Annotated in this window: 38 protein-coding genes and 2 pseudogenes (1 of these 40 running past the window's edge); 18 read left to right on the forward strand and 22 right to left on the reverse strand. The window is 43.8% G+C overall.

What is annotated here, in order from left to right; all coding sequences use genetic code 11:
* Positions 1-198 precede the first annotated feature (198 nt).
* The 6 genes and pseudogenes from BTA30_RS09095 to BTA30_RS09120 form a co-directional block, all read left to right on the forward strand.
* A complete protein-coding gene (locus BTA30_RS09095) occupies positions 199-1809 on the forward strand; it encodes a xylulokinase (RefSeq protein ID WP_076760945.1) in 1611 nt (536 codons plus the stop codon).
* Positions 1810-1831: 22 nt separating this feature from the next.
* Positions 1832-2527, forward strand: coding sequence for an L-ribulose-5-phosphate 4-epimerase (locus tag BTA30_RS09100; protein WP_076760946.1), 696 nt, complete (start codon positions 1832-1834; stop codon positions 2525-2527).
* Between the two features lie 55 nt (positions 2528-2582).
* A complete protein-coding gene (araA, locus tag BTA30_RS09105; protein WP_076760947.1) occupies positions 2583-4007 on the forward strand; it encodes an L-arabinose isomerase in 1425 nt (474 codons plus the stop codon).
* Between the two features lie 267 nt (positions 4008-4274).
* On the forward strand, positions 4275-5669 hold the full coding sequence (locus BTA30_RS09110; protein ID WP_076760948.1) for a sugar porter family MFS transporter: 1395 nt from the start codon (positions 4275-4277) through the stop codon (positions 5667-5669).
* Between the two features lie 279 nt (positions 5670-5948).
* Positions 5949-6288 (forward strand): annotated as a pseudogene (locus BTA30_RS22515) (transaldolase family protein); the annotation flags it as partial.
* 39 nt (positions 6289-6327) lie between these two features.
* Positions 6328-6486: pseudogene (locus BTA30_RS09120) on the forward strand (thiamine pyrophosphate-binding protein); the annotation flags it as partial.
* Positions 6487-6569: 83 nt separating this feature from the next.
* Here BTA30_RS09120 and BTA30_RS09125 read toward each other — a convergent pair.
* From BTA30_RS09125 to BTA30_RS09130, 3 genes are all read right to left on the reverse strand, one after another.
* Positions 6570-7352 (reverse strand): (S)-acetoin forming diacetyl reductase, encoded by a 783-nt coding sequence (locus tag BTA30_RS09125; protein WP_076760949.1) that lies wholly within the window; start codon positions 7350-7352, stop codon positions 6570-6572.
* A 271-nt stretch (positions 7353-7623) separates the two neighbouring features.
* Positions 7624-7749: a hypothetical protein gene (locus BTA30_RS24110; RefSeq protein WP_275667356.1), complete on the reverse strand. Its 126-nt coding sequence runs from the start codon at positions 7747-7749 to the stop codon at positions 7624-7626.
* Between the two features lie 26 nt (positions 7750-7775).
* On the reverse strand, positions 7776-8120 hold the full coding sequence (locus BTA30_RS09130; protein WP_076760950.1) for a hypothetical protein: 345 nt from the start codon (positions 8118-8120) through the stop codon (positions 7776-7778).
* A gap of 323 nt (positions 8121-8443) precedes the next feature.
* On the opposite strand from BTA30_RS09130, the gene BTA30_RS09135 reads away from it, so the two are divergent.
* On the forward strand, positions 8444-9856 hold the full coding sequence (locus BTA30_RS09135) for an alanine/glycine:cation symporter family protein (protein WP_076760951.1): 1413 nt from the start codon (positions 8444-8446) through the stop codon (positions 9854-9856).
* Between the two features lie 38 nt (positions 9857-9894).
* On the opposite strand, the gene BTA30_RS09140 is transcribed toward BTA30_RS09135, so the two are convergent.
* From BTA30_RS09140 to BTA30_RS09180, 9 genes are all read right to left on the reverse strand, one after another.
* Positions 9895-10236: a transporter gene (locus BTA30_RS09140; RefSeq protein WP_076760952.1), complete on the reverse strand. Its 342-nt coding sequence runs from the start codon at positions 10234-10236 to the stop codon at positions 9895-9897.
* A 110-nt stretch (positions 10237-10346) separates the two neighbouring features.
* Entirely contained in the window at positions 10347-11033 is a 687-nt protein-coding gene (gene narI, locus BTA30_RS09145; protein ID WP_076760953.1) for a respiratory nitrate reductase subunit gamma, read from the reverse strand.
* Positions 11030-11572: a nitrate reductase molybdenum cofactor assembly chaperone gene (narJ, locus tag BTA30_RS09150; protein WP_076760954.1), complete on the reverse strand. Its 543-nt coding sequence runs from the start codon at positions 11570-11572 to the stop codon at positions 11030-11032. Before narJ ends, narI begins: the two co-directional genes overlap by 4 nt.
* Before the next feature lie 16 nt (positions 11573-11588).
* Entirely contained in the window at positions 11589-13058 is a 1470-nt protein-coding gene (gene narH, locus BTA30_RS09155) for a nitrate reductase subunit beta (RefSeq protein ID WP_076760955.1), read from the reverse strand.
* The gene (locus tag BTA30_RS09160) at positions 13048-16734 is read right to left on the reverse strand and encodes a nitrate reductase subunit alpha (protein ID WP_076760956.1); all 3687 of its coding nucleotides are present in this window, start codon (positions 16732-16734) and stop codon (positions 13048-13050) included. Before BTA30_RS09160 ends, narH begins: the two co-directional genes overlap by 11 nt.
* A 171-nt stretch (positions 16735-16905) precedes the next feature.
* Positions 16906-18147 (reverse strand): DUF438 domain-containing protein, encoded by a 1242-nt coding sequence (locus BTA30_RS09165; protein WP_076760957.1) that lies wholly within the window; start codon positions 18145-18147, stop codon positions 16906-16908.
* Entirely contained in the window at positions 18144-18386 is a 243-nt protein-coding gene (locus tag BTA30_RS09170; RefSeq protein WP_076760958.1) for a DUF1858 domain-containing protein, read from the reverse strand. Before BTA30_RS09170 ends, BTA30_RS09165 begins: the two co-directional genes overlap by 4 nt.
* Before the next feature lie 91 nt (positions 18387-18477).
* Positions 18478-19581 (reverse strand): TIGR04053 family radical SAM/SPASM domain-containing protein, encoded by a 1104-nt coding sequence (locus BTA30_RS09175; protein ID WP_076760959.1) that lies wholly within the window; start codon positions 19579-19581, stop codon positions 18478-18480.
* A 108-nt stretch (positions 19582-19689) separates the two neighbouring features.
* Positions 19690-20157, reverse strand: coding sequence for a cyclic nucleotide-binding domain-containing protein (locus tag BTA30_RS09180; protein WP_076760960.1), 468 nt, complete (start codon positions 20155-20157; stop codon positions 19690-19692).
* 149 nt (positions 20158-20306) lie between these two features.
* On the opposite strand from BTA30_RS09180, the gene BTA30_RS09185 reads away from it, so the two are divergent.
* Complete coding sequence (locus BTA30_RS09185; RefSeq protein ID WP_076760961.1) at positions 20307-21029, forward strand: YwiC-like family protein; 723 nt, start codon at positions 20307-20309, stop codon at positions 21027-21029.
* Positions 21030-21062: 33 nt separating this feature from the next.
* Here the strand turns inward: BTA30_RS09185 and fnr are convergent, their stop codons facing one another.
* Together fnr and BTA30_RS09195 are read right to left on the reverse strand one after the other, a co-directional pair.
* Positions 21063-21776, reverse strand: a complete 714-nt coding sequence (gene fnr / locus BTA30_RS09190; protein ID WP_076760962.1) for a fumarate/nitrate reduction transcriptional regulator Fnr — start codon at positions 21774-21776, stop codon at positions 21063-21065.
* Positions 21777-21920: 144 nt separating this feature from the next.
* Positions 21921-23105 (reverse strand): nitrate/nitrite transporter, encoded by a 1185-nt coding sequence (locus BTA30_RS09195; protein WP_076760963.1) that lies wholly within the window; start codon positions 23103-23105, stop codon positions 21921-21923.
* Positions 23106-23324: 219 nt separating this feature from the next.
* On the opposite strand from BTA30_RS09195, the gene BTA30_RS09200 reads away from it, so the two are divergent.
* The 5 genes from BTA30_RS09200 (at position 23325) to BTA30_RS09215 (ending at position 28358) form a co-directional block, all read left to right on the forward strand.
* Positions 23325-23564, forward strand: coding sequence for a DUF2164 domain-containing protein (locus BTA30_RS09200; protein WP_076760964.1), 240 nt, complete (start codon positions 23325-23327; stop codon positions 23562-23564).
* 52 nt (positions 23565-23616) lie between these two features.
* On the forward strand, positions 23617-24285 hold the full coding sequence (locus BTA30_RS09205) for a Crp/Fnr family transcriptional regulator (protein WP_076760965.1): 669 nt from the start codon (positions 23617-23619) through the stop codon (positions 24283-24285).
* A gap of 159 nt (positions 24286-24444) precedes the next feature.
* Positions 24445-26799: a nitric-oxide reductase large subunit gene (locus BTA30_RS09210; RefSeq protein ID WP_076760966.1), complete on the forward strand. Its 2355-nt coding sequence runs from the start codon at positions 24445-24447 to the stop codon at positions 26797-26799.
* Positions 26800-26889: 90 nt separating this feature from the next.
* Entirely contained in the window at positions 26890-27030 is a 141-nt protein-coding gene (locus tag BTA30_RS22740) for a hypothetical protein (RefSeq protein ID WP_239693688.1), read from the forward strand.
* A 242-nt stretch (positions 27031-27272) separates the two neighbouring features.
* Complete coding sequence (locus BTA30_RS09215; protein WP_076760967.1) at positions 27273-28358, forward strand: GerAB/ArcD/ProY family transporter; 1086 nt, start codon at positions 27273-27275, stop codon at positions 28356-28358.
* Between the two features lie 259 nt (positions 28359-28617).
* On the opposite strand, the gene ric is transcribed toward BTA30_RS09215, so the two are convergent.
* Complete coding sequence (ric, locus tag BTA30_RS09220; RefSeq protein ID WP_076760968.1) at positions 28618-29331, reverse strand: iron-sulfur cluster repair di-iron protein; 714 nt, start codon at positions 29329-29331, stop codon at positions 28618-28620.
* Between the two features lie 165 nt (positions 29332-29496).
* On the opposite strand from ric, the gene BTA30_RS09225 reads away from it, so the two are divergent.
* From BTA30_RS09225 to BTA30_RS09245, 5 genes are all read left to right on the forward strand, one after another.
* Entirely contained in the window at positions 29497-29868 is a 372-nt protein-coding gene (locus BTA30_RS09225) for a DUF1360 domain-containing protein (protein WP_076760969.1), read from the forward strand.
* A gap of 441 nt (positions 29869-30309) precedes the next feature.
* Entirely contained in the window at positions 30310-31851 is a 1542-nt protein-coding gene (locus tag BTA30_RS09230; protein WP_076760986.1) for a cellulase family glycosylhydrolase, read from the forward strand.
* Between the two features lie 107 nt (positions 31852-31958).
* Positions 31959-32216, forward strand: coding sequence for a YnfE family protein (locus BTA30_RS09235; RefSeq protein WP_076760970.1), 258 nt, complete (start codon positions 31959-31961; stop codon positions 32214-32216).
* Positions 32217-32238: 22 nt separating this feature from the next.
* On the forward strand, positions 32239-32745 hold the full coding sequence (locus BTA30_RS09240) for a GNAT family N-acetyltransferase (RefSeq protein WP_076760971.1): 507 nt from the start codon (positions 32239-32241) through the stop codon (positions 32743-32745).
* A gap of 19 nt (positions 32746-32764) precedes the next feature.
* Complete coding sequence (locus BTA30_RS09245; RefSeq protein WP_076760972.1) at positions 32765-33022, forward strand: hypothetical protein; 258 nt, start codon at positions 32765-32767, stop codon at positions 33020-33022.
* A gap of 971 nt (positions 33023-33993) precedes the next feature.
* Here BTA30_RS09245 and BTA30_RS09250 read toward each other — a convergent pair.
* From BTA30_RS09250 to BTA30_RS09275, 7 genes are all read right to left on the reverse strand, one after another.
* Positions 33994-37179, reverse strand: a complete 3186-nt coding sequence (locus BTA30_RS09250; RefSeq protein WP_076760973.1) for a bifunctional cytochrome P450/NADPH--P450 reductase — start codon at positions 37177-37179, stop codon at positions 33994-33996.
* A 337-nt stretch (positions 37180-37516) separates the two neighbouring features.
* Positions 37517-37714 (reverse strand): Rok-like winged helix domain-containing protein, encoded by a 198-nt coding sequence (locus BTA30_RS24420; RefSeq protein ID WP_434061759.1) that lies wholly within the window; start codon positions 37712-37714, stop codon positions 37517-37519.
* A gap of 481 nt (positions 37715-38195) precedes the next feature.
* Positions 38196-38771: a TetR/AcrR family transcriptional regulator gene (locus BTA30_RS09255; RefSeq protein ID WP_076760974.1), complete on the reverse strand. Its 576-nt coding sequence runs from the start codon at positions 38769-38771 to the stop codon at positions 38196-38198.
* Between the two features lie 20 nt (positions 38772-38791).
* Positions 38792-39970 carry an MFS transporter gene (locus BTA30_RS09260; RefSeq protein WP_076760975.1) on the reverse strand — a complete coding sequence of 393 codons (1179 nt, stop codon included), beginning with the start codon at positions 39968-39970 and terminating at the stop codon, positions 38792-38794.
* A 480-nt stretch (positions 39971-40450) separates the two neighbouring features.
* Positions 40451-43057 (reverse strand): phosphoenolpyruvate synthase, encoded by a 2607-nt coding sequence (gene ppsA / locus BTA30_RS09265; protein WP_076760976.1) that lies wholly within the window; start codon positions 43055-43057, stop codon positions 40451-40453.
* Between the two features lie 260 nt (positions 43058-43317).
* Complete coding sequence (locus BTA30_RS09270; RefSeq protein ID WP_076760977.1) at positions 43318-51129, reverse strand: non-ribosomal peptide synthetase; 7812 nt, start codon at positions 51127-51129, stop codon at positions 43318-43320.
* A 97-nt stretch (positions 51130-51226) separates the two neighbouring features.
* Positions 51227-57671, reverse strand: the final stretch of a protein-coding gene (locus BTA30_RS09275; RefSeq protein WP_076760978.1) for a non-ribosomal peptide synthetase. It continues 9656 nt past the right edge of the window; only the last 6445 of its 16101 coding nucleotides appear in the window; the start codon falls outside the window, past its right edge; it ends in the stop codon at positions 51227-51229.

The raw sequence follows: 57671 nt of genomic DNA on the forward strand, positions 1-57671 counted from the left end.
GTTATACAAATACCTTTTATTATAAACATTAAGAGAAAAATAACAGAAATATCGTTGTGATATTTATATGAACATATTATATTTCGGATTGACAAATGTACGTACAAAAAAATATACTAAGGTTGTAATAAAGTTAAGCGAAAAGGAAAAGGCCTTCTTTCGAATAATATTGAAATCGCTATCAGAGGGGGGATTAACGTGAAAGCGAATCGAGTAAACATCAAGCAAGCGATAACTGAGGGAGAAACATCACTTGGAATTGAATTCGGATCCACACGTATTAAAGCAGTGTTGATTGATAGTAGTTTTGAAACAATCGCATCTGGAAGTTATGAGTGGGAAAACCTCTTGGAAGATGGATTTTGGACGTACAACTTAGTCGGTATCATCACTGGATTGCAAACAGCTTATAGTGAAATGAAGAATGAAGTTGAACGAAATTATGGCATCACCATTCGCAAAATCGGTTCTATTGGATTTTCTGCAATGATGCATGGGTATATGGCTTTTGACAACACAGGGGAGCTGCTTGTTCCGTTTCGAACTTGGCGTAACTCAACAACCAGTGCTGCAGCAAAAGAATTAACTGATCAATTTCAATTCAATATCCCCGAACGGTGGAGTATTGCTCACTTATATCAAGCAATATTAAATGAAGAGAAGCATTTGCCTCGCATTGATTATATCACCACTTTAGCTGGGTACATTCACTGGTTACTGACTGGTAATAAAGCAATTGGCATTGGAGATGCTTCGGGCATGTTCCCAATTGATGAATCAACGCAAAATTACAATGAATCGATGGTCAAGCAGTTTGATGAACTGATTTCGGACAAAGGCTATCCTTGGAAGCTAAAGGGTATTCTTCCTAAAATTTATATTTCAGGCGAGCAAGCTGGTGAATTAACCGAAATTGGTGCAAAAATTCTGGATCAATCAAAAAATTTACAACCAGGCATTCCAATTTGTCCACCGGAAGGCGATGCTGGAACAGGAATGGTTGCTACGAATAGTGTGAGGAAACGCACTGGAAACATCTCAGTAGGAACTTCAGTTTTTGCCATGATTGTATTAGAGAAAGAACTTTCAAAAGTATATCCAGAAATTGATTTGGTAACAACGCCAAACGGCAGTCCAGTTGGAATGGTTCATGCGAATAACTGCTCAAGTGATATGAATGCTTGGCTAGGATTGTTCCGTGAATTTTTTGAGGCAATGGGACAAAAGGTTGAAACGAATAAATTATTCGAAGTGATGTTAAATAAAGCATTGGAAGCTGACTCGGATGGCGGTGGTTTACTAAGCTACGGTTATTTCTCTGGTGAAAATATTACAGGATTAGAAAAAGGCCGGCCATTATTTGTCCGCTCACCAGAGAGTCGTTTCAATTTAGCAAACTTCATGCGAACACACCTTTTTACAGCTTTTGGTGCTTTGAAAGTCGGGATGGATATTTTAACAAAAGAAGAGAATATTGAAATTGATAGCGTTTTAGCTCACGGTGGTTTATTCAAAACCCCTCTTGTTGGACAAAAAATTGTTGCAGCTGCAATGAATACGCCAGTATCTGTTATGGCAACAGCCGGAGAAGGCGGTGCGTGGGGAATAGCTATTCTTGCTTCTTACATGATGAACAAAGATCAAGAAGAAAGCTTAGAAGACTTCCTCGACAAAAAAGTCTTTGAAGAGGATGATAGGCAAGAAATTTTCCCGGATCAATTAGATGTTGAAGGATTTGAAGCATTTATCGTACGGTACAAAAAAGGTTTAATGATTGAACGGGCCGCTGTGGATCATTTGATTGAATGAGTGGAAAGATGGAGGGATTGACGTGCTAGAACAACTGAAAGAAGAAGTATTACAAGCCAATTTGGATTTACCTAAATATGGACTCGTGAAATACACGTGGGGAAATGCAAGTGCTATTGACCGTGAAACGGGTTTATTCGTTATCAAACCTAGCGGTGTTGATTATGAAACGATGAAAGCTAGTGATATGGCGGTTGTTGATTTAGATGGCAATGTTGTTGAAGGAGAGCTGAGGCCTTCATCAGATACAGCGACTCACGCAGTCATTTATAAGCATTACCCTGAAATTGGTGGTATTGTACACACTCATTCAACTTGGGCGACAATCTGGGCTCAAGCAGGCCTTGATGTTCCAGCGATGGGGACCACTCATGCAGACACATTCTATGGTTCCGTACCATGTGCCCGTTACTTGACACAAGAGGAGATTGATCGTGGTTACGAAGTAGAAACAGGTAATGTCATTATCGAAACATTTGAAGAGCGTGGGTTAGATATTTTAGCTGTTCCTGGTGTCTTACTTCATGGTCATGGTCCATTTACTTGGGGCAAAGATGTAAAATCAGCAGTATTGAATAGTGTAGTGTTGGACGAAGTTGCGAAAATGAATTTATTTACACGAGAATTAAATCTTTTTGCAAAAGAATTACCACAACGTATTTTAGATAAACATTATTTACGAAAACACGGTAAAGATGCTTATTATGGTCAAAAGTAATAACAATTCTATCAAACTATCCATTATCACATTAATTTAAGAAAAGAGGGTTATGATGTTAACAACAGGGAAAAAAGAATTTTGGTTTGTCGTAGGTTCACAACATCTTTACGGGGAAGAAGCGTTAGCAGAAGTCAGAGCGCACGCGCAAGCCATAACTGATGCATTAAATGAAAGCGCTGTTTTACCATACCCGCTTGTATTGCAAGATTTAGCTGTTAATGCAGATAAAATCACAAGCATCATGAAAGAAGTAAACTATCGTGACGAAGTTGCCGGTGTTATCACTTGGATGCATACTTTCTCACCTGCAAAAATGTGGATTCGCGGAACAAAATTATTACAAAAACCATTACTTCATTTAGCGACACAATATAATGAAAGTATTCCATGGACAACGATTGACATGGACTTTATGAACCTGAATCAATCTGCTCATGGTGACCGTGAATATGGTTTTATCAATGCCCGTTTGAAAAAACAAAATAAAGTTGTCGTAGGTCATTGGGAGCGCCCTGAAGTGCAACAGCAAATTGCAGAATGGATGGACGCAGCGGTTGCTTATAACGAAAGCTTCAACATCAAGGTCGCTCGATTTGGTGACAACATGCGTAACGTTGCTGTTACCGAAGGGGATAAAGTTGAAGCACAAATTCAATTTGGCTGGACAGTTGATTACTTTGGTATTGGTGATCTTGTTCAATACGTGAATGCGGTTACAGATGAAGAAATTAATCATTTGTTTGCAGAATACGCAGACCTATATGAATTTGATTATGGTACTTACAGTCAGGAAGATTGGGAGAAGAGCGTAAAAGTACAAGCAAGCTATGAAATCGCCATTAAACGTTTCCTGGATGATGGTGGTTATAATGCCTTCACAACTAACTTTGAAGATTTATATGGGATGAAACAACTTCCGGGTCTTGCCGTCCAACGTTTGATGGCCCAAGGATATGGCTTTGCTGGTGAAGGAGATTGGAAAACTGCAGCGCTCGATCGCTTGCTCAAAGTGATGAGCCGTAACCAATCAACTGGTTTTATGGAAGATTACACATATGAATTAGCTGCCGGTCAAGAATCAATCCTTCAATCACATATGCTTGAAGTTGACCCATCTTTAGCAAGCAGCAAACCAAAAATTATCGTATCTCCATTAGGTATTGGTGATCGTGAAGACCCAGCACGCCTAGTGTTCGACGGAAAAGCAGGAGATGGTGTGGTTGTTTCAATGGCAGACTTTGGTACGCACTATAAACTGTTGATTAACGAAGTTTCTGCATTTGAACCAACAGTTCCAGCACCAAACCTTCCAGTGGCACGGGTACTTTGGGAAGTGAAGCCTAACTTCCAAGATGGAGTGAAAGCATGGCTTGAGAATGGCGGCGGTCACCATACAGTTGTTTCATTGAATTTAACAACAGACCAAATGATCACTTATGCAAAGCTAGTTGACCTGGAATATGTAGTTATTAAGTAATGCCTCTAACCTCCGAGGAGGTGAAAAATAGGTATATCAGATATCAAAATATTCATGGTTTTGTAAGCGCTATCGTTATGTTCCGGAAAAATTGAAAGCGTTTAATAATAGGTGAATAAAACCATGAGATTTAGTGAGAAATCCCAACAATATCCTAGCATGTATTTGCAGTTTGAAAACGCTTTTATTATTTCTTAAAAAGCCACCAATATTTTTAGTGGTGGGATTTTTACACAATATAATTTCAACCTTGAGGAGGGAACTTTAATGGTTAATGAAAAGAAAATCTCAAGTGGCTTCATTTATTTTTTCGGGGCTTTTGCCGGCATTCTTTTCGGTTATGATATCGGCGTTATGACGGGTGCTTTGCCTTTTCTGCAACATGATTGGAACCTTCAAGACAACGCTGGGGTTGTTGGCTGGATTACCTCTTCGGTGATGTTAGGAGCTATTTTTGGAGGTGCCCTGGCCGGACAACTTTCTGATCGTTTGGGACGGCGCAAAATGATTTTAATTTCCGCTATCATTTTTGTTGTTGGATCCATTTTGTCAGGAATAGCACCTCATAATGGGGTACTGTTTTTGATTGTTTCTCGGGTTTTATTGGGATTGGCCGTTGGTGCTGCTTCTGCATTGGTCCCAGCCTATATGTCGGAAATGGCGCCTGCACGTTTACGTGGACGGCTGTCAGGAATTAATCAAACAATGATTTGTTCTGGAATGTTGCTTTCTTACATTGTTGATTTTCTATTGAAAGATTTACCAGAAACAATGGCATGGCGGTTGATGCTTGGTTTGGCTGCCGTACCTGCTTTGATCTTATATGTTGGAATGTTAAAGTTACCCGAATCACCACGTTTTTTAATAAAGAACAATAAACTTGATGAAGCTCGCAAGGTGTTGAGCTATCTTCGCTCTAACAAAGGAGAGATTGATTCTGAAATAACACAAATTCAAGAAACTGCCAGAGAGGAAGCAAAGGCAAATCAAAAAGCATCATGGGCTACACTCTTAAGCAATAAATATCGTTTTTTATTAATTGCCGGTGTGGGTGTTGCTGCTTTTCAACAATTCCAAGGTGCAAACGCAATTTTTTATTACATTCCTTTGATTGTAGAAAAAGCAACAGGGAATGCAGCAAGTTCAGCGTTGATGTGGCCGATTATTCAAGGAGTTATTCTCGTGCTAGGTTCATTACTGTTCATCGTGATTGCTGATAAATTTAATCGCCGTACTTTATTAACAGTAGGCGGAACAATTATGGGGCTGTCCTTTATTTTGCCGGCAATATTGAATATATTAATTCCTAATGCAAATCCGATGATGATGGTTGTCTTTTTAAGTATCTATGTAGCACTTTATTCATTCACTTGGGCGCCTTTAACTTGGGTCATAGTTGGAGAAATTTTCCCGCTGGCAATTCGCGGGCGTGCGTCGGGATTAGCTTCGTCATTTAACTGGATTGGTTCTTTCTTGGTTGGATTGCTATTTCCTATTATGACCGCTTCGATGTCTCAAGAAGCTGTGTTTGCAATCTTCGGTGTGATTTGTTTACTTGGAGTTGTATTTATCCGGACACGCGTTCCTGAAACTCGAGGTCGTAGTTTAGAGGAAATTGAAAAAAATGGAGAAAATAAACGAGTTGACGGAAGAAGCGCCTAAATAAACCTATGAGGTTTGGAGTGGAAATCTAAGAAGGTTCAAAGAAGATATCTTGGGTACCACTTATCGCAGGGGAAATCTTCGCACTAGTGCATTTTGAAACAGGGGTTTCAAAAGTGAAGACACTTTTGTATTCATCATATTCAAATCGTGAACATGTGGATTTCCTCACGGTGCCTTACTTGAGGGCGAAGTTGCTTACTTCGTCCTTTTTTCAATTATTAAAAAAGTAAAACTGATTAGCCTCTTGTTTATATCATTTTCGCTCAATTGTACTACATGACACTGATTTTTTCTGTTGCGCAAGGGTTAATGGCAGCAAAAGCTGGCGCAATTTTTATTTCGCCATTCTTAGGGCGTTTAGATGATATCGGTGCGCCTGGGATCAAACTAATTGAGGGCTTACGGACAGTTTTGGATAACTACGGATCAAAAAGCTGAAATCATTGCCGTAAGTATTCGTAGTCTTTAGCATGTCGAAGGAACTGCTAAAGTTGGTGAGAATACTGCGACAATTCCCAGTTCGTTATATCCTAAATGATGGAGCCGTCCTTTAACAGATAAAGGGGTTGCACAATTCATTAAATGTTGGGAAAACTTCAAGAAGGAGGAAGTTTAGAATTGACAATTTGGCAGTAAACGCGTTCGTCCTTTAAGTATTGATGCAATTCAAAAAGCAAATTCGGGACATCCAGGTTTGCCGATGGGTGAGGCACCAACGGCTTACGTTCTTTGGTCAAAATTTTTAAACGAGAACCCTAAGACAGGGTGTGGTTGGACAAACCGTGACCGTTTCGTATTATCAGCTGGACACGGTTAAGCCATGCTATATAGCTTGTTATTAAATACTCAATATGGAGGTGGAAAACTCCGCCCTCCATATTGAATATTATTTTAAAATTAATTAAATACCATTCCGCCATCGATGATAAGAGCTTGGCCAGTCATATAATCTGAATCTGGTCCTGCAAGGTAGGAAACGCATGCTGCTACATCTTCCGGCTCTGATAATCGTTTTAATGCAATATTTTTAGAAAATTGCTCTAATCCCCATTCAAATGGCTTGCCTGCTTCATCAGCGGTTTGCTGTGCAATGTCCATCATCATCGGCGTTTTTACGATCCCCGGACAAAAGGCGTTTACAGTAATACCTAATTCAGCTAGATCTTTTGCTGCCGTTTGGGTAATACCGCGAACAGCGAACTTGGTTCCGCCGTAAACGGCTAAGCCTGGATTACCGACTTGACCGGCTTGTGAAGAAGCATTAATGATTTTTCCGCCGTGTCCGAGTTCTTTGAAGGCTTTTACAGCTGCTTGTATTCCCCAATAAGTACCGCCGACGTTAACATCATAAACTTTTCGATAATCTTCATAAGTAATGCTTTCGATAGGGGTGGTGGGTCCAAGACCCGCATTATTGATCACCACATCAAGTCCGCCAAGACTTTGTACGGTTTCATCGACAGCTTTAAAAACATCATCACGATCAGCAACATCTACTTTCACCGCAATGGCTTTCCCATTCAATTGGTTAATTTCCTCAGCAACTTTTTTTGCAGTTTCTTCATTATAATCAGCAACTGCAACAGCGAATCCATCTTCTGCTAAACGTTTACAGATTGCTTCACCAATTCCTTGTCCACCACCAGTAACAAAGGCAATTTTTCCAGATACTTTACTCATATGAACGCCTTCTTTCTATATGTAATTGGTATTTATTTGGTGAAAAACTATTATACCTTATATTTGTCAATTTGAAATAAAGTCGCGAGGATTGTAAAAAAGATGTGATATTTAAATAAAAGTTGAGATTTTCGAAAAAATTTATCTGTTTTTAAAAGGGGGACAGACGGCAAAAATAAAAAGGCATGAGTCCGGTACAGTATCGGACTCATGCCTATCAAACTGATTCGTGTTTCACTATTGGGGCGCTTCAAAAAACGGGTGTTTTTATTCAGCTGTCTTTGCGATTAAACAAATCGGTCATCGCGTGCATGAATTCGATTCCTTGAAAAACAAACAAATTCAAAGCTGCCAATGAAAAGAGTCCAATAATCACCGTTCTTATCATAAATAACATGTCTAAAACCTCCTATTTTAATATGGTTATGGTTTTAAAACATGCGCTTTATCAAAATAAGAAGAGTGATAGAAAACAGCGAGCATAAATGCCTTCAGATGCTCTTTCCGCCGGTTCAGGATGTAAACTTGAGCAGAAGCGGCAGCTAAGATTAAGAGCAGAATGAATTCAGCTCTTAAACCGAGTGAATTCGATAAAGATTTAGCCTTTTCATCACCATGTTTGCCGGCTGTCAGCTCATGAAGTTCATCACCTGAAACAGCGGCTTTTTGTATATGATGATTCGCCGGCATCTGGGGCATTGAGAACGAATGAAGGCTCGCAATGACTAAAAAGAACATAGACAATTGCAGCAACAATGTCTTTTTCATTAGATCTCACCCCCCTTAATGTCTCATCATCTTAGCATATTTTATTATATAATAAAAGATGATTTTTTTGTGACAGTTTTATAATATTTATTGACAAATCTCTTATTTTTTCTCCAACTTTCTCGTGAAAACGCTTTTTTATGTATGATGACAGCGAAATCTTTGTTATAATGTGAAATGGGACTAAAGTAGCGAGGGTGTCATAAGGCGATAAGGAGAAAAAACAGAAAATTCTATCTTGTTTTGCTTGTGTCATTATTATGATATAATCCTATCATGTTAGGAAACTTAACATTAAAATCAGTTTGTTTCAGGAGGGTGCTATGGAAGAAATTTTAAGCGAAATCATCAACGTCCCGAGCGGTTTTATTTGGACTTATTTAGTCTATATATTAATAGGTATAGGCCTGTACTTTACTTTTAAATTGAGATTTGTCCAATTTCGTTATTTTATTGAGATGTTTAGAATCGTCGGTCAAAAGGAAGAGAAAGGTAAAGGCGTATCGTCTTTGCAGGCTTTCTTTATTTCCGCTGCTTCACGGGTAGGAACGGGAAACCTGACCGGTGTGGCGCTGGCCGTTGCAACCGGAGGACCCGGAGCGGTCTTTTGGATGTGGGTCGTTGCTCTTGTCGGGATGGCCTCAAGCTTTGTCGAGAGTACATTGGCACAAGTCTACAAAGTAAAGGACGGCGACCATTTTCGCGGCGGCCCGGCTTATTACATGGAAAAAGCGCTTGGCGCCAGATGGATGGGCATCATCTTTGCCGTTTTAATTACGATTACATTCGGTTTGATCTTTAATGCGGTACAAGCCAATACGATTGTCGGTTCTATGCAGGGGGCTTTCAATCTTGATCAAACAACAGTAGGAATCGTTTTAGCGGTATTAACCGGATTTATCATTTTCGGCGGCTTAAGACGGGTTGTGACGGTAACGCAATTGATCGTTCCTGTCATGGCAATCATTTATCTTGCTCTTGCTCTATATGTCGTATTGACGAATATTTCGCAGGTGCCGGCTGTTTTTTCAATGATTGTTAAAGATGCGTTTGGCTTTGAGCAGATCGCAGGGGGGACATTGGGATCGATCATTATTATCGGTGCGAAGCGCGGTTTGTTTTCAAATGAAGCCGGAATGGGAAGCGCGCCGAACGCAGCGGCGACGGCGAATGTGTCTCACCCGGCCAAACAGGGCTTTATACAGACGCTCGGCGTATTCTTTGATACAATGGTGATCTGCAGTGCGACAGCCTTTATGATTCTTTTGTTCAATTTAACGCCAGGAAAAGAGCTTGACGGCATTCAGATTACACAAGCGGCTATGCAGCATCATGTCGGAAACTGGGCGCCTGGATTTGTCGCTGTGGCGATTTTTCTGTTCGCTTTCAGCTCAATCGTCGGAAACTACTATTATGGTGAAACCAATATTGAATTTATTAAAAAAAGCAAAACGGCGCTTGCTGTTTATCGGACAGCCGTTGTCGCCATGGTGATTTTCGGATCTGTATCCGGTTTTCAGCTCGTATGGGACATGGCCGATTTGTTCATGGGATTAATGGCGATTATTAACCTGATTGCGATTCTGCTCCTTTCAGGAATCGCCGCGAAAGTGCTGAAAGATTATGCGGTTCAGCGCAAAGAAGGGAAGAACCCGGTCTTTAAGGCCAGCTCCATTCAAGGTCTGAAAAATACAGAGGCTTGGGGAGATGAAAAGGAAACATTGCAGTCGAAATAAAGCATAGAAAAAGGCGTCCTTTTGATGACGCCTTTTTTTTATTGACAGCTGAAAGAAGTGATTTCGTTCAAGTCAATGCCGAAGTAGACCCAGCGGTACTGGCGCGGCCTCCAGCGATAGCCTGCGATTGAACGACGCCCGACAAAAACCGGATAGAACCAGAAACGCCTGCCGTTTCTTAACCTGATGTACGTATATTTAAACAAACATCTTCTGATTCCTCCCGGGTCAACCGCATAAATCGAAACGCCGTCATCTTGAGGAAACTGGCTTGGGGGAGGGGGCAAGATCTGCTGCTGTCCTCCCGCTCCAGGAGGCGGTCCGGGCGGGAACTGCTGGCGATCCGGATCATATATACCAAAATAATCGTATGGATACAATAAAAACGCTCCTTTCTGATCGTTTGCTTTATCGTATGATTTACGGAGAAGATGGTAGCTTGCCTATAGAGAAAAAAATCCCTAAAGCCAAGACAGCTTTAGGGAGAAGATTAAATGCTTTTGCGGGGCGCCCGCTTCCGATAAATGACATAGCTTCTTGTCAAATATTTGAGCGGCATGCTGAAGACATGGACAAGCCGTGTAAACGGCCAGACGATGAATATCACATAGCCCATGACGATGTGAACTTTAAACCAGAGGGGCACGCTCGCCATAAGGGAAGCATCCGGTTTGAACAGGAAGATGTTGCGGAACCACGGTCCGATCGTTGTCCGGTAGTCGAATCCCTTTGAATCGATGTTTAAAAAAGTGGCTGCAAGACCCGTTATCATCATGAACAATAAGGCCGCTAACGTGACAAGGTCGCTGACAGAGCTCGTTTTTCGGATTCGTTTGTCTGCTACTCTCCGGTAAGCGAGAATGATGAGTCCTGTCAGTGAGGCAATCCCCGCAGGAAGACCGAAGCCTATGGCGACTTTATGATAGACATGCTCTGAGACGCCGATTGCCTGATAAAAGCTTTCCGGTATTAAAATCCCCATCACGTGTCCGCCGATGACAAAAAAGATTCCCCAATGAAAGAGGCTGCTGCCAAGCGCCAGTTTCTTCTTTTCGAGCATTTCGCTTGATTTGGCTGTCCAGCCAAACTGATCATGGTGATAGCGGTAAATATGCCCCCCGATAAAAATCGTGATGACGATGTAGGGGAGAATCACCCATAGGATTTGTTCGCTCATGGCTGTACAGTCCTTTCAACACCGATTTCTTCCAATCCAATGAATAATCCGTCCAATACCCTTGTATAAATGCTATTATTTTCAAGAAGCTGTAATTTCAGCTCCTCCAGATTCGCTCTATATTTCTGAAAGACAGCCGCTGCCTGTTCATGGTCAGCCACTGCCGCGAATTCGAGCATGAGCGGCAGGTAATCGGGAAGCTCCTTGTCTGTCGGCTCAAAACCCGATTGCTGATAAAGGTCTTTCAGCTGCAATAATTCGATTCCGCGCTCCCGCTGTTCACCGGAGTTGAAGTAGGTGACATATAGATTCGTTTTTTTGCCGAAATCAAACGTGTATACATATGTTTCTATCAATTCTTCCGGAGAATAGGCAGCCGAGTCTTTCATAAATGCGAGCAAATGCTCCTTCAATGGCTGATGCTGAATGTGACTGATGATGTCTTGCCATTCAGAAAATTCTCCTCTCCAATCTTCATCAGGATAGGAGAGGAGGTAGGAAAGAGCGGCGAAAACGGCTTGTTTATCTGTTGCATCCATTGTGCTTCACTCCAGTTTATAGGTTTTGACAAGAGCCGGGTCCTCCGGCAAATGATAACCCGCAGCTTCCTTGTTCCATATATAAATCTGCTACTTCTTCGCGATGGGCGTTTGGAATAACGAAGCGGTCATCATATTTTGCGATTGCCAGCAGACGGTACATGTCTTCAATCTGCTTCTCGGTTAAGCCTGTATTTGCAATGAGATCAGGATCCACCGATTTATTCGTCTGGTTTGCCCTCATATACATGCGCATCACAGACATTTTCTTTAATGTGGTTTTAATATGGTGTGTATCTCCTGCTGTCAGCAGATTCGCCAAATATTCAATCGGAATCCGCATTTGATCAATGGCAGGGAAGATATCTTCCGCCGATTGAGCCGTTCCTTTTCCTTCAAACATGTTCATAATCGGGCTGAGCGGCGGAATATACCATACCATCGGCAAAGTCCGGTATTCCGGGTGAAGGGGCAGGGCGATCTTCCAATCGATGATCATTTTGTAGATCGGTGATTTTTGCGCTGCTTCAATCCACTCTGCCGGAATGCCTTGCGCTTTGGCTTCTTCTGCGACAAGGGGATCATTTGGATCAAGGAAAATCTCCAGCTGTGAGTGATACAAATCTTTTTCATTTTCCACTGATGCCGCTTCCTCCACTTTATCGGCATCATAAAGCATGACACCGAGATAGCGGATTCGGCCGACACATGTCTCAGAACAGATTGTCGGCAGCCCGGCCTCTAAACGAGGGAAGCATAATGTGCATTTTTCCGCTTTATTTGTCTGCCAATTGAAATACACTTTTTTATAGGGGCAGGATGAAACACAGTGTCTCCATGAGCGGCATGCATTCTGGTCAACCAGTACGATCCCGTCTTCTTCGCGTTTATACATCGCTCCTGATGGACAGGAAGAGACACATGACGGATTGATGCAGTGTTCACAGATACGCGGAAGGTACATCATAAAAACGTCTTCGAATTCGGTCTTAATCGATTCTTCCATTTTTTTGACGTTCGGATCTTCAAGTCCTGTAATATGCCCCCCGGCAAGGTCGTCTTCCCAGTTCGGGCCCCATTCAAGGTTCATGAAGTCTCCCGTAATGGAAGACTTCGGCCTTGCAACAGGCTGGTGCTTTTTCTCAGGGCTGTTTGTCAGCGTTTCATAATCATAGTTCCAAGGTTCATAATAGTCATCTATCGTCGGCTGATAGGGGTTGTAAAATAGATTCATGAGCCGGGTTGCTTTGGCGCCTGATTTCAGCTGCAGCTTGCCTTTTTTAAGCTCCCAGCCGCCTCTGTATTTATCTTGGTCCTCCCATTGTTTAGGGTAGCCGATGCCCGGTTTTGTTTCGACATTGTTAAAGTACATATATTCTGCACCGGCCCGGTTTGTCCAAGTGTTTTTGCATGTGACGCTGCAAGTATGGCAGCCGATGCATTTGTCAAGGTTCATCACCATCCCGATCTGCGCTTTAATCTTCAAGCCAATCGACCTCCTTCAATTTTCTGATCACGACATTGAGGTCGCGCTGATTTCCTGTCGGCCCGTAATAGTTGAAGCCGTAGCTGAGCTGTCCATAGCCGCCGATCATTTGCGTCGGTTTGACATGGATGCGGGTCGGGCTGTTATGAGTGCCGCCGCGGTTGTTTGTCAGCTTTGTGCCGGGAACGTTGATATGCCGGTCCTGGGCATGGTGCATAAATGCCATTCCTTGCGGGATCCGGTGTGATACGACGGCTCTTGCGACAACGACACCGTTTCGGTTGAAGCATTCAATCCAGTCGTTATCTTTAATGTCGGTTTCCTCTGCATCGTCTTTGTTCATCCAAACTGTCGGTCCGCCTCTGAAAAGGGTGAGCATCGGCAGGGAATCAAAGTACATGCTGTGCACCGACCATTTATTATGCGGTGTTAAATAGTTCAAGACGATTTCTTTTCCTTCTTGCTCAGGACGTTTATTCGAGAAAGGGCGGTGAATCAGAATCGGTTTGAATGTCGCCATATTTTCGCCGAATTCGGTCATCATTTCATGGTCGAGATAATAAGACTGCCGGCCTGTCAGTGTTCTCCACGGAATCAGCTTTTCAACATTTGTCGTAAATGGAGAATAGCGTCTGCCGCCTTTTTCGGAACCGCTGAAAGCAGGGGAGGTGATCACAGTTTTCGGCTGGGCCGATATTTGTTCAAATGTGAAATGTTCCTCTTCACGTTCTTCAGCTAAGTCTTTCAATTCAAGATTCGTGATTTTCTCAAGTGATTCCCACGCTTTGACCGCTACTTTACCATTTGAAGTAGAAGAGAGGCTCAAGACCGCTTCCGCCGCTTGTTTTGCATCGTTGATGACAGGGCAGCCTTTCGCAATCGTGTCTTCTGTTACGACTCCGAGCGTTTTTTTAAGGGCGTTGTATTCCGCTTCAACAGACCAGTTCATTCCTTTTGTGCCAAAAGGCTGTTTGACTACATTTGGCCCGAGAGCTGTCATCTTATTGAAAACTTGCTTGTAATCTCGTTCAACAACATGGATCTGCGGCATTGTTTTGCCCGGAACGGCAGGACAGTCGCCTTTGCTCCAATCTTTGATTTTCCCCAAAGGCTGTGCCAGTTCCTGAGGCGTATCATGAAGCAGGGGAGTGGCAACCGCTTCTTTTATCGGTTCCATGTCAACTTCTTCAGCCAAAGTGGAAACCGCTTTTGCCAATGCTTTAAAGATGTCCCAATCAGATTTAGACTCCCATGGCGCAGATATCGCCGGGTTAAACGGGTGAATGAACGGATGCATATCTGTGCTGCTGAGATCGTGTTTTTCATACCAGGTTGCCGCAGGCAGCACAATGTCGGAATACAGTGCGGTACCGGCCATCCGGAAATCAAGATTGATCAATAAGTCGAGTTTTCCTTCCGGCGCTTTGTCGCGCCATTTGATTTCTTCCGGACGGATGCTGTCATCGTCTTCATTCATCAGCCCGTTCGTTGTGCCGAGCAAATGCTTTAGAAAATATTCGTGGCCTTTTCCCGAGCTTGAGATCAAGTTGGCTCTCCAGACAAACAGATTTCTCGGGAAGTTCTTTTCATTGTCAGGATCTTCAATCGCAAATTGAAGCTTTTTCTCCTCCAGCTGTTTCGCGATGTAAGTCCCGACTTCTTTGACATTCTCGGCGCCTGCCTGTTCTGCTTCTTTGTACAGGTCAATTCCGTTTTTTTCGAAAGTCGGATAGGAAGGAAGCCAGCCGAGTCTCGCCGCCAATACATTATAATCAGCATGGTGCTTGTAGCGGGACGTTTCCGCGATTGGAGAAGCGAGTCCGCTGATCTCCTGGTCCTCGTAGCGCCACTGGTCGGTGGCGAAATAGAAGAATGATGTTCCGTTTTGTAATTTGGCCGGTCCGCCCCAGTCTTTGGCCATGGCGATCGTCTGCCATCCTTCGGCAGGGCGGAGCTTTTCCTGGCCGACATAGTGAGCCCAGCCGCCTCCATTAACGCCTTGTGCGCCGACGAGAAGAACGAGATTCAATACAGCCCGGTAAATGGTATCGGAATTAAACCAATGGTTAATACCGGCGCCGACGATGATCATTGAGCGTCCATCTGTATCAATCGCATTTTGCGCAAACTCTCTCGCTATTTTGATGACCATCTCGCGCTTGATTCCTGTAATCGGTTCCTGCCAAGCCGGTGTAAACGGTACAGGGTCCTCAAAGGATTTGGCGGCCTGTCCGCCGATTCCGCGGTTGACGCCATAGTTGGCGAGAATCATGTCAAATACGGTTGAAACGAAGACTTCTTCGCCGTTCAGCTCGATTTTTTTAATCGGAAGGGGCCTTTCAAGCACTTTGTTCCCATCATGTGAGAAATAAGGAATTTTGACCGTGCCGATCATATCTTCATTGCCCAGCATGGAAAGACGAGGCGAGATCGGCTTTTCTGTTTCTTCATCGATCATGCGCAAATTCCATTTTCCCTTGCCGTCCCAGCGGGAGCCCATGGTCCCTTGCGGTATCGCAAAGCCATCTGTGTCTTCATCCCAGACGGCCGGTTTCCACTCATCATGTTCTGTAGCGCGGCCGATATCTTTCGCATGCAGAAAACGGCCGGTGGTGAATTGTCCGCCTTCTTGCTTCAATGTCACCAAAAACGGGAAATCTGTGTATTGTTTTGCATAATCAAAAAAGCGCTCTGTCTTTTGATTGACATAAAATTCTTGAAGAATGACATGGCCCATGGCCATCGCAAGTGCGCCGTCCGTTCCTTGTCTGATGCTCAGCCAGTCATCAGAGAACTTGGAGGATTCAGCAAAATCAGGGCTGATCGAAATAACCTTTGCCCCTTTATAACGGGCTTCCGCCAAAAAGTGGGCATCAGGCGTCCTTGTCAGCGGCACATTTGAACCCCATGTCATAATGTAGCCGGAATTGTACCAGTCACTGCTTTCCGGAACATCAGTTTGATCTCCCCAAATTTGCGGTGATGCAGGAGGAAGATCGGCATACCAGTCATAGAAGCTGAGCATCGGCCCGCCGATCAGCGACATAAAGCGAGAGCCTGCCGCATGGCTGAGCATTGACATAGCAGGAATCGGCGAGAAGCCGACATTGCGGTCAGGTCCGTATTTTGTGACGGTATACAGAAGGGAGGCGGAGATCAGTTTTAATACTTCGCTCCATTCAGCACGGACAAATCCGCCTTTTCCGCGCGCCTGTTTATAGGCTTTTGCTTTTTCAGGATTTTCGACAATCGATTTCCAAGCTTCCAAAGGGTTTTTGCTTGTCTTTAGCGCCTCGCGCCACATTTGGATCAGCACGCCGCGGACATATGGATATTTGACACGGAGCGGGCTGTAAATATACCAGGAAAAGCTGGCTCCGCGCGGACAGCCGCGGGGCTCAAAGTCAGGCATATCAGGACCTGTTGAAGGGTAGTCAAGGCGCTGTCCTTCCCAAGTGACGATCCCGTTTTTGACGTAGATATTCCAGCTGCAAGACCCGGTACAGTTCACCCCGTGAGTTGAACGGATCACTTTATCATGTTGCCATCTATTTCTGTATACGTTTTCCCAATCCCGGTCTTCATAAGTGGTTTGGCTGTGTTGGTTAGAATGATGTTCAATAGGAGAGAAATAGTTTAATCTCCTGAAAATCGGACTCGTGTTCTTTTTTTTCATTGCTGTTTCACTCCTTTTGTCAATGCTGCTACCCTCACTATATACGGAGGAGAAACGGGACCTTGTTAACTTTGTCACAATCCCGGCTTATTTCACTAATTTGTCACATTTTCGGGGAAGCGGATAAAAAAACAGCCTGCTCTTTTAAAAGAAAGCAGGCTGCCGCTCGTTTCATTCACTGGAATTTAAAATCCTTTTTTCCCCGGCAATCTCCTGGATCGGGGCGATATTCTGGGTGAATTCCAATGTGCCGATGTAATGGCTGTCTTCATCGCGCACAGCAAAGTAGCGGATGAAAACATATTTATCTTTGAACTTGATCCAAAAATCCTCGACATCTTTTTTGCCCGATTTAAAATCCTCGAGAAGTTTGTTGACGATATGAACGCTTGCCGGCGGATGGCAGTTTTGGACGGTGCGGCCGATCACGGCTTTTGTTCTCGCGAAAATCCGTTCTTTGCCGTGGGAGAAGTAGCGCACAACATCGTTTTCATCAATGAAGGTGATGTCAACGGGAAGATGATTCAGCATTTGTTCAAGCTGTGATACAGATAGAATTCCGGTAGGGAGCTTGATATATCCGTGAGCCGTCTCTTCATTTGTTTTGAGATGAAGGCGTTCCGGTTGCCAGACGGCTTCAGGCGCTGTCTGGCAATATCCGATTTCATCGCTTTCAGCTGCTATTTTCAGCCACTCATCTTCAGTCAATGTGCGGAGGGCCATCGGCAGGAGAATATTCTCTTCCTTGTAGATCATCTCTGTGCCTTCCTTAATGATAAAGCCGAGCTCGCGAATGACTTCATCTTTTTTGTCAGGTGTGTAATCTTCTAATAAACGCTTGACTTCTTTGATGCTTTTGCGGATAAAATCGTCAACTGCCCACATCACCTGGCTGGGCCCTGTGATTCCGTACTTTTCCAAGTAGGGAAAGAGGAGATTCTCTTTTCTGCTGTAATGCTTGTCAACATCTGCAAGCAAATTTAAATCTCCGATTAGCTTAAGAATGTTTTCTGTATCGTCTTCCTTTACAAAGCGATCGAGATGAAGCTGAATTTTAAAGTTTAAAAGGAGATCAATCTCTTTATTTTCTTTTATGAACGTATGAACCGGGTGGCCGGGCTGCTGATCAGCTTCAGTTCGGTGAATGTCTTCAATCGAACCTTTGAAGACGGATGCATGAACAGTGCAAAGCTTTTGGATTTCTTCAGGTGTGATGCCCTCTTCCTGCATTAAAGCTTGTTCCAATTGGGCGATTTCCTCGGCATTGACAGAACCAAAACCTTGTTTGAAGCGCTTTTTTACCTCATCAAGAGATTTTCCTTTATGGAGGTCGATGATGATCTCTTTCAGCTGCTGTTTTCGTTCGTTTGACATGTCTTGATGTACTTCCCGATTGTTGATGAATTCGCTCATTGTTTGTCTCCTTTCCAAACGGGGTCAAATCCGTGCTTTTTTAATATGTCTAACACAAGCGTCAATTCAATTTGCTTCATCCTCGCGCCTTTTGGTATTGTCATGATGCGCCCGGCTGTTTCAAGCATGCCGGGCTTTGTAATGTTTTCAAAGCCGATGTCCTTCATCAAGGTTTTTAATTCAGGATGCAATGTGCAAAGTTCGTAAACAGAATCGTTCAAATCTAGTTTTTTATTCAGAAGGGATCACATCCTTTGAAATTGATGATCATTCTCATGTTTAACAATACGACAGGTGCGGTCGGGAAATTGTGATGCAGATCACAATGCTCTAGCGCAAAGCTTTCGGAATGTAGATGCAGCTTGGATCGCTGGCCAAATAATCGCCTGTCAGAGCATAGGCCCGTGAGCGTGATCCCCCGCAGACATGGCGGAATTCGCAGACACCGCATTTTCCTTTGAATCCGTCCGGGTTTCGCAAATCCTTGAAAATCGGCGACTCACGGTAAATTTCTGCCAGTGGCTGATCACGGATGTTTCCTACTTTAACAGGCAGCAGCCCGCTTGGATACACATCACCGATGTGGGAGATAAACATAAATCCATTTCCGTCATTGACGCCTTTCGGTGCGCGGCCCAATCCGCCGATCGCATCAATTTTGCCTTTTTGCAAAGCGTGCTCATAGCGGATTTGCATGTGGGGTTCTTTCGTTTCCCGCATTTTTTGCTGGATGACGACCCGTCTATAGTGCTGGGCTGCCGTTGTTTTGATATCAAAGGGCGCCTCTTTGGCTAAGCGGCTGAGCCAAAGAAATGTTTTTTCATGATCTACAGGGGAAATCATGTCGTCTCGTTTGGCGCGGCCGGTCGGAACGAGGAAAAACACACTCCACAGCACACAATTTAATTGTTCAATCAGCTTGGCCATTTCATCCAAATAATCGATATTGTAAGTTGAGATGACGGTGTTGATCTGCAGGGGCAAATTGAACTCATGGATATATCGAATCGCTTTCATCGTTAAATCAAAAGAGCCGTCTGTTCCTCTAAAATGATCATGGATCTCGCGGTTCGGTCCGTCTAAGCTGAAAGCCCAGCGCGATAAGCCGATATCTTTGGCGGTTTTGATGGCTTCCTTCGTCACATTCGGGGTTGCACTCGGCGTCATTGATACCCGAACGCCTTTTTGGACGGCATACTCAATGATCTCGAACACGTCTTCTCTCATTAATGGATCGCCTCCGGTCAGCACCAAGAGGGGGTTATTCATTGAATAAATTTGATCGATTAAAGCTTTCCCTTCTTTAAGCGAGAGCTCCCGCGGGTCTCGAGTGTTTTGAGCTGATGCCCGGCAGTGAAGGCATTTCAGTTCACACGCCCTTGTCAGTTCCCAAATGACGATAAATGGAGCTTCCTGAAAATCACACTGTATCATGTTTGATCGTCCTTTCCTTAAGCAATTATGTGTATCATATCGGAAATGAAGATGAAAAAAAGTTAAGTAGATCACATTTGAAATGGGGGAGAAGGGAAGGGACCCTTCTCAATCTTCGTTTTCTGAGGAGGAATGGAGATAACGTAAAAATAGCTGATAGGAAAAATATAAATTTTGCTGGAGAAGAATGAGAAAATTCAACTGCAATTGCTCATTGTAGGTCATCATTTTTTTAAATATGTTAAATGGAATTTCAAGAACGGCTGTTTCTGCGGCAGTTTTTACTGAAATAAACGGAGATAAAAACGGTTCTCCCTTTTGGTCAATGGGAAAAACATCGCCTTTTTCCCACTCGGCGATGGTGCGTGATTCTTCTGGAAGCCTTCTATCTGTAAAATGCACTTCACCTTTCAAAACAAAATAAACGGCTTGTGAATGAAGAAACGACCGAGGAGGGTGCGATGAGACGATATCAATCACCTTTCCGTTTTTCAGCAGCCTTTTAATGATGGGAAGGGGCACCCCAAGAAACATCGGAAGATTTTTCAGAAATAATAAATAGTCAAACCGATTCATAGAACTTCCTCCTTCTTATATGTTAGCTCCAGTATAGAGTGATAGGCTATAAATGGCAGTGATAAAATTCACATCTCGCTATGCAAAATGTCACTTGGTAATCGAGATAAAATTTTTATAATGTAATAGAAAAGAAGGGAGGATGTGTGATGAAAGTGTTGATACCGAAACAGCACGGCGCTTGGGCGATGCTTGTGATTCCTTTTCTGCTCGGTATGGTCGGCGGGGGAGCGCATTTGCGGCATATTCCGCTGTTTGTCGGCTGGCTGTTTCTTTACCTTGCGGCTTTTCCTTTGACGATGATCGCGAAAAAGAAAAATATCGCTTATTATCAAAAATGGGCAGTGGCCTACAGCATTCCGGCCGTCTCCTTGCTGCTTGCCTCCGTTCTGATGGAGCCCGGGCTCGTGTTGCTCGGATTGTCGCTGTTTCCGATGTTTCTCATCAATCTTTATTATGCAAGGAAAAATAACGACAGGGCGCTGTTGAATGATATCGCGGCGATCATCGTGTTCAGCGCGGGCGGGCTTGCCAGCTATTGGACAGGGGCCGGAACGCTGGACGGCTGGGCATGGTTCGTTTTTACCCAATCCATCCTGTTTTTCGTCGGCAGCGCCTTTTATGTGAAATCGATGATCCGCGAAAAGAAAAATAAGCGGTTTAAATGGTATTCATGGGGCTATCATGTGATATTGCCGTTTTTATCAGTAGTGTTTGGGGCCGGATGGGCGGTTCTCGGTTTTATTCCGAGCAGCATCAGGGCGCTGCTTTTATACGGGAGGAAACTGTCGGTGAAGAAAATAGGCATCCTTGAATTGGTGAATGCCTGTGTCTTTATGGCGGTGGTCAGCGTGTTTTTGCTTACAATATAAAAACAAGGACAATGTTCACTGTCCTTGTTTGTTTTAGTCAATGTTGCATATGATGACCGGACAATTTTCACAGTCAATCTCCCGTTTTAAATAGCTGAGCTGATGGATCACGATTTTTCCGGAATCCTCAATCGAAATCACACCGTTTTTACGGAGATCGCTAAGCATGCGGTTGATGCTCTCTCTTGCGGCAGCACAAAATTTCGCCAGATCCTGATTGGTCAGAACAATATTAATAAGTATCCCGTCGCTTCGCGCAACGCCGTAGCTGTTTGCAAGGCGGATCAGGGTGGAGTAGAGCGCCCCCTTTTTCCCATTGAGAAGAAGGTCGCGGATTTTTGATTGGATCTTTCGTAAATGAGTGCTTATCCATTTCATGAATTCAAAGGTTAAGGCTCCATTTTGAATCAGTTCTTTTTCGAGTTTTTCTTTATTGATGACCAACACTTCGCCATCTGAGAGGACTTTAGCGCTCAGCATATATTTCGCTTCATCAGAAAAAAGCGTCAGCTCTCCGACAATATCATTTTTTTTGCACATTCTAAGCGTCAGTTCTTTTCCATCCGACGTTAATTTTCCGATTTGGACGAGTCCTGACTGAATGAGATAAAGTTCCTCTGCATCCATACCTTCTTGAAATAGGTAAGTATCCTGCCGGATTTTTCTTTTGGTGCTGATCGATTCCAACAAATGATGCAGATCGACTGAGAGCAGATCTGTGTCAGATTTTCGAACAGGCATATTCATTGAGCGTCACCCCTTTTGCAGTTCTATTGTAACGTTAAATAAGCCTGAGTGATCTTTCAAAAATAACAATCTTGTGAACGAATGACAAAAGACCTAAAAATAACCTGAGATCATTGATCTCAGGTTATTTTGCTGCTGAAGGTTTTATAGATTGCGGGCATTTGTTTTCGATGCAGTTTTGCTCATTTCCTGAAAATACATCCAGACGACAATGACAAAGCTGGCAAGCGCTGCTTCCGAAAGCGCCATAAACCCAATCGCATAATGGCCTGTCGTCTGATAAACGCTTGATAAGATCAGAGGCGGGAAGAAACCGCCTAAACCGCCCATTGCTGAAACGATCCCATTGACAATGCCAGCCTGTTTTGAGAAATAAAGCGGCACAAGCTTAAAGACGACACCATTTCCGATTCCGGCGCATACGGCAACCGTCAAAACGCCGAATCCGTAAAGAGTGAGGCTTGGAGAAAAGGCCAATAAAATGCCTGATAATGTGCACCCCGCAAATACATACATTAAGAGCTTCAGCGGATTGAACTTATCCGCGAGCCAGCCGCCGACAGGTCTGAGAAATGTGGCAACAGCGATGAAGCCGGCGGTTCTGAGCCCCGAATCAACGGGATCGAGCCCGAAGTGATTCACAAGAAAGTTCGGAAGATAGACTGTGAAAGCTACAAAAGAGCCGAATGTGATAAAGTAAAATAAACTTAAAAACCATAGTTTTTGATTTTGATAGACGGCTTTGATTTGATCTTTTACAGAAATTGCAACCCTTGTTTCTTTCTTATCTCCAAATAAAAAGTTCAGCAAAAAAAATACGGCGACTAAGATCAGATACATCCGGACCGTATTCGCCCATCCTGCGGTTTTGGCGATCACGGGAGCGGCAAAAGTGGTAATCGCCGTTCCGATGTTTCCGGCTCCATAAATACCATTGACAAAACCATGTTTTTCTTTAGGGTAATACTTTGGCAGTGATGTCACCCCGATGGAAAAGACCGCTCCGCTGATCCCGAGGAAAAATCCGCCGATGACTAAATCGGATAATGAATCAGCCGTGCTGATCCAAAAAATCGGGAACAGGAGTAACAAAAAACTGATCATAAACGTCATTCTTGCCCCAAATTTGTTCGTATAGTACCCAAGCGGAATCCGAAGCAGTGATCCAAGGATGACCGGGATAGCAGTAACAAGGGAAATCTCACTTTCGGTCAGGGAGATATCCTGCTTAATATGAGGCATTAAAGATGAAACCAGCACCCAAACCATAAATCCTGCCACTAAACTGAATGACTGTAGTGGTAATTGCATTTTTTGACGATTTACCATTACGGCTTTGCTCCTTTCAAAGGGAAAAATAAAATGATCAATCAGCACGTTTATCTTACAAAAAGTCTTTTAAAAACATTGTGAACAACATCACACGGTAATCGGGCTGATTCATGTTTAATAGCGGTAATGTAAAGAAATTGTTAGACCCATAAAAAAATATATCGTCCATTTATGAGCATTTTCGTTTATCATAAAAATAAAAAGGGAGTGCGTTTCGTGATTTTACAGCTGACACAGGAAGAAAAACAGGCCGTCATGAGCGAGATCAAACGCTTTTATCTTGAAGAGAGGGGAGAAGAGGTCGGAGATATTGCGGCGATTCAGACGTTTGAATTTATAAAGGAAAAGCTCGGCCCTTACTTTTACAATCAGGCGCTAAAAGACAGCCGCAAGGTGGTAGAAGAAAAAGCGGCAGCTATTGAAGAGGAGCTTTTTGCCCTTGAAAGGCGTCTTTGATAGGCTGGTCGCCTAAAAAACAGTCTTTTTGCCGAAGGGATTGAAGGTTTAGATGGAATTTCTGAAACAGTTTCTGATTTTCAGCAGCTTGAATGATGAAGAGTTTAAACAAATTGAAGAGATCGCGATAAAGCGGAGATACCAGCCCAGAATGTTTGTGTTTATGGAAGGGGAAGAGCGGGAGGCTGTATTTTTCATCAAATCCGGGCTTGTGAAGGCGTATAAGATTGATGAAGACGGCAATGAACAAGTCATTTCTCTTCTGCAAAGCGGAGACATGTTTCCTCATGTCGGCTTTTTTGACGGCTCTCCATACCCCGCAACAGCTGAAGCGGTTCAGGAAACCGAATTAATCGTCATCCGCGTTGACGACTTTAATGAACTGCTCATGACATATCCGGAAATGACGATTAAAGTGATGAAAATCATGGGGAAAAAAATCCTTGATCTGCAAGAGCGTATTCAAGGGTTTATTTCAAAAGACGTCCAGCACCGGCTGACTCACGCTTTAAGGAAACTGGCGGCTGAACACGGGGTTCAAAAAGGAACAGGCGTCTATATTAACCTTCCCATTACCAATCAGGACTTTGCGAATATGGTCGGAACGTCAAGGGAAACGATCAACCGCACGCTAAATGAAATGAAAAAGAAAAAACTGCTTACAGCCGACAGGAGCGGTATTTTAATCCATGATGCGGATTGGCTGAACAGCTGCAATTGAGCGCCTTCCGCCAGTATATCAGGCTTTCCATTGAAAGAGGAGAGCCTGATTTTTTTATTGAATTCACAAATCTGCCATTTTTAAAGTGATCTGGTTCACAACTGCTGTACTGTATATCCAGTATCTTAGGACATGCAAATAAGAAAGGAGTGAACCATGATGGAAGTTCAAAGGGAGACGGTACCAGAGAAGAAGACGACAAAGAACGGCTTCTTGAAATCTGTTCTTGTCTTTACGCTGATTGCAAGTTTTTCGGTGCTGTTATTAGGGGGCTATTGGATTTTTAAGGGACTTGCGCCAAGACCGCTTGAAGTGTCAGATCCAAACGGCGAAGTGCTGATGACAAAATCGTCAATCAAGGGCGGACAGGCAGTCTTTCAAAAATATGCTTTAATGGATTACGGGACTATTTTGGGGCACGGATCTTACATGGGGCCTGATTATACAGCAGAAGCGCTGAAAGTCTATACAGAGGGGATGCAGAGCTTTAAAGCGGACAAGCAGTATGGCGAAAGCTTTAATAACCTTTCGGAAGAAAAGCAAAATGTGATCCGGAATCAAGTGATTCGCGAAATGAAAAAAAACCGTTATGATAAAGGATCGGACAAGCTGCAACTGACACAGGCCCAGGTATATGGCTTACATCAAGTCCGGGATCATTACCGCGAAGTGTTTACAAAGGGAGACGGATGGGGTCTTGAACCGGGGCTGATCAAGGAAAGCCATATGCCTGACCACAACAGGGCATGGGTCACGAACGAGGACCAGATCACACAGGTTTCTGACTTCATCTTTTGGACGGCATGGCTGTCCAGCACGTTAAGGCCTGGGGATGACATTACCTATACAAACAACTGGCCGTATGATGAAGAGGCAGGCAATACAATGTCATTTGCCGCGGTTTGGTGGAGCGGCGCCAGCGTCACGATTCTCATTTTGTTTGTCGGCATTATATTATTCGTGTTTTACCGCTACAAGCTGGGAATGAAGGAGGCTTATGAAGACGGGAAGTTTCCGGTATTTAATTTGGAGAAGCAGCCGCTGACGGCGTCTCAAGTTAAAACGGGAAAATATTTCGCTGTTGTTTCGCTGCTGTTCTTTGTCCAGGCCATGCTCGGGGCTCTGCTCGCCCACTATTATATCGAACCCGACAGCTTTTTTGGAATCGATTGGATCAGGGACCTGCTTCCTTTTAGCATTGCAAAAGGATATCACCTGCAGCTTGCGATCTTTTGGATTGCGACGTCATGGCTCGGCATGGGAATTTTTGCGGCGCCGCTCGTCGGAGGCAGGGAGCCGAAAAAACAAGGCTTGTTCGTCGATATTCTCTTCTGGGCGCTGATCTTTCTTGTCGGAGGCTCGATCGCCGGCGAATGGCTCGGTGCAAAAGGATATTTAGGGAACAATTGGTTTTTATTCGGCCATCAAGGAATGGAATATATTGAACTCGGCCGCTTCTGGCAGATCATTCTTGCGCTGGGTATGCTGATTTGGCTGTTTATCGTATTCAGGGGCATTAAACGCGGCCTCAAAAAAGAAACCGATAAAGGCGGTTTGATTCATTTGCTGTTTTATTCATCCATCGCCATTCCGCTGTTTTACGGAGCCGCCTTTATGTTCAACCCTGGTACAAGCATCACGATGTCCGATTTTTGGCGGTGGTGGATCATCCACTTATGGGTGGAAGGGATCTTTGAAGTGTTCGCCGTCGTTGTTATCGGCTTTTTATTGGTGCAAATGAATTTGGTGACGAAAAAATCGACCGTCAGAGCGCTCTATTTTCAGCTGATATTGCTTTTGGGAAGCGGTGTGATCGGAATCGGCCACCATTACTATTACAATGGATCATCTGAAATATGGATCGGGCTCGGTTCGGTTTTCTCCTGTCTTGAAGTTATTCCGCTTACTCTGCTTGTGCTGGAAGCATATGAACAATACAAGATGATGAGGGATGGGGGACATTACTTCCCATATAAATCAACATTTTGGTTTTTGATTTCAACGGCCATTTGGAATCTTGTCGGTGCAGGCGTATTGGGCTTTTTAATCAACTTGCCTGCCGTCAGCTATTTTGAGCACGGCCAATTTTTAACGCCTGCCCATGGCCACGGAGCGATGATGGGGGTTTACGGCATGTTCGCCATTGCCGTATGGCTGTACACATTGCGCAATATCGTCAAGCCTCGCGCTTGGAATGACAAATTGCTGAAAATAGCATGCTGGACGCTGAATATCGGCTTGTTTGGAATGGTCTTTATCAACTTGCTTCCAGTCGGTTTTCTTCAATTGAAAAAAGCGTTTGAAGAGGGCTATTGGAGCTCAAGGGCGCCTGAATTTTTGCAGCAGGATGTGGTCCAGTCGCTGCTTACATGGCGGGCTGTTCCCGATACCATCTTTTTAGTCGGCATTGTGCTGCTGTTGATTTTCAGCATCAAGGCATTGTTCCATCTCCGCAAACCGACGCATAAAGAAGGAGAAGCGCTGCCTGTCAAAGATATTGCTTTAGACGATTAGATGAAAAAGGACAGGGGATTTAGAAAGTCCTCTGTCTTTATAGTGGTGGAAGAAAAAGCAGCGGCGACTATGACATGACATAAGGATGAAGTGACGTTTCTGAAGCAATTTATGATTTTCAGCGAGCTGAATGATGATGAGTTCAAACAACGCGTCTATCAGCCGAGAATGTTTGTATTTATGGAAGGAGAAGAACGTGAAGCCGCATTTTTTATTAAATTCGGCCGTTAAGTATTTAAGGATAGATGAAAACTGATTACCCGGCAGCGAGTGAAGCTGGAAACCGGGTTATTCGTGCCCTCCTTTGCTGATTTTGATCATGTCCCCTCGGTATTCATATTCAAAAAAAGACTTAATAAAAACGGAAATCTATGTTGCGTTTTTTTCACTTAGGGTAGTAATGTTTATTAATTAATTGATTAGCTAATACTATTAGGTGAATAGGGTAGGGATTTACTGGATGAGGTGTAAGGATGCTTGAAAATGGTATGATATCGGCAAGGCAATTTCAGATATTTGTTTTCATATTTACCATAGGCAGTTCTGTCCTTTACATTCCTGCGTCACTTGCTGCTGAAGCGAAACAGGATGCTTGGATTGCTTCAGGATTTGGAGTAGGAATTGGTTTATTGATTGTTAAGCTTGTTACTTCGGTTGCAAAGCTTTATCCTGACTTGAATTTTGCTCAATATATCGAAGTTATTTTAGGAAAATGGGCAGGGACGATAGTTAATTTAGCATTTTTCTTTAATTTTTTCATGGTTTCTGCCTTTGTTCTTCGGGATGTGGGTGACTTCTTATTAACGGTTATTATGCCAGAAACCCCTTTACAATCTATCTTAATAATTTTTATTCTTGTTGTGATCATGGGGGTTCGTTTAGGATTGGAGACGTTGGCCCGTTCAGCCGAGATATTTTATCCATTGTTAATCATTTTGATGTTATTGCTGTTGATCGCACTTATTCCTCAATTTCAATTTTCAAATATACAACCTCTTTTTGAGAGCAGACTAAAAACCATCACTCTCGCAAGTTTTCCATTTATCGCCGTTCCTTTTTTTCAGTTTTCTGTTTTTCTTATGATTATGCCTTATGTTCATAAGAAGAAAGAGGTAGAAAAAAATTTCTTTTCAGGGGCAATTAAAGCAGGAATGTTATTAATTCTATTTACAGCTGTTTCAATATTGGTTCTTGGTGTAGATATGACAGCTAGGCAATTTTTCCCGACGTATACTCTTTCAAGAAAAATTAATATAGGAGATTTTCTGCAGCGCCTTGAACCGATAATGGCGGGTATTTGGTTCATTTCCATATTCATTAAATTAGCGATTTGCTACTATGCGTCTGCTTTATCCCTGGCTCATACTTTGAAGCTAAAGGATTATAGGGTCTTGACTTTTCCTTTAGGGATGATATTGGTTGTTCTCTCCATAATTATTTACCCAAATATTGTATACACCGGTGAGTTTATCAAATGGATGTTTTTTTATTTTGGAACGATGGGTTTAGTAGTTCCGATTTTAGTATTAGGAGTATCTAAATTAAAAAGTCATAAATAAACGTAAAAAAGGATTTGAAGATGGGGAGTTTAAGAGGCACCCGAATTTTTGCAGCAGGATGCGGTGTGAACGCTGCTTACTTGGAGGGCTTTTACGAATACGGTCTTTTTAGCCGGTATGGTGATCCTGATGATTTTCAGCATTAAGAGCTATTCCAATCTCCGCAAACTGACGTATCAAGAAGGAGAAAAAGACATTTGCTTTAGCCGATTAAATAAAAAAGGACAGGGGATTTTGAAAATCCTCTGTCCTTTTTGCATTACCGATTTGCTTCCGCTTCCAGGCGCGGAAACAAAATATTATTTTCTAAATGAATGTGCTGAAAAATGTCTGTCTCCAATTCATCGAGTTTTAAGTAAGTCAGTGTATACGTCGTGCAAGCTCCTTCTGGAAGGGCATAATCATTCGTCACTTTTCTCAGTTCCTTCAATATGTTGCCGCAAGCTTCATGCTCTTGTTCCAGCACGTCGATCGCTTGGACGGCTTCGGTTAAGCTGGCTTCTGAATTTGTCTGTTCATAAGCGACGATCTTCGGAAAAATCTGTTCTTCCTCTTGGATCAAATGGTGCTCCAATTCCGCTTTCAGCTGGTGAAACAATTGATGAACCTGGCCAAGCTCCGGATGATGGATGCCATGAACACGGTACACTTTTGTGACAAAGCCGGACAGTTCAGGCAACACGTCATACAGATAGGCATGATGTGTCTGGATGACGTAGTCAATCAGCCGAGAATAGGGGGCTTCGTTCCAGTTCGTTTCTTTTTCATTTAACGCTTTTGTTTCTTGGTATAGTGTGTTGATTTTCGATAAAATTTCTTCTTCATTTAATTTTTGTTCTTCTATAGCTTCACCAATCGGGCGGTTCCCGCCGCAGCAAAAATCGATACGGTATTCCTTGAGAAGCTGGCTTGCTCTAGGAAAACGTGTCACAATATCACCGGTTTTTGTGCTTTGATCAAATACTGTATCCATCCAAAAAACCTCCTGATGTTCATATTGATGTTATGGGTTAAATGTAACGCGTTTGCGGGCGGCGAATCGTGATCTACATCACATTTAGAAAAAATCGCACGAAAAGCAATAAGTCAGCGAGAATCGGGAATACCTAACAATAACTTTCGTATTTGGAGGCCCAAGATGGAGGACATATCCTGGCTCACGTTTGCTATGCTGATTCTCGCCAGCTATCGGCTGACTCATTTAATTGTCTTTGATAAAATCACGGAGTTTATCCGGAAACCATTCATGAAGAAAAAGAAAACCATTGATGAACAAGGTCATGTGGACACGAAAAAAGTGCCGAAATCAAACTTCGGCTATTTGTTGAATTGCTATTGGTGCGCCGGTATTTGGTGTGCCATCATTATCGGACTCGGGTATTTATTCATTCCAGACGCCAGCATTCCGGTTATTTTGATTTTGTCGATAGCGGGAGCACAGGCGATCCTTGAAACGTTTGTTGGTGTCGGTACAAAGCTCGTCGGTTTTTTATCTGATTTGAAAAAATAAACCATTCCTTTTCTTTAAGAAAAGCGGGTGGTTTTATTTTTTTTGAACAAAGCGACACAAATAACCGGGTGAATCGTGGCAAATTTGCGAACTTTTTCTAGCGCATTTTTCCTAAAGCGCCTTTTTTCATAAGAGGTATCTGCATAATATTTTAATTATTTCGATTCTTAAAATTGTAAATTCAAAGAAAATAAATGCATAAAGTCCTGGATCATCGTCTTTCATCAATGGCTGTCATTAGCATTCCGGCCACCCAATACATACGAAAAGAGGAAATAGATAGATTTTTAAAGGCGCTAAAAACAAGAAATATGGTTGATAGACAATTATTTAAGAGTTTCTTTACAATCGGTTCGTATGAAAAGCGAGAAAGAGGTGAGAAACGACTGGTAAAAAAAGTATGTTTCAAAATATCATAATGGAGGAAAAAGAATGTCATCTATTAAACGTACAGTTTCTGTCCTGATCACATGTTTCATGACGGCGGCTCTTGTTATCGGCGGCGCATTCGTGCCAGCGGCATCAGCAGCTTCGAAAACACCTGTCTCAGCAAACGGACAGCTTAAGCTAAAAGGAACACAGCTTGTCAATCAAAACGGAAACGCGATTCAGCTGAAAGGCATCAGTTCCCACGGTTTGCAGTGGTTTGGCGATTACGTCAATGAAGACAGTCTAAAATGGCTGAGAGACGACTGGGGTATCAATGTTTTCCGCGCGGCAATGTATACGGGTGAGGGCGGCTATGTTGATAATCCGTCTGTAAAAAATAAAGTTAAAGAAGCAGTTGAAGCGGCAAAAGAGCTCGGAATATATGTGATCATTGACTGGCATATTTTAAGCGACGGCAATCCGAACCAAAACAAAGCCAAGGCAAAAGAATTTTTTAAGGAAATGTCAAATTTATACGGAAACACGCCGAACGTCATTTATGAAATCGCCAATGAACCGAACGGCGATGTGAACTGGAACCGTGATATCAAACCTTACGCGGAAGAAGTGTTGTCAGTCATCCGCAAGAATGACCCGGATAACATCGTGATCGTCGGCACCGGTACTTGGAGCCAGGATGTCAATGATGCAGCCAACAATCAGCTGAAGGACGACAATGTCATGTACGCGCTCCATTTTTATGCAGGTACACACGGCCAGTTTTTAAGGGACAAAGCAAATGACGCACTCAGCAAAGGAGCGCCGATTTTCGTTACTGAATGGGGAACAAGCGATGCTTCCGGAAACGGCGGGGTATTCCTTGATCAGTCCCGCGAATGGCTAAAATTTTTGGACAGCAAGAAGATCAGCTGGGTGAACTGGAACCTCTCGGATAAACAGGAGTCATCAGCCTCTTTAAATCCGGGCGCATCTAAAACGGGGGGCTGGTCACAATCAGATTTATCCGAATCCGGAAAGTTTGTAAGGGAGAATATCCGCGGCTCCAAAAACTCATCTGGAGACAACAATTCTGATTCAGATTCAAAAGATTCTGATCAGAAAAATCCAGGCAAAGATAAGTCCGATCAAGACAACAGCACCCAGAAAAAAGCAATAACCGTACAATACAGAGCAGGTGACGGCAATGTAAACGGCAACCAAATTCGTCCGCAGCTCAATATTAAAAACAACAGCAACAAAACCGTATCACTAAACAAATTGACCGTCCGCTACTGGTATAAAGCAAACAACAAAGGACAAAACTTCGATTGTGACTATGCGCAGATCGGATGCAGCAGCTTAACACACAAATTCGTGAAATTAAATAAATCCGTAAAAGGCGCGAACACTTATCTTGAACTCGGCTTTAAAAATGGAACGCTGTCTCCAGGGTCAAGCACCGGGGAAATCCAGATTCGCCTGCACAACGATGACTGGAGCAATTACGCGCAAAGCGGCGATTATTCCTTTTTAAATTCAAACACGTTTAAAGATACGAAAAAGATCACATTATATGAAAACGGAAAACTGATTTGGGGAACAGAACCCAAATAGTTCTCTGCCATTTTGACGGACACCAAGATTGGTGTCCGTTTTCATGATATACTATAATGACAGAGAGAGGAAGATTTTTGAAATGTATTGAAAAGGGGGGTGAATACATGGATGGAATTGTGAAACAGTATATGATGCTGGTCAAAGAAAACAGCGATATGATCAATGGCCCTGACTACCCGGGGAAACAGCGCGACATTCAGAAGCAAAAAGAAACAATCAAATCATACGCCCAAAAACTGCAGCAAGGCTTTTCTACTGATGATGACTACGATGAGTTTGCGGACGCCGTGATTAAATGTGCATACGGAGATATAACAATGGAGGAATTAGAAACGGTTTATCATGAACTAACCTCGCGATAAGCTTCCTCAGGAGAGGAGAAATATGAAACAAATCATTTTGAGTACGGAACGGCTCATTCTGCGAAAAATGACGCGCGGTGATGCCGAAAACTTACTGGAGATCTTTTCAGACCCGAAAGCAATGGAATACTACCCGTCAACAAAAGATAAACAACAGACATTCGCATGGATCGACTGGACTTTAGAAAACTACGAAAAGCACGAAGTCGGCCTTTGGGTTGCAGAAGATAAACAAACAGGCGAATTTTTAGGCCAATGCGGAATCATTCCCCAGGAAGTTGAAAGATCAAGTGAAATGGAAATCGGCTATTTGTTTAAAAGGCGCGTCTGGGGCAACGGCTATGCAACCGAAGCAGCCGCGGCATGCAAACGCTACGGATTTGAAGAATTGCGGCATGCAAAGCTCATTTCTTTAATAGACGTAAATAACACGCCTTCCAGGAAAGTCGCTGAACGAATCGGTATGACGCTGGAAAAGAACATCCATAAGTGGGGAAAAGAAATTGATGTGTATGCGGTTCATCAATAAATGTTGAAAGGGATTTCAATTGAGGCAGCACTGTATACTTGCTGGCCATAACAAAGGCCGCATGTATGCTGATGATCTGGAGCACTCTAACTGTGCATTTGTCTGGGCAGAACAGGAAATTTTTTATCTAATAGGCGATCCTCAGCGCCATTTTGCTGCATGGAAACAGGTTGTTGAGGAAGATTTGAAAATGTTTTTCCCGAAACCATTTTTACATTTGAAACTGAGCTTTACAGCAAATTATCGCAGCCAGTGTCATCCTCTGATGCAAAAATGAAGCGTATGGCGGTAGATATGCTGTCAGAGACAAGAGATGACGATATAATGAACAGTTGACAGAAGAAAACAAATATATGAAACAAGCCCTTAGATGAATGGAATTATTTTCTGCTTGGCATGCGGATATTCATCAGCTGGCAGGCCTGAGCAGTCATTAGAGCTTTGAAGCAAGGCTGGTATGACACTCTGATATATACGCTGCACAGTAGACTTGGTGAATCTGCGAAAGACGGAGAAAGAAAAGAGTTTGAAAAACGCTTGAGATTAAGTCGTTCCAGATAAAAGAAAGCAGGATTAAATTCTGTGGCCAAAAATACACGATGATTAAATGGAATCTTAATATTTTTTTATTTTGTCTCAATATCTAAGCATACTTTAATTTTTGAGACAAGAAAATTCTGTTGTGATCTTGAGACATTGTTTTTCAGCAATCTTTTATAACTTCCGAGAATATATATTATGTAAACTAGGGAAAGAAAGATCGAGTACAACTATCTGTCATTTGGATTTTCAGTCCCCTTCTCACAATAATATAATTTGAAAAGAGATCATCCAGCGAATAATCATTTCAAGCGAGTTATTGCTATCGTTTCTTGGGTACTCTTCATACAAACTTGGCTGACCACTATATTGAAATAAAAACGACCGTCATCTCAAATTTTAATTAATGTGGTGTTATCGCTCATTATGTACACATAATTCTGTCAATAGCACATCAGGGTAATACAATTTTGTCATTTTCAGTGACAGAATTGTGTACCTCCCTTCACTAAAGTAACACCAAGACCTGAACATTATGCTGTTATTTGTTCGAACTGTGAATTAGTCTGGTACAAATATTGATCTAACCCAAAGAATGATCGGTTAATCTAGGGAGAAACGCTGGCTTTAGATATCATGGCTTATAGAAAATACATGGTTTTGGTTTTCTCTACAAGCTGAAGACTGGATGTCTCCAGCCTTCATTTCTTACATCCCTGACCAAACATCTTTTGCATATATGCCGGTGTCGTGAAGATGTCTGAGCCAATTTTGCGCTTCTTGTTCGCCGGTGCCATGAACAGACTGATACGCTTTTTGTAGCGTGGCTTCTACATCAGGCGCCATCCTGCTGCCGTCACCGCATACATAAAGCCGGCCGCCGCGGTCGAGGATCGAAATTAAGGTTTCCGCATGCTTTGCCATAAGGTGCTGAACGTACATTTTCGGTATGCCTTCTTTGCGGGAAAAAGCCGTGTGTACAGTAACAATTCCGTCTTGTTCAAACTGCTTAAGTTCATCTCGGTAAATAAAATCGCGGTCGTCTCTGCAGCCGAAATAGAGATGGGCTTCGCCGAGCGTTTTTCCCTCGCGTTTTAAAGCTGACCGGGCTTGCAGGAACCCGCGGAATGGCGCAATCCCTGTTCCCGGCCCCACCATGATGATTGGTGTTTCAGGGTTTTCCGGAAGCTGAAATCGGGATTCCGGTGTGCGGACAAACATCACGACATCATCTCCCGCCTTGCGCTCTGCCAAGTCATTCGATGCCACTCCGCGATATTCGCCGCGGCCGCTCCAAGCCGGCCCGCGCACAACGCCTACAGTAATCGAGGCTTGTTCCGGATTCACCCGCGGAGAGCTTGAAATCGAATAATACCGCGGTTTTAACGGGCGTAAAAGCTCTAAAAACCGTTCAAACGGCATTTCACATGATTCATATGTTTCGAGCAGATCCAGCATGGAGATCCGTTTTTTCAAAACTTGTTCCTGATAATCGCCCTCTTCCGTCATATCTTCTAATTCACGTTTATGAGGAGGGCAGACGGTAAATGCGGACATCTCCCGTATTTGGGCCCTTGTTGCCGCTTCCTGCACCTCGACGCTGTAGCTGAGCAGGTCATGCAGCCTGACAGGCTGATCCAAAGGCAGATGGCCGGAGCTGCGCCCGCTTGCCGTCAGTGTAACTTGGTCAGTTCCTTTTAAGCCGAATCTGTGAAGAATCCGGCTGACATTTGTCCGGCTGTTGCTTGGCAGAACGCCAAGGTGATCGCCCTCCCGGTACTCGACGCCAGGAGGCAGCACAATTTCAATATGGCGGGTGCTGCGGCCACTGTCTACGGACTGGAGTTCACGATTTTCCACAATGGATGCGTGAACCGCTTCATACGACCGGGCTAATGGGGATTCTCCCAGCCCCCTGACAAACTGAAGGCTCAGCGTGCTTCGCTCTTTATCAGCGTTTTCATTAAGCTCGAGTCCGAAGGCTTTGATGGCATCCGACCACATGCTTTTTTTCCACTGGTCAAGCTGTCCTTCGAAATCACCGCTCACATCTCCCTCTCCGCGTGCAGAAAAACGGGTCGCCCCTTTTTCCGCAAGCTGCTCGTCAATGGTTCGCGGAACGTACTGATACGTGCTCGCCCAGTTATGATCTCCGCAGCCAAAAACCGCATAATGGACACCCTCCAGCTCACCTGGCTGTATTTCTTCAAGCCACTGCACAAACTGCCCCGCATTGCTTGGGGGTTTTCCATTGTAAGAAGAGGTGACAATCACAATGGCTCCCTCTTTCGGCAACTTGCCAATCTGATCGTTCAGGGGCGCCACCTCAGTCCTTACGCCGTGAAGACTTGCTGTATCTGCAAGCTCCCGAGCGACGCCTTCCGCGGTGCCGGTATCAGAGCCGTACAGTACGAGAAACGGACGGTTGTTGAGACCGATAACCGAAGCACTCTTCGTTTCCTGTTTGCCCTTTTGTTCATCGTGAACTGCTTTTTCCGACGACGGGACGCCGGCATGAATCGCTTCCTGATTTCGCGTTTGAACTGTGATATAAAAATCACCGGGCTTAAGTGTCAGAGTTTGCTTGATATCAAGCTCGTAATTCTCATGATCAATCAATGTGAAATATTTTAAAATCATGCCCAGCACAAGTGTAGCCTCATGCAGGGCAAACTGCATGCCAATACAAGCCCGCTGTCCATTTCCGAACGGCTTGTAAGCATGATGAGGCACTTGATCCGGGTCTTCAAACCGCTCAGGACGAAATTGCTCGGCATCCTCTCCCCATGCGTCTTGATCACGGTGAAGCTGCGGAATTAATACAGAAATTCTGTCTTTGGTTGTAATCGGGTATTTTCCGCCAATCACTGTATTTTCCTTTGGGTACAGGCTGAAAGCCGGAGCCGTCGGCCATAAACGCAGGGATTCATTTAAAATCATCCGGATGTATGTAAGCTCAAGCACTTGTTTGTAGGTCGGCGTTGCATCCGTCAGCACCCGGTCAACCTCTTCATACGCCTTTTTCAATTTGTCGGGGTGCTTCAATAAAAAGTAGATCGCAAACGAAAGCAGACCGCTCGTTGTTTCGTGTCCGGCAATTAAAAACGTAATGATCTGAAAACGGATATTTTCATCATCAAGCTTTTCTCCGGTTTCAGGATCTTCCACCTTCAGCATCCGGGCGAGCAAATCTTTTTCATCCCGATCCCCATCCGCCTTGCGCTCCGCAATAATGCTGTCGACTAACGAAAACATCGTTTGGATATCATGATGAAATTGTCGCTTTGTCCTCACCATGAGCTTATCTTGAAAATCGAGCCGCTGCATCTGGTGCATCGCTTCATCAAGCGCACGCACCATGCTGTTGATAAATGGATGGGGTGTTTCTCTGTAGTAGCTGTTAAAGCGATAGTTAAACCCGCATAACCCAATCGTGTCCAGCGTCAACCGGGTCATATCAGCGGGGATATCGACTGCTTCATTCGGATTGAGCCTAGCCCACTTTTGAATCAGCTGAACGGCGATATCGACCATTTTTTGATGATAATCCTTCATGGCCCGCTGGCTGAATGTCGGCATCAAAATGTTGTGCGCTTTTCTCCAGTTGGGCTCATGTGTCCAGCTTGTAAACAAGCCGTCACCGGAAAATGCGCGAACTTTTTCTAAGGCACCTTCAATGCTTTTATCAAAGCGGGACTCATCACAAACCTCCGCCACTAAATCATGGCCGGAAACAAAGATCGTCGTACCTGCAGGTGTGTGCATTTGAAAAATCGGGCCTTGTTCTTCCGCCAGTTTGATCAGCGACAGGGTTGGTTTATCTTTATCAATCAAAGGAAGATTGCCGAGCGGTCCAAACGTCTTCGGCTGAGGAATCGAGCTTGTTTCCTTCATCAAACCAAACCATCCCTTTCTGTATGGAGTGCTCTCTATCTTACTACAATTCCCTTTCATCACTATGATTATTCCGTTCCTCTGATTGACGTATGTTTATCCTTTGATGAGCAGTCTTTTATGATATATAATGCTGCAGAATCTTGAAGATCTTAGTTCAAGAAAGAACATAAGTGATTGGGAAATTCTAAAAAAGACCACACAAAGGTGTGGTCAAAAAATAGGTGTTAATCACATCGGAACAAACGTTCCCTCTCGAAGACTTGAGGACATGGTGGCAATATGATTACATCTTTTCTATATGGTTGGAAGGGATTGTTCCTGGTTCAAGGATTCATTATCCAAATTGTATTCGCGATATGGCTTCTTTACTTCTGGATACAGTTTTAGTTGTCATGTTGGAGATCGACGTACTTGTGTTATTTGCTAATCTCTTTTGGAGTTCAATACCTTTGATTCCATTTTGATTTTCACGCAAGATTTTTAATGCAACTTCTCGTTGTAATAATACACTTCTTGTTTTGTAAATCCAGATTGTGTGCTGTTAAAGAACGACGAATGCTTAGTATCACCTGGCGGAATGATGGTGACAGTTCCTTGCCCTTTGGCTTAACACGAATCCGGTATTCTGTTTCTCCGTGCAAATGAATTGTTTGTGAGACCGCTTCACCCAGCTTGACAGAGATAAAACAGGTTTCTGGGAACCATAGCTTGCCAAACTGTTTGCAATCCTCAGCATACGATAGCAGGAAAAATAAGATTAAAATAAAGAGTGTTCACTAAGTTCCGCGAATAAAAGTTATTTCAACTTGAAAAAGAGCAAGAAAAAAAGGAGTGCTCTTAGCACCCCATGTACATATAATTCTGTCAATCATACATCAAGTACATATAATTGTGTCGTTACACACCTTGTCAACCTATATGATTCCGGCAGCCCCTTATGTCTTATGTTGTGAAATCCCAAAGCATTTTTTTAATTTTAATCTGTCTGACTTTCAACCTTGAATTCCAGCTCTCTAAATTAAGTCAGATAAACCTATCAGTCCGCACCAAAAAATATCAAATGATAGTTCTAACGACCGTTCAAATGATTGTTTATTTTCGTAAACCAGTTGAATGTTAAGCCCGTCAAAAAGAGTAATAAAGCCTATCGTACACTTCTCAGGCGGACAGTTCATACCCGATTCCTTAAAAACAAGCGCAATCCGTTCTTTTAAAGTATGCAGATATAAAAGATATTGGGCTGAAATAAAATCACTTACTTCAGCAGGCGCCTTAAAGGACATCGCCTGCAAAAAAGCTACATTTGGCAATGCATGAAAACGGACCTGGGTTTCTTTTAAAAAGTCATAAATTTGATTCTTAGCAGGCATATGTTTTCGAGAATCGAAAAATTCATTGATAAATGAAATTTCCTCTTCTACAATCTCGGGGTATATTTCCATCAGCAACTCTTTTTTTGATGAAAAATGATAAGCGAGAGATTGTTTTCTGATTCCCAATTCTTTTGCAATATGCGACATTTTGACTCCTTCAAAGCCCAATTCATTAAATTGGCGAACCGCTGTACGTTTTATATTCTCTCTGGTCAATATACTGTCCTCCCCCATTTTCAGGCTGTTTTTCTCTGCAAGCAGATATATAAAATATATAATAAAACAAACAGCAGGTACATGAAAATGGCAGTAATATAGATCTCCCGATAGGAATAAACCGTCGCAACCAAACCTAATAACAACGAGCCTCCGCCAATCCCCATGTCGAAGAAGTTAAAGAATGTTCCCATTGCATCCTCATGTTCATGCTCTTCCACAAGATTTATACACCATGTTTGGATGGCGGGAAATATTGAACCGAACCCAAACCCGTAGCATATAGCCGCTGTAAAAAACATTGCACTTGTTTGTGCGAAATATAATACTGACAGTCCTGCTATTGAAAATAGCGAGGCAGGAATAAGGATGGCAGCCACTCCGTATCGGTCAAATACCCTGCCAGAAATAAGCCGTATAAAAAAACTGGCTCCCGCAATCAAAAAGAAAAACATTCCGACACTATGAAACCCCTTTTCAATTGCATAGAGCGAAAAGAAAGACATAATTCCAGATGCAGCAATACCAACGAATAAAATAAGAATTGAAGGAAACAGTACACGTTTTTCCAATAATTTCAACTTTACAGTTCCCTTTCCGCCAGTGTCTGCTGTTTCCGGCTGTCTGCGCACGAAAACAGCCATAAGTGCCGCCAGCAAAAGAACCGACATTCCGCCTAAAAAAAGCCTTTGAAAATCATAAAGCTCCAGAGCCGCGATACCGATCATAGGTCCAACGGAAACGGCAATTGTCTCACCTACTCCAAAATATCCAATTCCTTCACCCCTGCGCTCTTTAGGAACAATTTCGGCTGCAATTGTCGCAAAATAGGTAGTCGCCAATCCAAACCCGGCACCATGTATTAATCGAATGAGTAATAAAACGCTGACATCAGACGCCAGGTAATATGCGCCTGTTGAGAAAGCGCTGATTACAATTCCAAAAATGAGCAAATATTTTTTATTGAACCGTAAAGCCAATGCCCCTGCAAAAGGACGAACAGCAATTGCAGAGATCATAAAAATACCTGTAACAAGCCCGACTTGTTTTGCCCCTCCTCCAATAGCAGTTACAAACAAAGGCAAAGTCGGCAATAACATTTCAAATACCATAAACAAGAAAGCATTTGAGAACGTCACAAAAACAAATGACAATGACCACATTTTTGCAGTATGTATTTTTTCTACATTCAATTCCATTTGGCTACCTCTCGATGTTTTTATTTTCTTCTCACACATTCACTTTAACTGACACCGGTCAGTTTGTAAACACAATTTTATGGAATTTAAGCTAATATGAAGCGGAAATTAAAAAATAGCACTTGATTAAACTGACTGTTGACAGATTGAAGTTAAATAATTCAAAGCTTGTTTTCTATACGAAAAAAAGAGACAAAATGGGAAGCCCGCTTTGACTCTTTTTTTATCGATTCTGAATTGATATCCGCGCTTGAATTATGATTCAATATCATTGTATATTGTGGTTTTTCAGCTGCTCAACTTTCATATAACTCATTCTTTTCAATTGTCTCTGCTAGTGTGAATTCCTTTTTAATGTTACCAACTGCATGATGTTCGTTGACTATCGTCTTTCGTTTGTTGAATAAGGCTATTGATGATTTCAACGTACTTTAGTGTTGCTCAGGCTCTCGTTTTCCTTTATGTGCAATAGACAAGCAATTACAATATTTCGATATACCCTTCTGTTCCATGCACGCGAATTCGTTGCCCATCTTTTATCAGTTGGGTAGCATTCTCCACTCCGACAACTGCCGGTAAGCCATATTCGCGTGCGATAACTGCTCCATGGGTCATCAGTCCGCCAACTTCGGTGACCAGGCCTTTTATGGATACAAACAATGGCGTCCAGCTAGGATCGGTAAAGGAGGTGACTAATATATCTCCATCTTCTAGATCAGCCTCTTCCAGTTTTAATATGACACGCGCCCATCCTTCTATCACCCCGGAAGAAACAGGAAGACCTGCAATCGCTTCGTCCGGGAGGTTTTCTCGTTTGTATTCTCCTGCAATGATTTCACCATCTGACGTGATAACGCGCGGGGGAGTAAGTTTTTCATAAAATTTGTACTCGTCTTTTCGTTTGCTGATGATCTTGTAATCTAGTTTTTTTGTGCTTACAACTTCGTGAAGTTCTTCAAAAGTGAGGTAGTATATATCTTCTTTTTCAGGAATAATGCCCGGTTGTACGAGTTGTTCGGCTTCCTTTAGTATAGCTTGCTTATAAACGAAGTAACGATTCACCATGCCGTATTTGGGATATTCCCTAAAACCGCTGAAATTCCGGATGAAGTCGATCATTCGTTTTGTTTCTTTGGCTTTTTGTTCACCGTTCGGCAATTGCTTCAAGCGATCTAATAACGCTTGTTCTTTTTTCAAAGCTTCCTGCCGTCCTTGCTCGAATTTCCGTTTGCTGGCATTAGGAGCAAAGTTTTTGATGTTGCCCAGAATCAACGGGACAAGTGTAATGGGTTTTTCACTCCAACGAGTTCTAGTTATATCGATTTCTCCGGCACAGCGCATTCCGTATTTGTCAAGATAAGCATAGATAGCGTCTTGTGTTTCCTGTCCGCCATCAAACTGAGCCAGCTCATCCAAAAAGTTATCATCTTTCACATGTTGTAAATAATCAATGATTTCCGGATAAGGACGAATCACATCTGCGACATCCAATAGCGCCAGACCCATTTCCGAAGTAATATTGTTTGGTACAGATTGAGAAAGCGTATCTGCTGTATTTTTTTCACCTAACCACTTGTTCATGTTTTCATTGATCCATGTTGAAGCATCCATAGCTGCCTTAATCACACTTGAACTTTGCGGGTCAAATAAAATCTTCTTTAATTGCTGAAGATCTTCCAGGATAAAATCAAATAAATCCGATCCTGATTTCGTTTGGATGTTTTGTCGTAATTCTTCTATCGATGTTTGACTGCGCTTCATCAAATCAGAAACGATGGTCGGATCGTTTTCGATTTGTGCTTGAGAACTCGCAGATTTATTGCTTTTACCTGTATTCTGTTCTTTTTGATCATTATTTGGTAATAATTTTATAAAATCTCGCTCTATTATGGTCATAAGTGCGTCTTTTAAGAGCGGATCGTGTTGTCCCATGCCATTTAATAAAAATTCTCTGCTGTCAGGTGATGCCAGATTATGTGTGACATCAACAAATAACCTTCCACCAGCTTTACGCATGGGTGCAGAAGTCGTCAACAGAAAAAAAGACAATCCCAGTGGTTTTATGGGATCCGTCATCATTTGTTGATGACCAACAGAGATATAGACGTGATTTTCTTGATCGCTCGCTTTAGGGATCGGGAAAAGAATAGTGATTGGCCGACTCTGGACAATATAAAATGTATCGTGGGCCAAACACCATTCGATATCTTGCGGCTGGCCGAAATAAGCTTCGATCTGTCTTCCGATACGCGCCAGTTGTAAAATTTGTTGGTCAGTCAATGTTTGAGTCTGTTGCTGATCAGGACCGATCTGCTTTGTCTCTGTTCCGCCTTCTTTTCGTCCATAGATCGCCAATTTTTTGGTTGCTATTCTCTTATCGACGATTTCCCCTTCCTGTACTTGATAACAATCGGCAGATACCAAGCCAGAGACCAGCGCTTCTCCAAGTCCAAAACTGGCATCGATTGATAGCAGCTTTCGGTTGGAAGTCATCGGATCTGCGGTAAATAAAATCCCTGAAGCCTGCGGGAAAACCATCCTTTGAATGATGACGGATAAATAAACTTGACTGTGGTCAAATCCATTTTGCATACGGTAGATGACCGCGCGATCCGTAAATAGGGAAGCCCAACATTTGCTGATATGCTGCAAGATTGCTTCTTTTCCGATGATATTTAAATAGGTGTCTTGTTGACCAGCAAAAGAGGCATGTGGTAAATCTTCAGCAGTCGCACTAGAACGTACGGCATAAGCATGTTCATCGCCAAACTGGGAGAGATAGTGCGCAACTGCTTTCACAACATCGGAAGGAATTTCTGCTTCCATAATGAGTTGTCGAATCTTCCTGCTAATTTCACCAATTTGATCTCGATCTTCCACTTTTAGCATGGTCAGTTGATCCAACAACGCTTGGAATGTTTCGTTTTGTTCGATGGCTTTTTGATATCCTACTGTTGTGACACAAAATCCTTCTGGTACTTGTATTCCTTGAATTTTTGATAATTCCCCTAAATTTAACCCTTTTCCCCCAACGAGCAAAAGCTGTGTTTTTTCCATTTCGTGAAATTCGAGAACCAAAGAACTCATTCAACATCTCTCCTTCGAAAAAAAATTTGACGAGAGCTTTTCGGCATGGTATAATTAAAATATAAGATGGGATATCTATGACATTTTGACCGTGAGCAGACGTAATCTGATTATATCATCGTGTCTGTTTTTGTGCAATATAAAAAGAACCTGGGCAGTTTGACCAGGTTCTTTCTTTATTTCCCGTTACCATTGAGCCGACTCCGTTCCTGCATCATCACCTTTATGGATCGGATTCTCAGTCCATTCCCTGCTAACAATTAAAGATCAGAATCTGTGTCTCTCGCAGACGATACCAATGAAAGTTGTTCATGAAGTACAAGTTCATCATGATGTCGCTCTTCAATACTTTTTACAATAGACCGAATCGTATTTACGTTCTCTTCAATATATTGAGGATCAAAGATCGTAACATGGTCTCCCTTTAATTCATATTCCATGTAATTTTGTGCAGTTGATTGCGTCCACCCTCTTTCGGTCAAATCGCCGCATAACAAATGATGAATGTTGGCGTTGATGGCACCGGAATTGATCAGTTGATTATGATACGCAAGATAGCCTCTAATTTTATCCTTAATCGAAGGAATAGTTAATATTTCTTTGTAATAACCCGGAATAATATCGAGATTCAGATAGACGATCTCTTCGATTTCCTTTTCCGATAAATGAGTCACCGAAGTGGTGATTTGAGAATCCAACATCATAACATCGGATACGGCGCGTCCTCGCTGTTCCAAAGCTTTGGCAACCTCAAAAGCCAAATTCGATCCTGAAGAATAACCAAGCAAAACAAAAGGTCCTTGTTCTTGAATGCTGATCATGCTTTCTACATACTGGTCGATGATCGGTTTCTCATGTGACGGCTCTTCTATAAAATCAGCGGCATAGACGACGCAGTCGCCATCAAGTCTGTTCGCCATTTCATTATAAACCAGCCCATACCCAATTAAAGGAGGGAAACAGAACACAGGGATCGAACCATTCTGATTCAACTTGACGAATACGCTGTCAGTCTTGCCCTCTAAGGCCACGGCTTGAATGGCGCTTGCCATTGTTTCGATGGTAGGGGAATCGTAAACGGCGTGATAATGCAATTTGATTCCCATGACCGCGTTAATTTGATGAATTAATTGCAATACTTTGAGCGAGTGGCCGCCAACGTCAAAGAAGTTATCTTTTATCCCCAGGTTAGAAAGAGCTAAAACGTCCTTCCATATCTCGGACAACTGCTTTTCAATCAACGTTTTGGGTGCCGCATATTCGGTTCCGGTCGGCATATTTCCATCAGGAGCAGGTAAAGCTTTTCGATTGATTTTACCATTAGCTGTTAATGGTATCTCCTCTACCCGTACAAAATAGGCCGGAATCATATACGCAGGCAGTTTGTTCAGCAATTGCTGCTTGAGCTGCAGCGTTTTTAATGATTCGTCTCCTACCAAGTAAGCACACAACTGCTTGGAGCCCTCTTCTTCGAGCGCGATGACGACCGCTTCTTTGACGGATTCCACTTGCAATAAAGCCGCTTCGATCTCGCCCATTTCAATGCGGTAGCCTCGAATTTTTACCTGATGATCGATTCGTCCCAAATACTCCATATGTCCATCCGGCAACCACCGGGCGATATCTCCCGTTTTGTACATTTTTTCGCCTGCGGCAAACGGATGTTCAACAAATTTCTCAGCCGTTAATTCAGGACGGTTCAAATATCCTCTGGCTACGCCGGCCCCGCTGATATATATTTCTCCAGGGACGCCGATCGGCACCGGCTTCATACCCGCATCCAGCAGATAAATGTTCATATTGGCCGCGGCCGTACCGATTGGCACCGATTCGCGTCTGTCTTTCTGCGGATTGTAGGAATAAATCATACATCCGACGACTGTTTCCGTCGGCCCGTATTCGTTAAAGATTTCGATTTGATCTTGAAATTGTTCGCTGATGCCCTGGGCCAGCCGTGTGCTTAACTTGTCGCCGCCTACAATCATTTTCCGGATCCTGCACTCATCGGGAATGTTCATTTCGTTTAATAACTGCAAATGAGCCGGGGTCAGCTTGATAATATCCACCCTGGGATCCTGTACAATAGATGAAACCAAGGTTGCCCTGTCTTCTCCTCCATAGACAATGATGGCATTGCCGCTGATGAGCGGTGTAAAAATAGACGTTACCGTTAAGTCGAAAGCGATGGACGAATATAGTGGAAAGGTGGTTTTCTCCCCCTTCACGTAGACTCTGGCAGCCCACCAAATATAATTGGTTAAGCCTTGATGCTCAATTAATACACCTTTGGGCTTGCCTGTGGAGCCCGATGTATAGATCACATACGCTAAATGGTTCGCATGACTGAGCGGTTCAAGGTTAGAGGCATCTTCGTGATAAGAACTTTCCTCATCTAATTGAACGATCGTGCCTGCATGGGCCAACCGCTGCTGAAGATGGCTCTGTGTCAAAACAACCTCCGCGTTGGAGTCGTCTAATATATACTGTATGCGATGCTCTGAATAATCCGGATCAATTGGCACGTAAGCGCCGCCGGCTTTTAATACGGCCAATATTCCCACTACCAACTCGATGTTATGTTTGCTGATGATGGCTGTGAGCCGATCCGCTCGCACGCCCTTGGCTCTTAACGTTCGAGCCAATTGATTGGCGCGTTCATTGAGCTGCTGATACGTCAGCTTCTTATCCTCAAAAACAATCGCTACCTGCTCAGGCGTTCGTTCCGCTTGTTCCTCAAACAATTGATGAATCGTTTTTTCCTTTGGATACTCGGCCAAAGTATCGTTAAATGTCTCTATGAGGAGCGATCGTTCATCTGCCGCAAGCATATCCAGTTCTTGGACGCCAATTGCCGGATCGTTCACCATTTGCTTGATGATTTGCATAAAATGCGCTTGCATCCGCTCGACACTTGCTTGATCATAAACATTGGCATTGTACACAAAATGAATTTCAGTTTCCCCAGCCGGCATCACAATGAAATTAAAATCGTAATGGGTATGTTCTTCTAAATGAAAATCGATAATGTCTAATGCGGTGTGATCCTGCTTCATATGCTCCATTTGTTCCTCGACCGGGTAATTCTCAAATACCATAATATGACTGATCAACTGTTGCTTTTGCTCGGTTTGAGTCTGAATTTCATACAATGGATATGTTTCGTATGGTTGAGAAGCAAGCGCCCGTTCCTGATTCGTTTTCAATACTTGTGCGACTGTCATTTCAGGTTGAGTATCAATACGTACGGGGATGGTATTGATAAATAAACCGACCATGGATTCAATACCCGGAATGTCTGCCGGCCGACCGGATACGACCGTGCCGAAAACGACATCCTGACTGCCGTTATATCTTTGCAGCAACAAGCCCCATGCGGTTTGTATCCATGTATTGACGGTGACTTGATGTCGGCTTGCGGCCCGTTTGATCTCCTCTGTGAGCTGCTTTCCTAAGCGAAACGCATGCTCTCCTTTTTCGTACCCTTTGGCTTGATTGGAAGGCTGTTCTTTCAATAAAACGGTTTGTCCTTCATAGCCGTCCAAATAATCCCGCCAATAGGCTGCTGCTTGCTTGTGATCTTGTTCATCCAGCCATTCGATATATCGGCTGTACGGAGTAACGGCTCCCCGCTTCGGTTTCCTCCGCTCAAGAATCGCATAATAGGTTTCAAACACTTCTTTCGTAATAAGAGGCAAACACCAGCCATCCATTAAAATATGATGAAAGCTCCATATCAATCGCGCTTGATCTTCCTCTGTTCGCAGGATCGATACGCGCATTAAAGCATCTCGGGTAAGGTCGAACCCTCGTGCCTTATCTTTTTGTACAAAAGCGGCAATGAACTCGTTGCGTTGCTGCTTGTTCATGCTGCGAATATCTTCAACGAGCGTTTCAATCCGCTTGGAGCGGAATACAATCTGCAAAGGCTGATCTTTCCATTCGGTATAAAAATGAGTTCGAAGAATGTCATGTCTTTCGGCCAGCTGCGACAAACTCATCGTAAATGCCTCGATATTCAAGAGACCTTTCAGATCAAAAGCGGCTTGTTCAAAGTAAGCTCCGGAAGCCGAATCGATCAAGCTATGGAACAACATTCCCTTCTGCATAGGGGTTAAAGGGTATATATTTTCAATTTCACCAAGATGCTGTGTTTGTTGGACAAATCGATCTAATTCGTCAATGGTCATTTCTTTTAGCGAAATATCGCTGGGCGTCAGCAGAATTTGCTCTTGATCTGCACAATGTTCGATGACTTGTTGCAAACTGCTTTTTAAGAGATCTGCGCATGTTTCGATTGTTTCTCTTTGATATTGTTTACCAGAATAACTGATTGCCAGTGACAATTGGCCGTTTGAAATCATACCGTTGATATCAAGTGCATAGGTCATGGGGTGCTTGTCGCTGGCTATTTTCCCGCTGGAGTAAGGAGATACCTCGATCCTCCCATTCTGGAAATCTTGATCAAATTGACCAAGATAATTGAAACTAATTTCCGGATGTCCGGTCAATTCCGGAGCCATCGGGTGATCGGACAAATACTTGATGAGGCCATAACCTATTCCTTTTTCAGGGATCTGACGCAAATTTTCTTTCACCGTTTTAATTCGCTGTGAGATATCTTGGTCTGCCTTGATTTGCAGCAAAACCGGGTATTGGCTTGTGAACCAGCCCACAGTACGAGAAATATCGAGGTCTGAAAAATGAGACTCTCTGCCGTGTCCTTCGAGATGGATGAGAATGTCTTCATATCCAGTCCAACGATGCATAGCGATGCCAAGTCCGGTCAGCAATAAATCGTTCATTTCAGTCGTATAAGCCCGGTTTGATTTTTTTAATAAACGCTCGGTTTCCTCGACCGTCCATTGGACGATGACCGTTTCCCGGTCTTCGGCCAGACCAAGCTCCTGCTCATGATCCTTTGGCAATACATTTGCTGGAATATGTTTATGCCCGAACCAGTATTGATTTTTCATTTCAAATTCCGGACTTCTTGCATAACGTTTCAACTGTTCAGCCCATAACAGGTAGGAGTCCGTTTTCTTCGGAAGCTGGATCGTTTCTCCGTTTTGAAGCTGCTCATAAGCAGCCGCTATATCCTCGATTAATATTCTCCATGAAACGCCATCGATGACCAAATGATGGATCACAATCAGCAAATGATCCCCCTCTTGACACTGAAACAATCCCAGTTTCATGAGCGGGCCTTCAGTTAGATGAATAGACTGCTGAATCTCATTGGATATCGTTTCTATCGCTTGGGCAATATTGTTTTCTTCCAATAAAGAGATCACTTCAAGGCTGAATAGATCTCCTTCATCGATCCCCCGATTTCGAGCTTCGTATCCATGTTCAGTTGGAACATAGACCATGCGCAAAGCATCGTGATGCTCCACAATCTTCATCATGACTTCCCGAAGCTTCGATTCATTCAACCTTTCTTTCCAATAAAGCATAACCGCTTGATTATAATGGTGTAAATCCGGGTATTTCTGTGCAAAAAACCAATGCTGAATCGGGGTCAGCAGCGCCTGGCCTTTGATTTCTCCTTGTTCTGCGATTCGGGTTGCCGACTCTACGTAGGGAACAAGTTCGGAGATCGTTGGGTACTTGAACAAGTGTTTGATTTCAAGTTTATAACCGGCTTGGTATAAACTTGAGGTCACTTGAATGGACTTAATCGAATCCCCTCCTAATTCGAAGAAATGATCCGAGACTCCGACCCGTTCTACGCCTAATACCGACTCCCATATTCCGGCTAGTATTTTTTCCAGTTCTGTGCGTGGAGCTGCATAGTTCATGCCTGTGAGATTCCTGCTTGGAGAAGGCAGCGCCTGACGATCTATTTTTCCATTGGAAGTAAGCGGCATCGCTTTCAACTGAACGAAATAAGCAGGTACCATATAGGCAGGAAGCTGCCGGGTTAGTTGTTCCCGGAGCTCGCCTGCGGTTAAAGCATGGTGTGCGGTATAATAGGCACACAAGGAAGTTTCTCCGTTGATTTCTTGTGCCATAACGATGGCTTCTTGAATCGACGGTATATGGAAAAAGGCGGCTTCGACTTCGCCAATTTCAATGCGATAGCCTCGGATTTTCACCTGATGATCGATTCTTCCGAGATACTCGATGTTCCCATCCGGCAGCCACCTGGCCAAATCCCCCGTTCTGTACATTTTCGTTCCGGGTACGAAGGGATGCTTGACGAACTTCTCTGCCGTTAATTCAGAGCGGTTCAAATATCCTCTGGCAACGCCGGCCCCGCTGATATACATTTCTCCGGGGACGCCGATCGGTACCGGCTTCATATCCGTATCCAGCAGATAAATGTTCATATTGGCCGCGGCCGTACCGATTGGCACCGATTCGCGGCTGTCTTTGGCGGCATCGTAACGATAAAGCATGCATCCGACAACGGTTTCCGTCGGCCCGTACTCGTTAAAAATTTCAATTTGATCTTGAAATTGCTCGCTGATGCCCCGGGCCAGGCGTGTGCTTAACTTGTCACCGCCTACAATCATTTTCCGGACCGTGCACTCATGGGAAATGTTCATTTCTTTCAATAACTGCAAATGAGCCGGAGTCAGCTTGATAATATCCACCCTGGAATCCTGTACAATGGATGAAACCAATGTCGCCTTGTTTTCTCCTCCATAGACAATGATGGTATTACCGCTGATGAGCGGCGTAAAAATAGACGTTACCGTTAAGTCGAAAGCGATGGACGAATATAGTGGAAAGGTGGTTTTCTTCCCTTTCACATATACCCTGACAGCCCAGCAAATATAATTGGTTAAGCCTTGATGCTCAATGAGTACGCCTTTGGGCTTGCCTGTGGAGCCCGATGTATAGATCACATACGCTAAATCCTTCGTATCGCTGTTCCGCTCAAGATTAGAGTGCTCTTCGTGATAAGAACTTTCCTCATCCAATATCACGATCGTGCCTGCATGGGTCAACCGCTGCTGAAGATGGCTCTGCGTCAGGACGATCTCCGCGTTGGAGTCGTCTAATATATACTGTATGCGATCCCCCGGATAATCCGGATCAATTGGCACGTAGGCGCCGCCGGCTTTTAATACGGCCAGTATTCCTAGTACCAGCTCGATGTTATGTTCGCTGATGATGGCTGTGAGCCGATCCGCCCGCACGCCCTTGGCCCTTAACGTTCGAGCCAATTGATTGGCCCGTTCATTGAGCTGCCGATACGTAAACTGCTTATCCCCATAGATGATGGCAACTTGATCCGGTGTCCGTTCTGTCTGTTCTTCAAATAACTGATGAATCGTCTTATTCCTCGGATATTCAGCTACCGTATGATTATAGTCAACGAGGAGTTGATTTGTTTCCGCGTCGGACAAAATATCAATCTGGCGGAGGGTGAGGTCGGGTTGAAATAACATGATCGAGAAAAGACGATTTAAATGTTCGATCACTTGCATCATATACTGACGATCATAAGCTTGTTCATTATAAATTAGCTTTAAATGAATAGAGTCATCCCCCATGTCAAATTGAAATAAAGCATCCGAAGCAACTGTTTCTTTGAAACGATCGGGGTGAATTTGATCTAATGATACGATCGTATGGATCATTGGCAAATGATTCGCATCGTAGTTCAGACGCAGCTGCCCGATCATCTTATCGAAGGGAACATGCTGATTCAAGATCGCTTCGCCCAGCGTATGTTTCAATTCATGAAAGGTGGATTTAAACGTACTGTTCGCATTGATATGTTGTTTGATTAACATGAGTTGATCCAAACGAAGGTCCTCATCGGTTTCGTCTTCAAAGGTTGGAACACCTACAATAACGCCCTCTTCCCCCGTATATTTGTACAAAAGGCACTCGATTCCGATCAGGAGAACCAGATAGACGGCCATTGGCGATTGATTCGTCATGGTCATAATGCGCAGGGATACATCGGATCTCAATGAACTGTGAATACAGTTAGGCGGACTCGATACATCGTGCTCTAATCTTGAGTCTGTCATTTGAAACGAAGGGAATGCAATGGGGCGATCTTCCGCATCGAACATGCAGCCCCAGAACAACTCCTGTTGTTTAAATTCTGACATTGATATCCCTCCAGTAAGTTTAAATTTCTGCTTCGAATGCGGCTGGCGGCTGTCCCCAGATGAAAATCATGCCGGGGACAGGCTTAATCAACCGTTTTTAGAAATCCAATTCGATTGCGCTTGTGAAGTGTTTACTTTTGTTTACTTTTTCGCTTAATTGGATATCTTTTAAAGGAATCGATGGGTTTTGTATCATCGCCGACAGGATCATGACGTAATCCTTGGCCAACATAGCGATGGTTTTCTTTTTAAATAGCTTTGTGCAGTAGTCAAAGCTGCCTTGAATCTCGTGTTGGTTTATCACGAAGGTCAACTGCAGATCAAATTTGGCCACCGTATGCGTTTGTTCATAAGGCCTGACGGCGAGAGAATCCACTTCAATATCCGTTTGTTCCGTATTTTGCAGCACGAACATCGTATCGAACAACGGATTGCGGCTTAAATCTCGTTTCACTCCCAGCTTCTCAACTAATTCTTCAAAAGGATACTCTTGGTTTTCATAAGCTTTTAGCATCGTTTCTTTGGTTTCTGTTACATAATCCATAAAGGTCTTTTCTCCAACTGGAGCGGTACGAATGGCTAATGTATTCACAAACATCCCGATGATATGTTGTAAATCTTCATGCATCCTTCCCGCAATGGGCGTACCGACGACGATATCTTCTAGACCGCTATATTTGGCCAGCAGTATGGTATAGGCTGCGAACAAGATCATATAAGTGGTCGATCCGGTCAATTCTTCCATCTGTTTTATACTTTGGATCACAGGCTCATCGAGTACGAAGTTGTATCGCTTCCCATCAAAGCTTCGAACGGGCGGTCTGGCAAAATCTTTCGGCAACTCAAATGGCGGAAGCTCCTCATGAAATACATCCAACCAATAGTCTTCCTGCCTCTTGATTCGTTCCCTCTGCCCCGCCTGCTGCTGCCATGCAGCGAAGTCTTTGTATTGAATCCGGAGCGGGGCTAATTCTTTGCCGTCATACAGTTGAATCAGTTCTTCGACAAAAATATTCATGGAAGCGCCGTCCGTAATGATATGGTGCATGTCATACATGAAAACATGCTTGTCTTGTTCCAATTCAATGAGTCCGACTCGAAGCAATGGGGCCTGGCTGAGATCGAACCTTCGGACGAAGGCACGGAACAGCTCCTCTACCTCCTCAGCCGCTGCCTTGTACCTTTCTATAGAGAACTCTACCTGGGGCTTGATCACCTGCATCGGTTCTCCGCGGATCATGTCAAATCCGGTGCGCAGCGATTCGTGACGTTGAATCAGTCTATGGAACGCGGCTTGTAAACGATCCATGTCGATCCTTCCCTCCAACGTCAAAATTCCCGGCATGTTGTAACTTAGTTCTCCGCCTTCAATTTGTGTAGACAGGTAAACCATCTTTTGTACGGAAGATACAGGATAAACATCTTTGACTTCTGCAACAGGGATATCATCAGGTCCGCAGGTTTCCGCGCCTGCAATGACCTTCGCCATTTCTTCAATCGTCTGTGCTTGAAAAACTTCTCTTAACGAAATACTTTTGTTTAATTGCTTATGGATTTTGGCGACGAGCGTCATCCCCCGCAACGAATGTCCGCCCAGATCGAAAAAGTTGTCTTTCACGCCTACTTGTTCTAACTTCAATACTTCTTTCCAGATGTGAACTAACTGTTCTTCCAGTCTCGTCCGGGGAGCAACGTATTCGATCCCGGTTTGCAAGCCTGTTTCGGGTAGAGGCAATGCGCCGCGATTCACTTTTCCATTGGCGGTTAACGGCATTTGCTCCAGTTGCATCATGTATGAGGGAATCATGTAGCCTGGTATTTGATTAGCAAGCTTTTCTCTCAGTTGACTGATCGGCAGGGCTTGCTCCGCTACAAAATAGGCATACAAATCGCTTTGCCCCTCTGCATGATTTTTGGCCAGAACAACCGCTTCACGCACATACTCGATGTTGAGAAGAGCGGCTTCAACCTCGCCAAGTTCGATCCGGTAACCGCGAATTTTGACTTGATCGTCCATTCTTCCAACATATTCAATGTTTCCGTCAGGAAGGTAACGGGCAAGGTCGCCTGTTTTATACATCCGTTGATTCGCATCATAGGGATGCGGAACAAATTTTTCGAGCGTCAAGGATTCCCGGTTGTGATAGCCTCTGGCTAAGCTGATACCCGCAATACAAAGCTCGCCGACGATACCGATAGGCTGAAGCGTCCCTGCTTCATTCAGAATGAAAATTTCCGTATTCGAAATCGGTTTACCGATCGGCGGAAGCTCCTGATGGATTTCCGGATCAACGGTACACACGGTAACGACATGCGTTTCCGACGGACCGTAATGATTATGCAGTGTGCATTGGTGACGCACCAGCATGTCGCGCAGTATATTCGTCATGATAAGCTGCTCTCCCGCCGCGATAATATGATCTACGCATTCGGCAAATGGTTCGAAATATTGTTTCTCTGATGCAAGGAGTTTGAGGAACGCGGTAGGAAGAAATGCCGTTTGAATCCTGTTTGTCTTGACAAAATCGTTGAGCTCACGAATTTCCCGTTTTGTCTCATTGTCAATGATATAGAGTGTCCCGCCGCTTAAGATCGTGGAGAAAATCTCTTGATAGCAAGCATCGAAACTCATCACGGCAAATTGCAGCACTCTGTCAAAACGCAGCTGCGTATGTTCCCATTCAAAATCGAGCAGATTCAACATGGTTTTATGTTCTAATTGAACCCCTTTAGGCTTTCCTGTTGTACCTGATGTGTAAATGACGTACAATAAGTGATTTTCCGCATAGGAAAGGTTAAGGTTGCTTGCCTCACCCTGATATACCAACGGGTCGTCAAGCAGAACCACTGCACCTTCAAAAGAAGGCGGAACGGTATGACCGGTACAAGTCACAAGTACATCGGCGCCGCTGTCTTTCACTAAAAAAGCACGTCGTTCATCAGGAAGCTCAGGATCTATGGGAAGAAACGCCCCGCCGGCCTTTAATATCGCTAGTATCCCGATCACCATATTTTCCGAGCGTTCCGTGAGAACAGCAACCGCCTGATCGGCGCCTACGCCTTGATTCCGAAGTACGCGCGCCAGTTGGTTGGAGCGTTCATTCAACTGGCGATAGGTCCAGGTTTGATTTTCAAACATAACGGCGACATGGTCAGGGGTATGTTCAGCCTGCTGTTCGAATCGCTGGTGAATCGTTGATGGGATCCGTTTATCGTTTACTGCTGTATCGTTAAAGAGTTCCCAAATGTCACTTTTCTCTTGCGGTGTCATCATGTCCAAAGAAGCGAGCTTTGCCTCAGGATGTTCGATGATCGCATCGATCAGTTGCACAAAATGCCGCATCATGCGCTCGATCGTTTCCGGCTTGAACAGTGTTGTCAAGTATTCCATTGTGCAGTGAATGCACGTATCTTCTTCCACAGCCGTTAAGGTTAAGTCGAATTTAGCCATCGTATGTTCGCTAGGATAAGGGCTAAAAGTCAAGTTGTTCATCACCAATTGTTCTTGCTCGGTGTTCTGCAGCACAAACATGGTGTCAAACAACGGATTGCGGCTTAAATCTCTGGCGATGTCCAATTGGTCGACCAGCGCTTCAAACGGATAATCTTGATGCTCGTAAGCTTTTAATGCATTCTCCTTCACTTCGGCCAAATACTGAGAGAACGTCTTCTCTTTGGCAGGGTAATTACGCATCGCCAGCGTGTTGACGAACATACCGATGATGGAATCCAAATCTGCATGCTGTCTTCCCGCTATAGGACTGCCCACAATAATGTCTTCCTGGCCGCTGTATTTGGACAGCAATAAGGTATAGGACGCAAGAAGCACCATATATAAAGTGGATTCGGTTTTGGATGCCAGGTGCTTTAATCCAGCACTTCTTTGCTCATCAATCGCAAAATGTAGCGTGGCTCCCGTAAAATCCCGTGTGGAAGGCCGTATATAATCGGTTGGCAGATGAAGGATGGGAATATCACCGCCGTACAGATCCAACCAATAGGCTTCTTGCTTTTGTACTTGCTTTAATCGCGCTTCTCCGGTTTGCCACACTGCGTAGTCTTTGTACTGGATTCGCAGAGGCGGTAATGCCTCTCCTTCATATATCCGCACAAATTCTTTGATCAGTATGCTCATCGATGTTCCGTCAGAGATAATATGGTGCATATCAAATAACAGTATTCCGCGATTAGGTTGAAGCTCAATCAGCCCGACACGAAGCAGCGGAGGCTCATCCAGTTGGAATGGACGAACAAATTGACGGATATAAAGGTCCGCTTCATCTTCCCTGGCCTGATACAACTCTACTGCAAATTCAACGTGATCCAAGACATACTGAACAGGTTCTCCGTCCACCATTTTAAAGCCGGTACGCAAAGATTCATGGCGCTGTATTAGTTCGGCAAAGGACTGCTGTAACTTATCCCGATCCAGCTCCCCTTCGACAGACATGAGGCCCAGCATGTTGTAACTAAGCTCTCCGCCTTCCAAATGGTTGAGAATGTACAATCTTTTTTGTGCAGACGATACCGGATAATAGGGCCTCTTTTCGATCGCTGGAATAGAAGCATACCCGGTTTGCTCCATCATCGTGATCGCCTGCGCGAGCTGTTCAATGGTTGGGAACTGGAACACGTTTCGCAAAGGGATTTGAACATGCAATTGCTTTTGAATCTTTGCAACTAGTGTCGTCGCTCGCAGGGAGTGTCCCCCGACATCAAAAAAGTTATCTCGAATCCCCACCTGCTCTAATCCGAGGACATCCTGCCAAATCTTCGCCAGCTGAATTTCTGTCGACGTTCGCGGTGACACGTATTCCGTGCCTACGTATCGCTTTCCGTCCGGCGCAGGTAATAATTGACGATTCAACTTTCCGTTCGGCGTTAACGGCATCTGATCCAGTTGTACAAAATAAGCCGGCATCATATATCCGGGTAAATGTCGGACCAGACCATCCCGAAGTTCGCTAATCGGGAATGGCTCATCCGCCACATAATACCCGCACAAGTAATGCTCACCCTCTGCATCTTCAAAGGCAGTAACGACGGCTTCTTGAATCTCCGGAACGTTCAGCATTACCGATTCGATTTCACCGAGTTCAATCCTAAAACCATGAATTTTCACCTGATGATCGATTCGCCCAATAAATTCTATATTTCCATCCGGCAGAAGGCGGGCCAGATCGCCGGTTCTATACATTCGGCTTGATGGGACAAACGGATCGTCAACGAATTTTTCATTCGTCAATTCCGGCAAGTTCAAGTATCCGCGCCCTACGCCGTCCCCGGCAATGTACAACTCGCCCTGAACGCCCACTGGCTGTAATCGTTGCAGCGAATCGAGAATGTACATGCGATTGTTGCCTAGCGGCTTGCCTATAGGGGCATGAATTTGACTGCGAGTCCAATCATCGGCAGAAACGTCGATGTTGAACAGGGACGCATCTACGCAAGTCTCGGTAGGGCCATATACATTGGTAATGACAGGTGCTGCGCCATGAACGGTAAATAAGTGCATGAACTTGGTTACCGTCGTTTTGGAAAGCGCCTCTCCGCCGATTAAGAGATGACGAAGCGGTACTCCTTGTCTATCATCTGCAGCTATCAGTAGCTTTAAGTGAGCGGGCGTTCCGTCTGTTATGTCAATACGGTGCTGTCGATAGTAAGCGCATAATGCTGCACCATCGGACACCTCCTCTTTGGGAACGATAAACAAGGTATGTCCTAACAACAAGGAAGCATACATTTGCTGGACCGAAGCATCGAAATAATATGGAGCGAGCATCGCCACATGCAAACCCGCCTCATAGGCAGAGTAAACCTGACGACGCAGCCCTTCGATAAGGTGAATCACTTGGCGATGTTCAATCAACGTGCCTTTGGGCGTACCCGTCGTCCCGGAAGTATAAACGGCATAGGCCAGTTGATTGGATCTGCATGGCAGCGCCAGGTTGGCATCTGTTTCATGATAGGCATGTTCCTCCAGTATATCGATACATGTCTCAGAAAAGACGATGTTATCTGGAAGTTTCCCGCGTAAAAGCAATACGTTAATGCCCGAATCTCTTACAATATAATGGATGCGTTCCGAAGGAGAATAAGGGTCTATTGGCAAATACGCCCCGCCTGCTTTTAAAATCGCCAAGATCCCTACAATCATCTCAAGAGAACGTTCAACCATAATGCCGACGAGTTGCTCCGCTTGCACTCCTTCGGCTCTCAAGGTTCGCGCAAGCTGATTGGCACGCCGGTTCAGTTCCCCATAGGTTAACTGCGCTCCCTCGAATACAACGGCTAAACGGTCCGGTGTACGGCGCGCTTGTTCCTCGAACCACTGATGAATCGTTTGTTCACGTGAGTAATGCATGTCGTTAGACTGGAAACGGTTGAGCAGGTGTTCTTTTTCTTGCAGACTCAAAAGTTCCAATTCTTCTATTTTGATGTCCGGATGCTGCAATACTTGATGCGTGAGCTGTTCAAAATGCCCGCAAACCCGCTCCACTTCTGATTGTTCATATTCGTTTTGATTAAAACCAAAATGAACG

Origin of the sequence: Bacillus swezeyi (genome assembly GCF_001969815.1) — a bacterium.
In the GTDB taxonomy this organism is placed as follows: domain Bacteria; phylum Bacillota; class Bacilli; order Bacillales; family Bacillaceae; genus Bacillus; species Bacillus swezeyi.

What these genes read in the sequence shown, in the direction of transcription:
- BTA30_RS09165 (WP_076760957.1), bottom strand. Translation starts at nt 18,147, where the DNA reads ATGAGCGAATTCATCAACAATCGGGAAGTACATCAAGACATGTCAAAC.
- BTA30_RS09110 (WP_076760948.1), top strand. Translation starts at nt 4,275, where the DNA reads ATGGTTAATGAAAAGAAAATCTCAAGTGGCTTCATTTATTTTTTCGGG.
- BTA30_RS09270 (WP_076760977.1), bottom strand. Translation starts at nt 51,129, where the DNA reads ATGTCAGAATTTAAACAACAGGAGTTGTTCTGGGGCTGCATGTTCGAT.
- BTA30_RS09175 (WP_076760959.1), bottom strand. Translation starts at nt 19,581, where the DNA reads ATGATACAGTGTGATTTTCAGGAAGCTCCATTTATCGTCATTTGGGAA.
- araA (WP_076760947.1), top strand. Translation starts at nt 2,583, where the DNA reads ATGTTAACAACAGGGAAAAAAGAATTTTGGTTTGTCGTAGGTTCACAA.
- fnr (WP_076760962.1), bottom strand. Translation starts at nt 21,776, where the DNA reads ATGAATATGCCTGTTCGAAAATCTGACACAGATCTGCTCTCAGTCGAT.
- BTA30_RS09260 (WP_076760975.1), bottom strand. Translation starts at nt 39,970, where the DNA reads ATGGAATTGAATGTAGAAAAAATACATACTGCAAAAATGTGGTCATTG.
- BTA30_RS09135 (WP_076760951.1), top strand. Translation starts at nt 8,444, where the DNA reads ATGGAAGAAATTTTAAGCGAAATCATCAACGTCCCGAGCGGTTTTATT.
- narJ (WP_076760954.1), bottom strand. Translation starts at nt 11,572, where the DNA reads ATGGATGCAACAGATAAACAAGCCGTTTTCGCCGCTCTTTCCTACCTC.
- ric (WP_076760968.1), bottom strand. Translation starts at nt 29,331, where the DNA reads ATGGATACAGTATTTGATCAAAGCACAAAAACCGGTGATATTGTGACA.
- narI (WP_076760953.1), bottom strand. Translation starts at nt 11,033, where the DNA reads ATGAGCGAACAAATCCTATGGGTGATTCTCCCCTACATCGTCATCACG.
- BTA30_RS09225 (WP_076760969.1), top strand. Translation starts at nt 29,497, where the DNA reads ATGGAGGACATATCCTGGCTCACGTTTGCTATGCTGATTCTCGCCAGC.
- ppsA (WP_076760976.1), bottom strand. Translation starts at nt 43,057, where the DNA reads ATGAGTTCTTTGGTTCTCGAATTTCACGAAATGGAAAAAACACAGCTT.
- BTA30_RS09195 (WP_076760963.1), bottom strand. Translation starts at nt 23,105, where the DNA reads ATGGTAAATCGTCAAAAAATGCAATTACCACTACAGTCATTCAGTTTA.
- BTA30_RS09215 (WP_076760967.1), top strand. Translation starts at nt 27,273, where the DNA reads ATGCTTGAAAATGGTATGATATCGGCAAGGCAATTTCAGATATTTGTT.
- BTA30_RS09130 (WP_076760950.1), bottom strand. Translation starts at nt 8,120, where the DNA reads ATGAAAAAGACATTGTTGCTGCAATTGTCTATGTTCTTTTTAGTCATT.
- BTA30_RS24110 (WP_275667356.1), bottom strand. Translation starts at nt 7,749, where the DNA reads ATGTTATTTATGATAAGAACGGTGATTATTGGACTCTTTTCATTGGCA.
- BTA30_RS09235 (WP_076760970.1), top strand. Translation starts at nt 31,959, where the DNA reads ATGGATGGAATTGTGAAACAGTATATGATGCTGGTCAAAGAAAACAGC.
- BTA30_RS09205 (WP_076760965.1), top strand. Translation starts at nt 23,617, where the DNA reads ATGGAATTTCTGAAACAGTTTCTGATTTTCAGCAGCTTGAATGATGAA.
- BTA30_RS09160 (WP_076760956.1), bottom strand. Translation starts at nt 16,734, where the DNA reads ATGAAAAAAAAGAACACGAGTCCGATTTTCAGGAGATTAAACTATTTC.
- BTA30_RS09250 (WP_076760973.1), bottom strand. Translation starts at nt 37,179, where the DNA reads ATGAAGGAAACAAGCTCGATTCCTCAGCCGAAGACGTTTGGACCGCTC.
- BTA30_RS09210 (WP_076760966.1), top strand. Translation starts at nt 24,445, where the DNA reads ATGGAAGTTCAAAGGGAGACGGTACCAGAGAAGAAGACGACAAAGAAC.
- BTA30_RS09240 (WP_076760971.1), top strand. Translation starts at nt 32,239, where the DNA reads ATGAAACAAATCATTTTGAGTACGGAACGGCTCATTCTGCGAAAAATG.
- BTA30_RS09185 (WP_076760961.1), top strand. Translation starts at nt 20,307, where the DNA reads ATGAAAGTGTTGATACCGAAACAGCACGGCGCTTGGGCGATGCTTGTG.
- BTA30_RS09125 (WP_076760949.1), bottom strand. Translation starts at nt 7,352, where the DNA reads ATGAGTAAAGTATCTGGAAAAATTGCCTTTGTTACTGGTGGTGGACAA.
- BTA30_RS09180 (WP_076760960.1), bottom strand. Translation starts at nt 20,157, where the DNA reads ATGAATCGGTTTGACTATTTATTATTTCTGAAAAATCTTCCGATGTTT.